The sequence below is a fragment of the Corynebacterium pilbarense genome (assembly GCF_026930265.1).
In the GTDB taxonomy this organism is placed as follows: domain Bacteria; phylum Actinomycetota; class Actinomycetes; order Mycobacteriales; family Mycobacteriaceae; genus Corynebacterium; species Corynebacterium pilbarense.
Map to the genome: position 1 here is coordinate 222,589 of NZ_JANRML010000002.1, position 54,526 is coordinate 277,114.

General features: G+C 66.1%; 60 protein-coding genes (2 of these 60 running past the window's edge). 21 read left to right on the forward strand and 39 right to left on the reverse strand.

The window, feature by feature from the left end:
- A protein-coding gene (locus NUW87_RS02975; protein WP_269027156.1) for a hypothetical protein crosses the window boundary here: on the forward strand, positions 1 to 38 show its 3' portion. Its footprint begins 364 nt before the window's first position; 38 of the gene's 402 nt are visible here — the last part of the coding sequence; its start codon lies beyond the left edge, outside the window; its stop codon occupies positions 36 to 38.
- A gap of 187 nt (positions 39 to 225) precedes the next feature.
- Positions 226 to 807: a hypothetical protein gene (locus tag NUW87_RS02980; protein WP_269027157.1), complete on the forward strand. Its 582-nt coding sequence runs from the start codon at positions 226 to 228 to the stop codon at positions 805 to 807.
- A gap of 100 nt (positions 808 to 907) precedes the next feature.
- Here NUW87_RS02980 and NUW87_RS02985 read toward each other — a convergent pair whose 3' ends face one another.
- The 3 genes from NUW87_RS02985 to NUW87_RS02995 form a co-directional block, all read right to left on the reverse strand.
- Positions 908 to 1,216 (reverse strand): hypothetical protein, encoded by a 309-nt coding sequence (locus tag NUW87_RS02985; RefSeq protein ID WP_269027158.1) that lies wholly within the window; start codon positions 1,214 to 1,216, stop codon positions 908 to 910.
- 286 nt (positions 1,217 to 1,502) lie between these two features.
- Complete coding sequence (locus NUW87_RS02990; protein WP_269027159.1) at positions 1,503 to 1,922, reverse strand: VOC family protein; 420 nt, start codon at positions 1,920 to 1,922, stop codon at positions 1,503 to 1,505.
- 68 nt (positions 1,923 to 1,990) lie between these two features.
- Positions 1,991 to 3,013: an ABC transporter permease gene (locus NUW87_RS02995; RefSeq protein ID WP_269027160.1), complete on the reverse strand. Its 1,023-nt coding sequence runs from the start codon at positions 3,011 to 3,013 to the stop codon at positions 1,991 to 1,993.
- 89 nt (positions 3,014 to 3,102) lie between these two features.
- Between NUW87_RS02995 and NUW87_RS03000 the strand changes: the two genes are divergently transcribed.
- Positions 3,103 to 3,678, forward strand: a complete 576-nt coding sequence (locus tag NUW87_RS03000) for a TetR/AcrR family transcriptional regulator (protein WP_269027161.1) — start codon at positions 3,103 to 3,105, stop codon at positions 3,676 to 3,678.
- Positions 3,679 to 3,729: 51 nt separating this feature from the next.
- Positions 3,730 to 3,885 carry a hypothetical protein gene (locus NUW87_RS03005; protein WP_181889732.1) on the forward strand — a complete coding sequence of 52 codons (156 nt, stop codon included), beginning with the start codon at positions 3,730 to 3,732 and terminating at the stop codon, positions 3,883 to 3,885.
- 7 nt (positions 3,886 to 3,892) lie between these two features.
- Here the strand turns inward: NUW87_RS03005 and NUW87_RS03010 are convergent, their stop codons facing one another.
- Together NUW87_RS03010 and arsB are read right to left on the reverse strand one after the other, a co-directional pair.
- Positions 3,893 to 4,300 carry an arsenate-mycothiol transferase ArsC gene (locus tag NUW87_RS03010; protein WP_269027162.1) on the reverse strand — a complete coding sequence of 136 codons (408 nt, stop codon included), beginning with the start codon at positions 4,298 to 4,300 and terminating at the stop codon, positions 3,893 to 3,895.
- Complete coding sequence (gene arsB / locus NUW87_RS03015; protein WP_269027163.1) at positions 4,297 to 5,385, reverse strand: ACR3 family arsenite efflux transporter; 1,089 nt, start codon at positions 5,383 to 5,385, stop codon at positions 4,297 to 4,299. Before arsB ends, NUW87_RS03010 begins: the two co-directional genes overlap by 4 nt.
- Before the next feature lie 82 nt (positions 5,386 to 5,467).
- On the opposite strand from arsB, the gene NUW87_RS03020 reads away from it, so the two are divergent.
- A complete protein-coding gene (locus tag NUW87_RS03020) occupies positions 5,468 to 5,815 on the forward strand; it encodes an ArsR/SmtB family transcription factor (protein ID WP_269027164.1) in 348 nt (115 codons plus the stop codon).
- A gap of 61 nt (positions 5,816 to 5,876) precedes the next feature.
- Here the strand turns inward: NUW87_RS03020 and NUW87_RS03025 are convergent, their stop codons facing one another.
- The 3 genes from NUW87_RS03025 to NUW87_RS03035 are packed head-to-tail and all read right to left on the reverse strand — an operon-like array spanning position 5,877 to position 8,782.
- Positions 5,877 to 6,563, reverse strand: coding sequence for a potassium channel family protein (locus tag NUW87_RS03025; RefSeq protein ID WP_269027165.1), 687 nt, complete (start codon positions 6,561 to 6,563; stop codon positions 5,877 to 5,879).
- Positions 6,556 to 7,932 carry a TrkH family potassium uptake protein gene (locus NUW87_RS03030; protein WP_269027166.1) on the reverse strand — a complete coding sequence of 459 codons (1,377 nt, stop codon included), beginning with the start codon at positions 7,930 to 7,932 and terminating at the stop codon, positions 6,556 to 6,558. Before NUW87_RS03030 ends, NUW87_RS03025 begins: the two co-directional genes overlap by 8 nt.
- Positions 7,933 to 7,942: 10 nt before the next feature.
- Positions 7,943 to 8,782, reverse strand: coding sequence for a glycosyltransferase (locus tag NUW87_RS03035; protein WP_269027167.1), 840 nt, complete (start codon positions 8,780 to 8,782; stop codon positions 7,943 to 7,945).
- Positions 8,783 to 8,821: 39 nt separating this feature from the next.
- Here NUW87_RS03035 and NUW87_RS03040 point away from each other — a divergent pair, with 39 nt between their 5' ends.
- From NUW87_RS03040 to NUW87_RS03060, 5 genes are all read left to right on the forward strand, one after another.
- Complete coding sequence (locus NUW87_RS03040; protein ID WP_269027232.1) at positions 8,822 to 9,793, forward strand: 1,4-dihydroxy-2-naphthoate polyprenyltransferase; 972 nt, start codon at positions 8,822 to 8,824, stop codon at positions 9,791 to 9,793.
- Positions 9,794 to 9,900: 107 nt separating this feature from the next.
- Positions 9,901 to 10,803, forward strand: coding sequence for an AEC family transporter (locus NUW87_RS03045; protein ID WP_239217565.1), 903 nt, complete (start codon positions 9,901 to 9,903; stop codon positions 10,801 to 10,803).
- Positions 10,804 to 10,848: 45 nt separating this feature from the next.
- Positions 10,849 to 11,847: a substrate-binding domain-containing protein gene (locus NUW87_RS03050; protein WP_239217564.1), complete on the forward strand. Its 999-nt coding sequence runs from the start codon at positions 10,849 to 10,851 to the stop codon at positions 11,845 to 11,847.
- Positions 11,844 to 12,860, forward strand: a complete 1,017-nt coding sequence (locus NUW87_RS03055) for an ABC transporter permease (protein ID WP_239217563.1) — start codon at positions 11,844 to 11,846, stop codon at positions 12,858 to 12,860. The genes NUW87_RS03050 and NUW87_RS03055 overlap by 4 nt, the downstream gene beginning before the upstream one ends.
- Positions 12,861 to 13,619 (forward strand): ATP-binding cassette domain-containing protein, encoded by a 759-nt coding sequence (locus NUW87_RS03060; protein ID WP_194560143.1) that lies wholly within the window; start codon positions 12,861 to 12,863, stop codon positions 13,617 to 13,619.
- A gap of 1 nt (position 13,620) precedes the next feature.
- On the opposite strand, the gene NUW87_RS03065 is transcribed toward NUW87_RS03060, so the two are convergent.
- A complete protein-coding gene (locus NUW87_RS03065; protein WP_269027168.1) occupies positions 13,621 to 13,932 on the reverse strand; it encodes a DUF4229 domain-containing protein in 312 nt (103 codons plus the stop codon).
- A 40-nt stretch (positions 13,933 to 13,972) separates the two neighbouring features.
- Between NUW87_RS03065 and NUW87_RS03070 the strand changes: the two genes are divergently transcribed.
- The gene (locus NUW87_RS03070; protein WP_034997834.1) at positions 13,973 to 14,239 is read left to right on the forward strand and encodes a hypothetical protein; all 267 of its coding nucleotides are present in this window, start codon (positions 13,973 to 13,975) and stop codon (positions 14,237 to 14,239) included.
- Between the two features lie 302 nt (positions 14,240 to 14,541).
- Here the strand turns inward: NUW87_RS03070 and NUW87_RS03075 are convergent, their stop codons facing one another.
- Genes NUW87_RS03075 through hemL form a run of 8 tightly spaced genes read right to left on the reverse strand, consistent with a single transcriptional unit; the run spans position 14,542 to position 21,771 of the window.
- Positions 14,542 to 14,799, reverse strand: a complete 258-nt coding sequence (locus NUW87_RS03075) for a helix-turn-helix domain-containing protein (protein WP_194560141.1) — start codon at positions 14,797 to 14,799, stop codon at positions 14,542 to 14,544.
- The gene (gene galE / locus NUW87_RS03080) at positions 14,796 to 15,815 is read right to left on the reverse strand and encodes a UDP-glucose 4-epimerase GalE (protein ID WP_269027169.1); all 1,020 of its coding nucleotides are present in this window, start codon (positions 15,813 to 15,815) and stop codon (positions 14,796 to 14,798) included. The genes NUW87_RS03075 and galE overlap by 4 nt, the downstream gene beginning before the upstream one ends.
- On the reverse strand, positions 15,815 to 16,792 hold the full coding sequence (gene ccsB, locus NUW87_RS03085) for a c-type cytochrome biogenesis protein CcsB (RefSeq protein WP_239217558.1): 978 nt from the start codon (positions 16,790 to 16,792) through the stop codon (positions 15,815 to 15,817). Before ccsB ends, galE begins: the two co-directional genes overlap by 1 nt.
- 30 nt (positions 16,793 to 16,822) lie before the next feature.
- Complete coding sequence (locus NUW87_RS03090; RefSeq protein WP_269027170.1) at positions 16,823 to 18,487, reverse strand: cytochrome c biogenesis protein ResB; 1,665 nt, start codon at positions 18,485 to 18,487, stop codon at positions 16,823 to 16,825.
- A complete protein-coding gene (locus tag NUW87_RS03095; protein ID WP_269027171.1) occupies positions 18,488 to 19,261 on the reverse strand; it encodes a cytochrome c biogenesis CcdA family protein in 774 nt (257 codons plus the stop codon).
- Positions 19,262 to 19,834 carry a TlpA family protein disulfide reductase gene (locus NUW87_RS03100; RefSeq protein ID WP_269027172.1) on the reverse strand — a complete coding sequence of 191 codons (573 nt, stop codon included), beginning with the start codon at positions 19,832 to 19,834 and terminating at the stop codon, positions 19,262 to 19,264.
- 8 nt (positions 19,835 to 19,842) lie between these two features.
- Positions 19,843 to 20,445, reverse strand: coding sequence for a histidine phosphatase family protein (locus tag NUW87_RS03105; protein ID WP_269027173.1), 603 nt, complete (start codon positions 20,443 to 20,445; stop codon positions 19,843 to 19,845).
- Complete coding sequence (gene hemL / locus NUW87_RS03110) at positions 20,446 to 21,771, reverse strand: glutamate-1-semialdehyde 2,1-aminomutase (RefSeq protein WP_269027174.1); 1,326 nt, start codon at positions 21,769 to 21,771, stop codon at positions 20,446 to 20,448.
- Positions 21,772 to 21,791: 20 nt separating this feature from the next.
- Here hemL and NUW87_RS03115 point away from each other — a divergent pair, with 20 nt between their 5' ends.
- Positions 21,792 to 22,628, forward strand: a complete 837-nt coding sequence (locus NUW87_RS03115; protein WP_269027175.1) for an NAD(P)-dependent oxidoreductase — start codon at positions 21,792 to 21,794, stop codon at positions 22,626 to 22,628.
- A gap of 146 nt (positions 22,629 to 22,774) precedes the next feature.
- On the opposite strand, the gene NUW87_RS03120 is transcribed toward NUW87_RS03115, so the two are convergent.
- The gene (locus NUW87_RS03120; RefSeq protein ID WP_269027176.1) at positions 22,775 to 23,536 is read right to left on the reverse strand and encodes a DedA family protein; all 762 of its coding nucleotides are present in this window, start codon (positions 23,534 to 23,536) and stop codon (positions 22,775 to 22,777) included.
- A 100-nt stretch (positions 23,537 to 23,636) separates the two neighbouring features.
- Between NUW87_RS03120 and NUW87_RS03125 the strand changes: the two genes are divergently transcribed.
- The gene (locus NUW87_RS03125; protein WP_269027177.1) at positions 23,637 to 24,056 is read left to right on the forward strand and encodes a FitA-like ribbon-helix-helix domain-containing protein; all 420 of its coding nucleotides are present in this window, start codon (positions 23,637 to 23,639) and stop codon (positions 24,054 to 24,056) included.
- Entirely contained in the window at positions 24,053 to 24,469 is a 417-nt protein-coding gene (locus NUW87_RS03130) for a type II toxin-antitoxin system VapC family toxin (protein WP_269027178.1), read from the forward strand. Before NUW87_RS03125 ends, NUW87_RS03130 begins: the two co-directional genes overlap by 4 nt.
- On the opposite strand, the gene NUW87_RS03135 is transcribed toward NUW87_RS03130, so the two are convergent.
- From NUW87_RS03135 to NUW87_RS03180, 10 genes are all read right to left on the reverse strand, one after another.
- Positions 24,466 to 25,902, reverse strand: a complete 1,437-nt coding sequence (locus NUW87_RS03135) for a protoporphyrinogen oxidase (RefSeq protein WP_269027179.1) — start codon at positions 25,900 to 25,902, stop codon at positions 24,466 to 24,468. The genes NUW87_RS03130 and NUW87_RS03135 overlap by 4 nt on opposite strands.
- Complete coding sequence (hemE, locus tag NUW87_RS03140) at positions 25,902 to 26,951, reverse strand: uroporphyrinogen decarboxylase (RefSeq protein WP_269027180.1); 1,050 nt, start codon at positions 26,949 to 26,951, stop codon at positions 25,902 to 25,904. Before hemE ends, NUW87_RS03135 begins: the two co-directional genes overlap by 1 nt.
- Before the next feature lie 11 nt (positions 26,952 to 26,962).
- Positions 26,963 to 29,569, reverse strand: coding sequence for a heavy metal translocating P-type ATPase (locus tag NUW87_RS03145; protein WP_269027181.1), 2,607 nt, complete (start codon positions 29,567 to 29,569; stop codon positions 26,963 to 26,965).
- A complete protein-coding gene (locus NUW87_RS03150) occupies positions 29,566 to 30,060 on the reverse strand; it encodes a hypothetical protein (RefSeq protein WP_063937692.1) in 495 nt (164 codons plus the stop codon). The genes NUW87_RS03145 and NUW87_RS03150 overlap by 4 nt, the downstream gene beginning before the upstream one ends.
- Positions 30,061 to 30,063: 3 nt before the next feature.
- On the reverse strand, positions 30,064 to 30,660 hold the full coding sequence (locus tag NUW87_RS03155; protein WP_269027182.1) for a hypothetical protein: 597 nt from the start codon (positions 30,658 to 30,660) through the stop codon (positions 30,064 to 30,066).
- Positions 30,661 to 30,670: 10 nt separating this feature from the next.
- A complete protein-coding gene (hemB, locus tag NUW87_RS03160) occupies positions 30,671 to 31,672 on the reverse strand; it encodes a porphobilinogen synthase (RefSeq protein ID WP_377733860.1) in 1,002 nt (333 codons plus the stop codon).
- A 48-nt stretch (positions 31,673 to 31,720) separates the two neighbouring features.
- The gene (locus tag NUW87_RS03165) at positions 31,721 to 33,457 is read right to left on the reverse strand and encodes a uroporphyrinogen-III synthase (RefSeq protein WP_269027183.1); all 1,737 of its coding nucleotides are present in this window, start codon (positions 33,455 to 33,457) and stop codon (positions 31,721 to 31,723) included.
- A 406-nt stretch (positions 33,458 to 33,863) separates the two neighbouring features.
- Positions 33,864 to 34,745 carry a hydroxymethylbilane synthase gene (gene hemC, locus NUW87_RS03170; protein ID WP_269027184.1) on the reverse strand — a complete coding sequence of 294 codons (882 nt, stop codon included), beginning with the start codon at positions 34,743 to 34,745 and terminating at the stop codon, positions 33,864 to 33,866.
- Positions 34,746 to 36,071: a glutamyl-tRNA reductase gene (locus NUW87_RS03175; protein WP_269027185.1), complete on the reverse strand. Its 1,326-nt coding sequence runs from the start codon at positions 36,069 to 36,071 to the stop codon at positions 34,746 to 34,748. It abuts the gene before it with no gap.
- Positions 36,072 to 36,117: 46 nt separating this feature from the next.
- Positions 36,118 to 36,354: a glutaredoxin family protein gene (locus tag NUW87_RS03180; RefSeq protein WP_239217871.1), complete on the reverse strand. Its 237-nt coding sequence runs from the start codon at positions 36,352 to 36,354 to the stop codon at positions 36,118 to 36,120.
- 84 nt (positions 36,355 to 36,438) lie between these two features.
- Between NUW87_RS03180 and NUW87_RS03185 the strand changes: the two genes are divergently transcribed.
- Positions 36,439 to 37,446, forward strand: coding sequence for an HAD family hydrolase (locus NUW87_RS03185; protein WP_269027186.1), 1,008 nt, complete (start codon positions 36,439 to 36,441; stop codon positions 37,444 to 37,446).
- A 263-nt stretch (positions 37,447 to 37,709) separates the two neighbouring features.
- On the opposite strand, the gene NUW87_RS03190 is transcribed toward NUW87_RS03185, so the two are convergent.
- From NUW87_RS03190 to NUW87_RS03210, 5 genes are all read right to left on the reverse strand, one after another.
- Entirely contained in the window at positions 37,710 to 37,811 is a 102-nt protein-coding gene (locus tag NUW87_RS03190) for a 30S ribosomal protein bS22 (RefSeq protein ID WP_003855542.1), read from the reverse strand.
- Positions 37,812 to 38,019: 208 nt separating this feature from the next.
- Entirely contained in the window at positions 38,020 to 38,211 is a 192-nt protein-coding gene (locus NUW87_RS03195) for a helix-turn-helix domain-containing protein (protein WP_034997092.1), read from the reverse strand.
- 178 nt (positions 38,212 to 38,389) lie between these two features.
- Complete coding sequence (gene proC, locus NUW87_RS03200) at positions 38,390 to 39,199, reverse strand: pyrroline-5-carboxylate reductase (protein ID WP_239217867.1); 810 nt, start codon at positions 39,197 to 39,199, stop codon at positions 38,390 to 38,392.
- Positions 39,200 to 39,231: 32 nt separating this feature from the next.
- Positions 39,232 to 40,116, reverse strand: coding sequence for a hypothetical protein (locus NUW87_RS03205; protein ID WP_269027187.1), 885 nt, complete (start codon positions 40,114 to 40,116; stop codon positions 39,232 to 39,234).
- Positions 40,116 to 41,081 (reverse strand): Ppx/GppA family phosphatase, encoded by a 966-nt coding sequence (locus NUW87_RS03210; protein ID WP_269027188.1) that lies wholly within the window; start codon positions 41,079 to 41,081, stop codon positions 40,116 to 40,118. The genes NUW87_RS03205 and NUW87_RS03210 overlap by 1 nt, the downstream gene beginning before the upstream one ends.
- Before the next feature lie 33 nt (positions 41,082 to 41,114).
- On the opposite strand from NUW87_RS03210, the gene NUW87_RS03215 reads away from it, so the two are divergent.
- Positions 41,115 to 42,029 carry a DUF3109 family protein gene (locus NUW87_RS03215; protein ID WP_239217861.1) on the forward strand — a complete coding sequence of 305 codons (915 nt, stop codon included), beginning with the start codon at positions 41,115 to 41,117 and terminating at the stop codon, positions 42,027 to 42,029.
- Between the two features lie 33 nt (positions 42,030 to 42,062).
- On the opposite strand, the gene NUW87_RS03220 is transcribed toward NUW87_RS03215, so the two are convergent.
- The 3 genes from NUW87_RS03220 to NUW87_RS03230 are packed head-to-tail and all read right to left on the reverse strand — an operon-like array spanning position 42,063 to position 44,688.
- Entirely contained in the window at positions 42,063 to 42,752 is a 690-nt protein-coding gene (locus NUW87_RS03220; protein WP_239217859.1) for a response regulator, read from the reverse strand.
- A gap of 1 nt (position 42,753) precedes the next feature.
- Positions 42,754 to 43,929 (reverse strand): sensor histidine kinase, encoded by a 1,176-nt coding sequence (locus tag NUW87_RS03225; protein WP_239217857.1) that lies wholly within the window; start codon positions 43,927 to 43,929, stop codon positions 42,754 to 42,756.
- Between the two features lie 12 nt (positions 43,930 to 43,941).
- On the reverse strand, positions 43,942 to 44,688 hold the full coding sequence (locus NUW87_RS03230; RefSeq protein WP_269027189.1) for a phosphoglyceromutase: 747 nt from the start codon (positions 44,686 to 44,688) through the stop codon (positions 43,942 to 43,944).
- A 132-nt stretch (positions 44,689 to 44,820) separates the two neighbouring features.
- On the opposite strand from NUW87_RS03230, the gene NUW87_RS03235 reads away from it, so the two are divergent.
- Positions 44,821 to 45,933 (forward strand): chymotrypsin family serine protease, encoded by a 1,113-nt coding sequence (locus tag NUW87_RS03235; protein WP_269027190.1) that lies wholly within the window; start codon positions 44,821 to 44,823, stop codon positions 45,931 to 45,933.
- 166 nt (positions 45,934 to 46,099) lie between these two features.
- Positions 46,100 to 47,197, forward strand: coding sequence for a chymotrypsin family serine protease (locus tag NUW87_RS03240; protein ID WP_269027191.1), 1,098 nt, complete (start codon positions 46,100 to 46,102; stop codon positions 47,195 to 47,197).
- 9 nt (positions 47,198 to 47,206) lie between these two features.
- Here NUW87_RS03240 and mshA read toward each other — a convergent pair whose 3' ends face one another.
- Positions 47,207 to 48,469, reverse strand: a complete 1,263-nt coding sequence (mshA, locus tag NUW87_RS03245; RefSeq protein WP_269027192.1) for a D-inositol-3-phosphate glycosyltransferase — start codon at positions 48,467 to 48,469, stop codon at positions 47,207 to 47,209.
- 78 nt (positions 48,470 to 48,547) lie between these two features.
- Positions 48,548 to 49,534 carry a MinD/ParA family ATP-binding protein gene (locus NUW87_RS03250; RefSeq protein ID WP_269027193.1) on the reverse strand — a complete coding sequence of 329 codons (987 nt, stop codon included), beginning with the start codon at positions 49,532 to 49,534 and terminating at the stop codon, positions 48,548 to 48,550.
- A gap of 143 nt (positions 49,535 to 49,677) precedes the next feature.
- Here NUW87_RS03250 and NUW87_RS03255 point away from each other — a divergent pair, with 143 nt between their 5' ends.
- Together NUW87_RS03255 and NUW87_RS03260 are read left to right on the forward strand one after the other, a co-directional pair.
- Positions 49,678 to 51,372, forward strand: coding sequence for a long-chain-fatty-acid--CoA ligase (locus NUW87_RS03255; RefSeq protein WP_269027194.1), 1,695 nt, complete (start codon positions 49,678 to 49,680; stop codon positions 51,370 to 51,372).
- Positions 51,373 to 51,405: 33 nt separating this feature from the next.
- Positions 51,406 to 53,142, forward strand: a complete 1,737-nt coding sequence (locus NUW87_RS03260; RefSeq protein WP_269027195.1) for a long-chain-fatty-acid--CoA ligase — start codon at positions 51,406 to 51,408, stop codon at positions 53,140 to 53,142.
- A gap of 253 nt (positions 53,143 to 53,395) precedes the next feature.
- On the opposite strand, the gene NUW87_RS03265 is transcribed toward NUW87_RS03260, so the two are convergent.
- Positions 53,396 to 54,460 carry a UDP-N-acetylmuramate dehydrogenase gene (locus NUW87_RS03265; RefSeq protein WP_269027234.1) on the reverse strand — a complete coding sequence of 355 codons (1,065 nt, stop codon included), beginning with the start codon at positions 54,458 to 54,460 and terminating at the stop codon, positions 53,396 to 53,398.
- Between NUW87_RS03265 and NUW87_RS03270 the strand changes: the two genes are divergently transcribed.
- A protein-coding gene (locus NUW87_RS03270; protein ID WP_034997073.1) for a DUF2505 domain-containing protein crosses the window boundary here: on the forward strand, positions 54,422 to 54,526 show its 5' portion. 387 nt of this gene lie beyond the right edge of the window; the window shows 105 of its 492 coding nt (coding positions 1-105); it begins with the start codon at positions 54,422 to 54,424; its stop codon lies off the right edge, out of view. The two genes, NUW87_RS03265 and NUW87_RS03270, sit on opposite strands and share 39 nt — an antisense overlap.

Here is a 54,526-nt window from a genome sequence, read left to right on the forward strand (position 1 = left end):
TGGTTTATTTGGTTGTGCGCAGGTTTACGGGGAAGTAGTCGGCCACCTGCACAGAATCCCCGGGTACCCAGAGAGCGACCCCCTTTCGACGCCCAGGTGTCACGCTTGCAGCAACACAACATTCGCCATTTTGTTCGATTTCCGAGTTGTCATGTCGGCCCGCTGCGTAATGTCTCGACACGTACCTTGCCATGACGGCCGATTACCGGCAGAGAGGACCTTGGAATGGTTGAGCGCGACTACGTTGAAAAGGTCATGAAAACGTGGAATCCCCACATCCCCGACAGTGAAGTCGAGTCCAGATACAAACACATGCAGGAGGAGTGGCAGGACCACGTAAATCGCTCGCTGCAGTCCAAAATGGAAGAGTACGAAGCTGCAGGAATTCCTCCAGGACCGGCGATCGAGCAACTCGAAGGCGCCTTCATCGAGAAAGCAGCCCTCAAGTCCGTCATCGACTACCACCTCGGCGAATACCTCGAAGAGATTGAAAAACGCCGTCGGGGACTCAACCGCGACTACTACGCCCACCTCTGGACCATTCAAGATCCAGACGGCTGGAGGAAAACGCCCTGGGAGACGGAGATCAACCCACAACTTGCCGTTGCGTTGATACAGAGTTTCCCCGAGGAGGGGCCCGAATTCTATGTCTTCACAGCTGCCCGGATCGAGCGTGAGCTCTACGAGACGGGTGAGATGCCCGAAATCAGCGATACCTTCCTAGAGGAAGTTCGCGAAGCAATCGCGGAGTGGGAGGCCGCAGGTGCCCCACGGGAGAGGCTCTCGTTCGCGGACGTGTGCGTCTAGCCACGTCGCGGGAGGAAACGCTCGAAGGCCTTGCGCTGCCCCTACTTGGTCACGTCCCAGCGGACGCCGAAGAAGTAGTCCCTGGTTGAGGCGGGACTCGTTACGCTCCGCGAGCTTCGTCGATGAGGCGGAGAAGCTTACTTACGGGGATTGAAGCTTCACTCTCAACCAGAGCACTTGCTCCAGCTTCGAGGAATCTGCGAAGCACATCGTTGGTAGAAGCACCTTCAGCAGCCGCAATCTCACGCGCGGCGTCGAGAACACGGTTGGGCATGCTCAAGGTGAATGCAACTGTGGCGTCGGGGTCGGCCACATCGCCGAGATCCACGTGCTCGGCATCTTCCATGAACGCAGATGTGTCGTTGTTGCCGTAGTAGGAACGTAAATCTTCCAGTTGTTGTTCGTTCATTGTTCCCCCCTTTTGTCGGAACCGTCGGATTTCCTGCACCGTCATGTCACGCGAAGTCATTACGTAGGTCCTTCCGTCTTCCGCTGCGGCCAGAACGACGAAGAGGTACCTGCCAGCCCATATGCCAGACAGCGTGCACGATCACCGTTGTGTTTCGCAGGCGCAGTGGTATACAGTCGACAACGATAGATCCTCGGTCGGGCATCTTCCCCTTTGCGGGCAATGCATAAATGACCGGGGCCTTTCTTTTTCTGTGGAGGCATGCCCGTTGGGAGAATCGGCAGCCCTACCCCTGCTTAGTCACGTTCCAGCGCACGCCGAACTTGTCTTCCACCACGCCAAAGTGGTCGCCCCACGGCGCGAGGGCGAAGGGCATGACGGCGCTGCCGTCGGCGCCCGCGAGTTCTGCGTAGAGCGCTTCGCCCTCCTCTACGGTCTCTACGTTCGCGGTGAAGCCGAAGTCACCGCGGTTGAGGCTGGTTTCATCGCGCTCGAGGTCGTCTCCGCCCGAAATGGAAAACGGGCCGGTGAGCGTGGCGTGGGCGATAGCCTCGCGCGGCGGGTCGAAGGGGAACTTCACCCCTTGGTCCAGCTGCTCGCCGTAGGTGAGCAGCTCGAGATCGCCGCCGAAGACGGATTGGTAAAACTCCAGCACCTCGCGTGCGTTGCCGGGGAAGGAGACGTAGAGCTGTGTCGTCGTTGCCATGTGCGCCGAATCTAGCAGCACATGAAAAACACCCGCCGGTTAGCGACGGGTGTTTGAGCAGAGACAACCTACGCGGTCTTCTCCTTCGAACGGTCGAAGGCCAGCAGAATCAGGCCAACGACGATCCAGCTGCACAGGACAATCCAGGAACCCTGCGCGTCCGCGCCGTCGAAGAAGCTCAGCGAGCGCACGAGGTAGCCTGTCGCACCAATCGGCATGAGCTGGCCCAGTGTGGACCAGCCGGCCGGCAGCATCCACGGGCCTGTTGCCAGGCCGGCCAGCGGGTTAGCCACAAAGATGGTCAGCACCGCACCGAGGCCAGCGCCCGGCACACCAAACAGTGCGCCCAACCCGGCGGTGACCGAAGAGGTCGCGGCGATACCGAGGGCGATAGCCAGCCACTCCATACCCACGCTGCCGCTGAGCGTGCCGTAGATGCCGTGCAGCATCCAGACCGCAACCCCCGCGCCGAGAGCCGCCACACCCGCGATGACCGCGGCTTTCGACCACTTGTGGCCGCGCAGCAGCACGGTTGCGAGCATGCCAGAGATCACGCCGCCGAACGCGAGTGGCAAGCCGAGCAATGCCAGGCCCTGGGCCTGCGGGTCGTCCTCGGTAGTGGGAGCGAGATCCTCGGTCTCCACCGGCATGCCGGAGGCCTGCATGTTCTGGGCGAGACCATTGAGCAACTGCACGTACGGCGCACCGTTACCGGAAGCGGTGTAGACCGTGGCGCCGCCCTGCCCGATTGCGATCGCGCCGACCGCGTCGCGGTTGCGCACCATGTCTTCGGCCTCGTCCTGCGAGCTCACCGCGATGAAGTCCGGGTGCTCTTCCTGCTGCTCTGCCTGAGCGCGCAGCTTTTCGACGACCGGCTCCGGCCCCGCCACCGCCACCGGCACCCCGTCCGGGCCGGAGCCGAAGGTGGGTGCCAGAAAGGCCCACAGCATGAGGCCGAGGACAATCGGCAGTCCCAAAATCAGGGCGATGGTCTTTTTCACGGTGCTGCTGGTGCCATTGGCACCGTTGGCGCTGTCGGTGCGCTCGCCGCCGGCGGGGGCGGCATCTTGATGCGCGACGGTTGTGCTCATCGTTTCCTCCAAGTGGAATAGATTGTTTCACTTTAGCAAAGTGGAGCATATTGTTCCACTTTCCAATTGTCAAGAGTAAGGTGCCGAGTATGCGAAAAGATGCTGCTGAAAACCGCAAAGCGCTCGTGGAAGCGGCCACGTCGTTGATTGCCCAGATGGGGCCGGAGGTCTCGCTGCGCACCATTGCGAAGGAAGCAGAGGTGGGCGTTGCCACCGCGAGCCGCCACTTCCCCACCAGGGACGACCTCTACCGCGCGGTGCTGGAAAACGTCATGGACAACATGCGCGCGGTCGTCGACAAGCACGTCCCCCGCTTCCCCGACACCCCCGAGGCGACCTGGCGCTGCGCCATCACCGAGATGGTGGACATCAGCTTCCCCGCCGTCGGCGAAAAATTCCTGCCCGTGTTCGCACCCCACTTGGACCAAGAGGAACGAAACGCACTAACAGAAAAGGTAAAAGCCCTCTACCGCCCCCTCCTTACAGAGGCGGAAAAGTACGGGCTGTGCCCCGGCGACCTCGACGTCTTAGACTTCCACTTCGGCATCATCGCGCTGTCGCGGCCGCTGCCGGCCATGGCAGAAGAGGTGTTCGCCCGTAGCAGGGGGTGGCTCGTGGACGTGTTTATTTGCGGGTTGCGGGCGCAGGCCGAAGGATCGTCGTAAAGCAATCGTCCACAAAGCACAACCATGTAATTCGTGCCACAATGCGGTGGTGTGAGGCACGAGAAGCTACGCTCCCGCAAACCGTCCACAAATCCGAAGTACGCAACCTCCCCCTCCACCACCCACTACCGCGGCACCTCGCCGGCGCGCATGCAGGCGTCGAGGTTCCGCAACAAGCAACGAATCCCGATGATCCCGGCGTATTAAAGAGGCGCTACAGGAGTTCGTCGATAAGCGAGCGCACGCGATCGTCGATGTCGTCGCGCACCAGGCGCATCCGCTCCATGCTCACGATGCCGCGGTGCGAGGGTTCGTCGGTGCGCCAGCGCTCCAGCGTGCCACGGGCGCCGTCAGGCATTTCCACCTGCGCGTCTTCTCCGAGCACCACGACGCGATCGACGCTGCGCAGCAGTTCCGGATCGATGGGTTTGGGCGTTCCGTGCGACATGTCGGCGCCAGCCTCTGCGATCGCCTCGACCGATTCCTGGTTCAGCTTCGTGCCGGGTTTGGTACCCGCGGAGTGGATGCCGAGCTGGCTACCCGCGTGCTTCTCGGCGAGCGCCGCCGCCATCTGGGACTTGCCGCCGTTGCCGACGCAGACAAACAGGACTGAGGGCTTCATGCAAGGCTCCTTTGGTGAGGCAATGTTGGGTCATCGGGGAACAGTTTCGGGCCGATACCCCGCATGAGGTAGACCAAGCCGACGAGCACCGGGATCTCAATGAGCGGGCCAATCGTGCCCGCCAGCGCCTGGGCGGAGGTGGCGCCGAAGGTGCCGATGGCCACCGCGATGGCGAGCTCGAAGTTGTTGCCGGCGGCCGTAAACGCCACCGAGGCCGACTGGGCGTAGTCCATGCCGGAGAGTTTGGCCACCACAAGAGCCACAGCGAACATGCCCACGAAGTAGCACAGCAGCGGCAGCGCAACCGTGGCCACGGTCAACGGCCTGGACAGGATCTGGTCGCCCTGCAGGGAAAACAGCAGCACGATCGTGTACAGCAGGCCGATCAGCGCCAGCGGGGAGATCCGGGGCAGGAAGGTGTTCTCGTACCAGTCGCGGCCCTTGGTGCGCTCACCGATGATGCGCGAGAGCAACCCGGCCAGCAGCGGGATGCCCAAAAAGACGAGCACGGAGGAGACGATCGCCCAGAAGGAGAACTCCACCGAAGTGGTCTCCAGGCCCAGCCAGGACGGCAGGATCTGCAGGTAGAACCAGCCGAGCACACCGAACATGAGCACCTGGAACACCGAGTTGATGGCCACCAGCACGGCGGTGGCTTCCCGGTCGGCGCAGGCGAGGTCGGACCACACCAGCACCATGGCGATGCAGCGCGCCAGGCCGACGATGATGAGGCCGGTGCGCAGCTCGGGCTCGTTAGGCAGGAAGATCCAGGCGAGCGCGAACATGAACGCGGGGCCGACAATCCAGTTCAAGATAATGGACACGGTCATGAGCCGTTTGTCGGTGGCGATCTCGCGGGTCTTGTCGTAGCGCACCTTGGCCAGCGGCGGGTACATCATCACCAGCAGGCCGAGCGCAATCGGCAGCGAGATCCCTCCGACCTCCAGGCGCTCGAGTGCGCCCGAAAGCCCCGGCACCGCCCGGCCGAGGGCAAGGCCCGCCGCCATGGCGAGCATGATCCACACCGGTAGGAAGCGGTCAAGAAATGACATGCGCTCTACTGGCTGAGAGGTTGTGTCTTCCATGTGGAATCCTTATCTATTGACGATTATCAATACGAACACTAAAAGGCACATTTATCGCTGTCAATATGAAAAGGTAGGAAGCATGAAAGATTCTGTCGCCACGGCAGCAGACACTGGCCTCGACTGCTGCTCGCTGGGCTCCGGCTTGCTCTCCGCAGACGACGCGACGCGTTACGCGGCCCTGTTCAAAGTTTTGGCGGACCCCGGCCGGCTGCAACTACTCTCCTGGCTCGCCGAAGAGGGCTGCGAGCCGATGAGCGTGAGCGAACTGACGCAACGCTCTGGGCTAAGCCAACCGACGGTTTCCCACCACCTCAAAAAACTTACCGAGGCCGGTCTCCTAGAAAAGAGCCGCCTGGGCAGGTCGGTCCTCCACCGGCTGCGCCCGGAGCTGTTCGCGGAACTTCGCACCGTGCTGCAGATGGACTGAGACTCACCAGCTGAAACAGAACCACTCCCAGCAGAACTGGCCCAAAGACTGCCACATGCCCCTACTGCTGGGAGAAACGCTCCAAGTCGTCCGGCGCACCCGCCATCACAATCAGGTCCGACGGGGAGAGCTCCTGGCCCGGCACAAACGGCTGCCACTCGCCGTTGCTGTTGCGCACGGACACCACCTGCACGCGGTGCTTGTCCCACAGCTTTTCCGCGTCGCAGGGACCGGACAGCAGCGCACGCGGCGGGGCCATCTTGATCACGCCGTAGTTCTCCGCCAGCTCTGCGAAATCCTGGAACCTCCCGCCGAGCAGATGCGCCACCCGGCGGCCGGTGTCGTGCTCCGGGCGCACCACGTGGTGCACGCCGAGGCGCTGCAGAATGCGGGCGTGGGACTCCGAATCTGCCTTCGCCCAAATGTCGGGCACCCCCAGATCTACCAGGTTGGAGGCGGTCAGGATGGACGCTTCCAGCGCGGAGCCAATGCCGATCACCACGCGTTTGACGTCGTGTACACCGAGCTGGCGTAAGGCTTCGGGGTCGGTGGTGTCGGCGACGGTGGCGTCGGTAAGCAAAGGCGCATGCTCGCGTACCAACCGCTCATCCGCATCGACGCCTAAGACCTCCACGCCGTAGCGGGTGAGCTCCTGGGCGATCGCACCGCCGAAACGGCCCAGGCCAATGACCACCACGGGCGGGATATTCAAACGCTGCGTGGACGTGAAACGGGGGAAGTTAACCAATGAAGGGCCTTTCTGTGGGGTAGTCGAACCTGCGGGAAACGGTGCGCAGCGCCAGCGCTGCGACGAGTGTGAACGGGCCGATGCGCCCGAGGTACATCAGCAGGCACAGCGCGAGCTGGGACGGGGCGGACAAATCCGCGGTGATGCCGGTGGAAAGCCCCGTGGTGGCAAACGCCGAGATGACCTCGAAGTTGACCTGGTCGGCGGTGAACTGGGGATCGCAAATACGCAGCGTGGCCACGCCTGCGGTCACCGCTACCAGCCCCGCCGCGGCCACCGTCATCGCCTGGCGCACCACACCTTTTGGCACGGTGCGGTGGCCGACGGTGGTGGCGTCGCGGCCTTTGAATTCCGCCAGCATGGCCGCTAGCAGCACGGTCGCGGTGGTGATCTTGATGCCGCCGGCCGTACCCGCAGACCCGCCGCCGATGAACATGTAAATGTCCGTGACCATCAGCGTGATCGGGTGCGCCTCGGCGTAGTCGACAGAGTTGAACCCCGCGGTGCGCGGTGTCACCCCGGAGAAGAACGCGTTGAGGCACTTGACGCTGGCTGGCATACCGGCGAGGAAGCCGCGCCACTCCAGTAGTGCGATGATAAGCGTGGCGCTGACCACCAAAAACGCGGTCGCTTTCAGCGTCATGCGGGTAGTGATGGACAACCGCCGCGAGCTCACCGGCGCGCCGTGGACCAGGCCGCGCGCCCGCTCGCGGCCGCGGCGCACCAGCTCGGAGAGCACCGGGTAGCCCAGCCCGCCAATCATCAGCGCACCCGCCAACGGGATGAGGATCCACCCGTCCGTGTTGTAGGAGACCAGGCTGTCCGGACGCAGGCCAAAGCCGGCGTTGTTGAACCCGGAGATGGCGTGGAACACGCCCTCGTATGCGGCGCGTCCCGGCGCCATGCCGTAGACGGTGGCGAAGCGAATGCCCAAGATCACCGCTACCACCCCCTCAAAGAAGAAGGTGAGCAGCAGCGTTGCCACGAGCGTCCGCCTCACCCCACCCTCCAAAATCGGCCGCCCCTCGGCTGCCGTGGCATACCGCGAACGCAGCTTTACCCGGCCGGTGAGCAGCATGCCGGTAAGCGAGGTAATGCTCATAATGCCCAGGCCGCCGGCCTGGATCAGCGCCAGCACAATGAGCTGTCCGGCCAGGCTCCAGTGGCTGCCAGTGTCCTCGGTGACCAGGCCGGTCAAAGTGGTCGCGGACGTGGCGGTGAACAGCGCGCTCATCAGCGCTGTCGGCGCGCCATCAGCGGAGGCGAACGGCATGGAAAGCAGCGCTGTGCCGGCGAGGATCAGGGCTAGAAAGCCCAGCGCAGTCAGTTGCGCGGGGCCGAACCACCTCGAGGAGGCTGTGTCATTCACCGGCCAAACGCTACTCCGCGGCGCGCAGCTTGGCTACGTCTTCTGCTGAATACGTCGCCGCGATTTGGACATCGTTGCCGCCCGAGAGGTTCACCCGCGACAGGCGCACACGCTGCGAGCCCGGGACCAGCGGAAAGTTCGCCGAGCGCTCCGAAACCTGCTTCACCGGAAACCCGGCGCGCAGGGCGCAATGGTTCAACCACACATCGTCGGCGCGTGGGGCGAGGTCCAAAAACTCCGTGCCGCGCTCGGCGACGTAGCGCACCATCTCCTTCGGGTAGCGCACGCCGTCCACGCCGGTGGCGAAGTGCAGAATCGACGGCTCGGCGCTGCGCACCGGCTTCCACTTCTTGTACGGGGCGATGCCGTCTTCATCCAGCACGACTCTGTGGGCGCGGTAGGCGGTGATGGTGGTGGCCGAAGGGGCGTCGATAAGCTTCTGCGCGAAGGTATGCGGGTAAAGCACATCGTCGTCGACGGTAATGACGTTGCAGTCCGGGTACTGCTGGAACGTGCCGTAGTACTTGGTGTGCGGGCCCAGGCCGCCGGTGGATTCGTGCACCTGCAGGCCGCGATCCGCCAACGCCCTCAGCGCGTCCGGCCACCGGGCGTGAAAATCCACGGGATCCAGCCACAGGTGCACCGGCAGGCGCACCGTGCCCACCAGAAGCGACGCGATCGCCGCGGACGCGGAGCGCAAACGGGTGCCGTGGGTGGTCAAAGAAATGACGGTTTCGCCGTCCTCCGGGAAACGCTTATCCGAGTTGTGCGCCGCGTTGAGCAGCAACGGGAGACGAACGAATGCGCCGGTGGCCACGAACCCCTGCCGCACGGCGTAGTCAATCCACATGGCGCATTACCCTAGCCGACCGGCGAGGGAGGGTGCATGATGGAGGGCATGACTGACACTGGGACTCACACCGCCACACCCCGCGACTGGTGGGAAGCCGCCCGCCCCCACACCTGGCCCAACGCTTTCGCCCCCGTCATCGCCGGCACCGGCGTGGCGGCCCTGACCTTGCAGGCCCACCCCGGCCGCGCAGTGCTCGCGCTTTTAGTGGCGTGGGCGCTGATCATCGGCGTGAACTACGCCAACGACTACTCCGACGGCATCCGCGGCACCGACGACGACCGCACCGGCCCGACGCGCCTGACCGGCTCCGGGCTGGCCGCGCCGGAGCAGGTGAAGCTCGCGGCGTTTATCGCGTTCGGCGCCGCCGCGGTGTTCGGCGTGATCCTGTCCGCGGTGGCGGGCGCAATGTGGCTCGTACTGGTGGGCGCGCTGTGCATCGCCGCGGCGTGGTTCTACACCGGCGGCGACAGCCCCTACGGCTACTCCGGCTTCGGCGAACTATCGGTGTTTGTGTTCTTCGGGCTGGTTGCCGTCATGGGCACCGAATACACCCAGTCCGGAATGGTGTCCTGGGAAGGCTTCCTGTGCGCGCTGGCCATCGGCGCGATCTCCGCGTCGGTGAACCTGGCCAACAACATCCGCGACATCCCCACCGATGCGGCCGCCGGCAAGCGCACACTTGCGGTGAGGCTTGGCGACGCCAACGCGCGCACCCTCTTCACCGTCCTGACGTTGTTCCCGTTCTTCATTTCAGTGGTGCTGTCGATGACCACCGTGTCTGCGCTGGCGGCGCTTGTGGCGCTGCCGCTGGCGGTGACGAGCGTGTTGAAGGTCCGCGGAGGGGCTTCGGGCAAAGAGCTCATCCCGGTGCTGGGGCTGAACGGCAAGACCATGCTGGCCTGGGCCGTGGTCACCGCGGTGGCGTTCGCGTGGTTCGGCTGGTCGTTCTGGGGTCAGTTCGGCGGTATGGGCGAGGCCGTGCCGTACGCGCCGTTGTCTTCGATGTAGTCGCAGGTGCCGATCGGGCGCGCAGGTGCCTCGTTTTCGCAATGTGGCAAATATTTGCCACATTCCCAAACGCGACCACCCCCAGCCCCGGCGATACACTCACGGGCATGCTTGACGTCCTCACCGGTTTCGCCATCATCTTCACCGTCATCGCGGCGGGGTGGTGGCTGGCCCACAAAGGCGTCATCGGGCCGGGCGAGCAGCGTCTGCAGCTCAACCGCATCGCGTTCCACGTAGCCACCCCGTCGCTGATTTTCTCCTCGGTGGCGGTCTCGGACACGGACGCGTTTTTCTCTCCGGTCATCCTGGTCATCGCCGTCGCCACGGTGGTGACCATGCTCATCTACTGGGCGATCAGCGCGGTTTTCTTCCGCCAGGACGCGGCCGAGACGATGGCGGGCGCGGCGTCGTCGAGCTACTACAACTCCGTCAACATCGGCCTGCCCATTGCAACCTATGTGCTTGGCGACGCCACCTTCGTCGTGCCCGCCCTCGTCCTGCAAATGGCGGTGCTCTCCCCCATCGTGATCGGCGGGCTGGACCGCAGCTCCTCCGGCGTTGCCAAGTCCGTGCTGTCCGGGCTGACCGCGCCCGTGGTGGTAGCGGCGTTCGCGGGCTTCGCCGTCTCCGCGGCCTCCTGGACCGTGCCGGAGCCGGTGTTGGCGCCGCTGGAGATCCTGGGCGGGGCGTCCATCCCGCTGATCCTGATGAGCTTCGGCGCGTCACTCACCGGCGAGAAGGTGCTGACAAGCCACCGCGGCCCCACCATCACCGCCACCGCGTTGAAGCTGGTGGGCATGCCGGCGGTGGCGTGGATCGTCGCAAAGCTTCTGCACCTAGGGCCGGAAGAGATGTACGCCGCGCTGATCCTGTGCGCGCTGCCCACCGCGCAGAACGTGTACAACTACGCGGCGACGTACCGCTCGGGTGAGGTGATCTGCCGCGACACGGTCTTCCTCACCACGTTCCTGGCGCTGCCCGCGATGCTGCTCATCGCCGGGGTGTTCTAGGTGCCTTCGCTTGACGGAGCGAGTGGAGTGGTTCACACTTTGGCAATGACCAAGGCGCGGAAAACAGTGGCCGCCGTGTTGCTCGCGGTGGTGGCGGTGTTGGGCGGATGCTCGTCGACAGGCGGCGCCCCCCGCAACGAAAACGGCGGCGGCACGGCGGGCGGTGTGGACACCCCGCGGTACGTGGTGGCGATGGTCACCCACGGCGCGCCCGGCGACACCTACTGGGACCTCGTGCGCAAGGGCGCCGAGGACGCCGCGAAGAAAGACAACATCGAGCTGCGCTACTCCTCCGACCCGCAGGCGCCCAACCAGGCGAACCTCGTGCGCTCCGCGGTGGACGCGGGCGTGGACGGCATCGCCGTGACCATGCCGAATGCGGAGGCGATCGGCCCGGCGGCGCGCGACGCCGTGGACCGCGGCATCCCCGTGGTCGGCCTCAACGCCGGCATGACCGCGTACCAGGACTACGGGATGACCGGCTTCTTCGGCCAGGACGAGACCGTCGCCGGCCGCGCCGCTGGCGAGCGTCTCAAGGAGGAAGGCAAGAAGAAGGTGCTGTGCGTGATCCACGAGCAGGGCAACTCCTCGCAGGAGGCGCGCTGCGCCGGTGTGCGCGATGGCCTCGGCGGCGACGCAAACGCGGTGGAGCTGCTGTACGTCAACGGCCAGGACCTCACCGCCGTGCAGTCCACCATCACCTCGAAGCTTTCCCAGGACCGCTCCTTCGACACCGTGTTTGCACTGCAGGCGCCGGTGGCAATGCGCGCCGTGGAGTCCGTGAACCAGTCCGGCGCGCAGGCGCAGGTGTCCACCTTCGACACCAACGCAGAGCTCGTTGGCGCCATCGCGGACGGCCGCGTGGCGTGGGCCGTGGACCAGCAGCCGTACCTGCAGGGCTACCTGGCGGTGGACTCGCTGTGGATTGCAAAACGCAACGGCGGCACCCTCGGCGGCGGGCGCCCCGTCTACACGGGCCCGAGCTTCGTGGACCAAAGCAACGTGGACAAGGTCGAAGAGGCCGCGAAGGCGGGCATGCGATGAGGGACGACCGCCTGAAAACCCGCACCGGGTTCGCGCGCCTGATCCGCCGCCCGGAGTTTGCCAGCCTCCTCGGCTTCATCGCCATCTTCGTCTTCTTCCTCTCCGTGGCGCCGGCGTTCCGCTCCTTTGAGGCGCTGGCCACCACGCTGTACGCCAGCTCCACCCTGGGCATTGTGGCGCTGGCGGTGGGCATGCTCATGATCGGCGGGGAGTTCGACCTCTCCTCCGGCGTCGCCGTGACCACCGCCGCGCTCGCCGCGACGATGCTGAACTACAACCTGCACCTGAACTCGTGGGTGGGCGCGTTCCTCGCGCTGGGGATCTCGCTGGCCATCGGCGCGCTCAACGGCTTTTTGGTCACGCGCACCGGCATCGATTCCTTCCTGATCACCCTGGCGGCCTTCCTCATGCTCCAAGGTCTCAACCTTGCGGTGACGAAGTTGGTCACCGGCCAGGTGGCCACCCCCACCATCGCGGACATGGAGGGCTTCCCGTCGGCCCACGCCGTGTTCGCCGGCAACTTCCACATCGGCAACGTGCGCATCTCCGTGACGGTCCTGTGGTGGATCTTTTTCGTCGCCGTGGCATCGTTCGTGCTGTTCCGCACCAAGCTCGGCGGCTGGATCACCGCGGTCGGCGGCAACCAGGATGCCGCCCGCGCCGTCGGCGTGCCGGTGCGCCGCGTGAAGATTTTGCTGTTCATGGGCATCGGCTTCGCCGCGTGGTTCGTGGGCATGCACACCCTGTTCGCCTTCGACTCCATCCAGGCCGGCCAGGGCGTGGGCAACGAGTTCCTCTACATCATCGCCGCGGTCATCGGCGGCTGCGCCATGACGGGCGGGCGCGGCACCGCCGTCGGCACCGCCATCGGAGCGCTGATCTTCGGCATGACCAACCAGGGCATCGTCTACGCCGGCTGGAACCCGGACTGGTTCAAGTTCTTCCTCGGCGCGACACTGCTGGTGGCGGTGCTCGCAAACACCTCCTTCGCCAAATACACCAAGGGGCGCTAAGTGGCTGTCATCGAACTGGAAAACATCACCAAGTCCTACGGCAGCTTCGAGGCGCTACGCGGCGTCAACCTCGCCGTGCGCGAAGGCGAAGTCACCTGCGTGCTCGGCGACAATGGCGCCGGCAAATCCACCCTGATCAAAATCCTGTCGGGCCTGCATCAACCCACCTCGGGCACCATGCTTATCGACGGCTCCGCATCCACCCTCACCTCCCCCCGCGACGCCATCAGCGCCGGCATCGCCACCGTCCACCAGACGCTGGCGATCGTCGACGAGCTCAGCGTGTGGCGCAACTTCTTCCTCGGCCAGGAACTCACCGGCGCGTTCGGCGTGCTGCGCCAGGCAGAGATGAAGCGGATCTGCTCCGAGCAGCTTCTAGAGATGGGCATTGACATCCCAGACGTGGACGTCGAGGCCGGCAACCTCTCCGGCGGCCAACGCCAGGTCATCGCCATCGCCCGTGCCGTCTACTTCGGCGCCCGCGTGCTGATCCTTGACGAGCCCACCGCAGCTCTCGGCGTGAAACAGTCCGGGGCGGTGCTGCGCATGGTCGCCGCCGCCCGCGAGCGCGGCATCGCCGTCGTGTTAGTCACCCACAACCCCCACCACGCCTTCTTGGTGGGCGACCACTTCACCATCTTGAAGCTCGGCCACCAAGAACTCGACGCGCCTCGGTCCGAGGTCACCCTCGAGGAGCTGACCCACCAGATGGCCGGCGGCGGCGAGCTGGAGGCGCTCAGCCACGAGTTGCGTCGATAAGCTAGCGCTCCGCAAGCTCCGTCTGGATCCAGTCCTTGCGCGCCGCCCGCTGGCGCTTCAGCTCCGCCACCGCCTCGTTCGCCTCCAGGCGGTGGCGTTTAAACAGCAGCATCGACAGCGGGAACGCCACAATCAGCGCCAGCAGCGCCGACATGATCACCGGCACCGGCGCGCCGATGAACACCGCCAGCAGCTGGATCACCACCGTCAGCGCAATGAACAACAGCAGGCGGTCCAAGCCGTAGATAGCCACGGCCTTGTTCGCCCGGGACTTCGCCTCCGGGTCTACCTGCGGGGAAACTTGATCAGTCACGGTTGTTCACCCTATCCGGTGGCCAAGTATGTTTAAAACCATGGGAAGGTTGTTACTCCTCGCATTGGTTGTCCTGGCCGTCGCGCTGCTCTGGCGCGCGTTCGGCCCCGGCTCCGCCGAGCGCTACGGGTCGCTGCGTGGCGGGCCGCAGCCCGGCCAGAAGCCGGAGATCAAAGGCCCTGACGACGACGAAGAGTTCCTCTGGAACATCGAGAAAAACCGGTTCAAGGAGCGCCGCGCCCGCGAAGAGGCCGAGCGCAAGCGCCGGGAGGAAGAGGAACGCCGCCGACGCCGCGGTGACAGCTAGATATTTGGGGCTAGGCGGCCCCTGTCCAGATTTGTTCACTAGCCGGGTGAACAAATTCGGGTTTTGGGCCCATTTCTCGGGGCTGCGAGCTCCATTCCCCCAGGTCGCTACCCGGTCGCCCGGAATTTGTTCACCAGGGACGAGCCTGATCGTGAACAAATTTCGGAAAGGCGCCGGGTTCCTGACAAATCACGGCAGCCGTTTGCGCCGACCTGGGCAGATAGGGCCGCTCTGACAGATTCCGCCGCGGAGTGTCAGCGGCGGGGGCGGAACGCGGCCGCGGCGAGCGGAAGAAGCCCGACCTACGCCTCGGTGAACCCGACGCGCAGGCCGAGCTCCGCCGCCACGGCGATGACCTTCTCCCAGCGCACGCCGGCGCCGCCGTGCTCGATGGTATGCAGGGTGGAGCGGGACACCCCGGCGGCGTCGGCGACGTCTTGTTGGAGGCGGCCGGTGGCGCGGCGCCTAGAGGCGATCTGCTCCCCCAACGCGATCAGCACCGGGTCGTCGCTGGCGGGTTTGCCCTGCTTGTTGCGGGGTTTGTGGTGGGCGTCGCTCATCGGCCCGCCTCCTTCCGTCCGGCTTCCTCGGTGAGCACTGCGGGCAGTTTCTCGGCCCAGGCGAGGGCGTCGCGGACGCCGTCGACAAGCGAGAGCTCCGCGGACCACCCCAAAACCGACTGGGCCTTGTCGGTGCGCGACGCGCTGCCGACCACGTCGCCGGGGCGGGCGGGGCCGGTGCGGACCTCAAGCGGGGTGCCGGTGGCTTCGCCGAACGCCTCGGCGAGCTCGAACACGGTGGTGCCCTGGCCGGTGCCGAGGTTGATCACGTCGTAGCCGGAATCCCCCACCACAGAGTCGAAGCGCTGAAGCACCGCGACGTGCGCGCGGGCAAGGTCCCAGACGTGGATGTAATCGCGCAGGCCAGAGCCGTCGCGGGTGGGCCAGTCCACGCCGGTGACGGTGAAGGGCTCGCCGGCGGCGTGGGCCTCGATCATCTTGCCCATGGCGTGGGTGGGGTGCGGGTTCTGCAGGCCGGTGCGCAGCGCCGGGTCGGCGCCGATCGGGTTGAAGTAGCGCAGCGCGACGACGCCGAGGCGGCCGGTGGCGGATTCGTCGCGAAGCACCCGCTCCAGCAGCCACTTCGACGCTGCGTACGGGCTCTGAGGATCAACCGCGCTGGTCTCGTCCACCATGTAGTCCGGCCCCGGCTCGTACATCGATGCCGTCGACGACAGCACGAACCGGCGCACGCCGTGCCGCTCGAGCACGGACAGCAGCGTGATGGCCTTGCCCACGTTGTTGTCGTAGTACACCAAGGGCTGCTCCACCGACTCGGGCACGACGATTTTGGCGGCGCAGTGGATCACCGCGTCGATGTCCGGGTGGTCGGCGAGCACCCGCTCCAGCAACGCCTCGTCGGCGACGTCGCCCTCGTAGCAGGCGAAGCGCTGGCCGAAGACGCGCAGGCCGGTGGAAAAATCGTCCACAATCACCGGGGTGATCCCGGCGTCAGCGCAGCAGGACGCAATAGTGGAGCCGATGTAGCCGGCCCCGCCGGTAATCAGAACCTTCACTAGTTCAGCCCCGCGTAGGAGTGCAGGCCGGCGATCACGGTGTTCACGTACGTCATGTTAAAGATCGTCATGGCCATGGCGAAGACGTTGATCCAGGCGGCCGCGGCGGACTTCCACCCGGCCGTCGCGCGCGCGTGGAGGTAGGCGGCGTAGAGGATCCAGGTGATCATGGAGACGGTTTCCTTGGCGTCCCAGCCCCAGAAACGGCCCCAGGCCACCTCGGCCCAAATCGCGCCGAAAACGATGCCGATGCCGAACAGCGGCAGGGTCACCACCGCGGTTTTGTACGCGATCTGGTCCAGCGTTTTCGCGTCCGGCAGCGGGCGGAGGATCGCACCCAGGAATCCGTGTTCTTCGCCGCGCGGCTGGCGCATGCGCAGCAGGTACAGCAGGGCGAACGCGCCGGAGACCAGGCCCACGGACGCGCCGATGGACACCGTAGACACGTGCACTGGCATCCAGTAGGACTGCAGCGCGGGCACCACGGGCGCGGCCTGCATGTGGAACACCGTGGAGTTCAAGAACATCGCGATGACCATGGGGAACAGCAGCCACGGCCACACGGTGTGCCAGTTTTTGCGCTGCACCACTACGGCGGCGACGACCATGATCACGGCGGTCATGAACAGGATGTACTCGTACAGGTTGCCCAGCGGGAACCGCCCGGCGGCGAGCCCGCGGGTGACAAACGCCACCAGGTGCAGCGCCACGCCGACCCAGACAAGCGCCTGGGTCATGCCAGCCCATTTGCGGGCGTTGGCGATCATGTCCTCGTCGGACTTTTGCTTCTCGACGACCTCCGGTCCCCCAGCGCCAACCAGCACCTTCTGCTCCGCCAGGGCCTCGCGGCGCGCCTCGATGACGCTGTTGACGCGGCCGTAGTAGATGAACGCCAGAATCAGCGCCACGATGTAGACGATGAACGCGGTGCGGAACGTCAGGTCAGACAGCTCCGCCATGGTTGTGTTGACGAGCATGCCCTTAACCTACTCCACTAACCAGTGTAATCAAAGGTCATAGGGGTTGAACTCCCCCTGCTCGCCCTCATCGTCATCGGGTTCGAGACCGAGGATGGCGGCGGCGATGTCATCGAATTCGCGGCCCCACCCGGCGCGGTCGGTGCGGGCGAGCCCGGCGATTTCGACTTGGGTGACGGGCCCCTCCCCTACGTCCGAGGTCCCCGGCCGCAACCTGACCCAGATACGCCGGCGCTTGATCGCCAGCGAGCCAGCCAGACCCGCGAGCATCACCGTGGACGCGAGCAGCGCCCACACCTGCGTCGGGTCGCGGGAGATTTGGTAGTTGGCGTATTCGGCGGCGCCATCGAAACGCACCTTCACCTCGCCGTCGCCGGTGTCCACGGTGGCGACGGAGCCGGGGGTGAGCTGGACGCGGGCGACTTTTTCCAGGCGTCCGTCGGCGACCAGGGACTGGTCCAGCACGAAGATGTTTTGCGGCCGGCCGGTGTCCAAGCCGGCGTCGCCGACGTAGACGTCCACGGACACCGCCGGGTCGTCCATGGAGGGGAACGCTGACTGCAGCTGGTCGCCGTTCGGCCCGGCCCAGCGGGCGGTGGGTGCGAAGTTGCCTTCGATGGCGATCTGGTGCTGGCGGCGCTCCGCCAGGTCCGGGTACATGCCGGCGGGCGGGTCGAAGCGCATCACGCCGGAGGACAGGAACGTGAACACGTCGGTGGGCCGGAACTGCATCATCTGCGTGCGGGTCTCCCCGTTCGGCCACGTAATGGTTACTTGCGGGGCGAAGCCGTGGCCCTGCAGGTAGACACGGTCGCCGCCCACGCGCAGCGGGTGGTTCACCGCCAGGCTCGTGGGCGTCCACTCCTCCTGCGGGACCGTCAGGTCGTCGGTGTAGGTGATGTCGGAGGAGAACTCGTTGGCCTGGCCGTTATTCAGGTAGGTGGCCGAGAAGTTCTGGGATTCGAAGCAAAACGGGGTCAGGCCGGTGCCGTCGAAAAGCGGGCCTGCCCGGAAGACGTCGAAGTTGGCGGGCGAAGTGTTGCAGAACACCCGCGACTGCTCCACCGGCACCGCGGATTCGGCCTCCGAGTTGGTGACCACGATGACCTGGCCTTCATAAAACACCATGCGGCCAGCCACGAAGGTGAGGATCATGGCGACGATGCCGATGTGGAAAATCAAGTTCATCAGCTCGCGCGTGTAGCCGCGCTCGGCGGAAATCGAGTACGCCCCGGCGCGGTCCTCGTCCGGGGTGTAGGACGCCACGTGCCAGCGTTTCAGCTGCTTACGCAACTGCTTCTCGACGTCCTCCGGCGCCCCCGCAACCTCCCCCTCCACGTGGTGCGGCATGCGTCCCAAGTACTTGGGCGCGCGCGTCGGCTTGGCCTTGTAGGCGCGCCAGTGGTCGATGGAGCGCGGGATGATGCAGCCGACCAGGGAAATGGTCAGCAGCAGGATGATGGCGAGGAACCAGGTGGACTGGAAGACATCGAAAAGCTGCAGCTTGTCATAGATCGGGCCGGTGGTGGGGTTGGCCTTGAGGTAGTCGTCCACCAGCGAGGACGACACGGTGCGCTGCGGCAACAATGCGCCCGGGATGGACGCCACGGCAAGCACGAACAGCAGCATCAGCGCGGTGCGCATGCTGGTGAGCCAGTGCCACGCCTTTTTCAGCCAGGTCTGTGCCGTCTTCATTTAGATGATCGTCCCTCCGAATCCGTCGACGAGTTGGCGCGACCAACCGATAAACACGTCCCAGGCGCCGGTGAGCAGCATGATGCCGACAACGATCATGGCGATGCCGCCGGCGATCTGGATGCCGCGGGAGTGGCGGCGCAGCACGTCGATACTGCGCACGGCCTTCGACGAGCCGAACGCGACAAGCAGAAACGGCAAACCCAGCCCGATGCAGTACGCGATGACGAGCACCACGCCGCGCGCCGCGGTGAAGCCCTGAGTGCCCACGGACACCGAAATGATGGCGGCCAGCGTGGGCCCCAGGCACGGTGTCCAGCCGAGTGCGAAGATCCCGCCGAGCAGCGGCGCGCCGATGATGGTGGTCCACTTTTTCGGCTGGAAGCGGGTGTCCTTCTGCAGCGCGGGCACGGCGCCCATGAACACCAGGCCCATGAGGATGGTGACCACCCCGCCTATGCGGGTGAGCGTCTGCGCGTTGAGCCTGATGGCGCTAACCGCGCCGAACACCGTGACGGTGGCAAGCAGGAACACCACGGTGAACCCGGCGATGAACAGCAGGGCGGCACCGGCAACCGCCCAGTGTTTACGGGACACGCGTGCGCCCTTTTCATCCAGCGTCATCTCCCCGCCGACCACGCCTGTCAGGTAGGAGATGTAGCCCGGCACCAGCGGGATCACGCACGGGGAGGCGAAGGAGACTAACCCGGCAACCGCGGCGGCGAGCAGGCCGAGCAGCAGCGGGCCGTCGGCGACAAGATCGGCGAAGCCCACCTAGGCCTCCCCGTCGAGGCGGTCGATGACCTCGAGCAGATCGTCCGCGGTGATCTCACGGAGGAACACCGCAGCCGGGCGGTGCTGCTTGTCAAGCACGATCGTCGTCGGGATCACCGAGGACGGCACGCCGCCGAGGTGCGCCGCGGTTTTAAACGGCGGGTCGTAGATCGACGGGTAGGTCACGCCGTTATCCGCCAGGAAATCCCGCGCGATCTGCGGATTCGGGTCGCGGACGTTGATGCCAAGCACGGTGCCGGAGTTCTGCTCCTGCAAATGCTCGTGCACCTGCTGCAGGTCGTCCACCTCCGCGCGGCACGGCGCGCACCACTGGCCCCACGCGTTGAGCACGACGATCTCGCCCTCGAAATCACTCAGGGCGATGGTCTGGCCTTCGTCGAGAAGCGATTCGCCCTCGAAGCCGGCCAGGGGCTTGCGGTCCGCCTCCTCGTAGAAGATTTCAGTCTGCCCGCCCGGCGAGTGGAACGCGAAGTTGCCGCCGTTGTCCGCGCCGGAGCAGGCGGTCAGCAAAAGCGCGGCCGCGCAAAGCGGCGCGGCGAAAAGCTTGCGCATAGTACCTCTCAAATGTGCTGGGCAGGAGTGCTGTAGGCCCAGTCAACAACACTGTCGCCGTCAAACACAAGTGAGGTCACGCTGGCCAGGTCGCAGTTGCGGCTCGCGTGCGCCAGGCGCTTGCCCTGCACGTGGCGCTGCACCATCACAATCGGCAGCTGGTGGCTGACCATCACAGCCTCGTGGCCCTGGGCCTTGCTGCGGGCGTCCTCGACCGCGGACCACATGCGCTCGAAGATCTCCTGGTAGGGCTCGCCCCAGCTCGGCTCGAGCGGGTTGGTCATGTGCCGCCAGCGGATCGGGTTGATCAGCTGCGAGCGCCACCCCTTCGTGCGCAGGCCCTCAAAGGTGTTGCCCGCCTCCAGGACGTCCTCGCGGGTATCCACCTCGCAGCCGGTGACCTCCGCGATCGGGCGCGCCGTTTCCTGCGCGCGCTCCAGCGGGCTCGCCGCCAGATAGACCACGTCGCGGCCGCGGAAGAACTTCGAGGTAGCCACGGCCATGGAGTTGCCGCGGGAAGACAGGTGGTAGCCCGGCATGCGCCCGTAGAGGATCTTCTTCGGGTTGTACACCTCGCCGTGTCGCACCAGGTGCACCGTTGTCTTCGTCATCTAGGCCTCCGCGGGTTGCGCCGCAGCGGCGGCCTTCGCGGCGCCGCGCAGTGCGTCCTCGATGCGGCCGAAATCCTCGTCCGTCAGGGCGGTGGAGACGAACCAGGTCTCAAACGCGCTCGGCGGCGCGTACACGCCAGCGTCCAGCAGGGCGTGGAAGAACGGGGCGTAGCGGAACGTGTCGGCGGCCTGCATGTCGGCGAAGTTGTGGCCCTCGCCCTCACCGAACCGGATGGACAGCATGGTCGCCGCGCGTTGGATGTGGTGGGTGACGCCTTCGGCCGTCAGGGCGTCGTGAAGCAAACGCTCCAGAAGGTCGGCGTTCTTGTTCAGCGTCGGGTAGATGTCCTCGCTCGCCAGCTCCAGCGAGGCCAGGCCGGATGCCATCGCCACCGGGTTACCGGACAGGGTGCCCGCCTGGTAGACGGGGCCGTTCGGCGCGAGGTGCTCCATGATGTCGCGGCGGCCGCCGAACGCCGCCGCCGGCAGGCCGCCGGAGACGACCTTGCCAAAGGTGGTCAGGTCGCCCGCGACGTTGTCCACGCCGTACCAGCCGGCATACGAGGTGCGGAAGCCCGTCATCACCTCGTCGAGGATGAGCAGTGCGCCGTTGAGATGCGCGAGCTCCTTGAGCTTGGCGTTGAAGTCGTTGCGCGGTGCGACGGTGCCCATGTTGCCCGCGGCCGCCTCCGCGATGACCGCGGCGATCTGGCCTTCGTTCTCGCGGAACGCGCGCTCCACGGCCTCGATGTCGTTGTACGGCACCACGATGGTGTCCTGCGCCTGCGCGCCAGTCACGCCCGGGGAATCCGGCAGCGAGAACGTGGCGATGCCGGAGCCCGCGGACGCCAGCAGCGCGTCCACGTGGCCGTGGTAGCAGCCCTCGAACTTGATGATCTTCGGCCGGCCCGTGAACCCGCGCGCCAGACGCACCGCGGACATGGTGGCCTCCGTGCCGGAGTTGACCATGCGCACCTCCTCCACCGACGTGCGCTTGACAATGTGCTCCGCGATCTGGATCTCCGCCTCCGTGGGCGCGCCGAAGCTCAGGCCGTTGTGCAGGGCTTTCTCCACCGCCTCGACGATCTTCGGGTGGGCGTTGCCGTGCACCATCGGGCCCCAGGAGCACACCAGGTCCACGTACGAGTTGCCGTCCACGTCCACGAGCTGGGAGCCGTGCGCGCTCTGGATGAAGCGGGTTTGCCCGCCCACCGAGCCGAAACCGCGCACCGGCGAGTTCACGCCGCCCGGGGTGGTTTTCTGCGCCCGCTCGAACAATTCGTGCGAGCGCTGGGTGTTAGCTGAAGTCGGCTTTTCCGCAGTCATGGTTGTCTATCCTAGGGCATATGAAAATCGCGTTTTTAGGCCTCGGTCGCATGGGCACGGAGCTCGCGCTCAAGCTCGTCGACGACCACGAACTGACCGTATGGAACCGCACCGCAGAGAAGACCGAGCCGCTGGTCTCGCGCGGCGCTACCGCCGCCTCTACGCCCGCGGAGGCGGTCGAGGGCGCCGAGCTGGTGATCACCTGTCTGTTCGGCCCCGACGTCGTCCGTGAGGTGGTGATCGAACCCGGGCTGATCCCCGACGGCGTGACCTGGGCCGACGCCACCACCATCTCCCCCGCCGACGCCGCCGCCTTCGCCGACGCCGTGCCCGGCTACGTGCACACCCCGGTGGTCGGCTCGCTGCCGCCCGCGCGCGCCGGCAAGCTCGGCGTGTACGTCGGGGGCGCCGATGCCTCTCGACGCTCTCAAGTCGCCGACGTCATCTCCCCCTGGGCCGCCGCCAACCCTTCACGGCTCAAGGAAGTGGACACCGCCGCCGGCGCCGCCGTGGGCAAACTGCTTGCCAACCTCGCCCTGGCCGTGACCATCGAAGGGTTCAAGGAGGCGCTCTACCTGGGCGAATCCCAGGGGTTGTCGCAGGAGCAGGTGGTGGACATGCTCGGCTCCACCGGCCTTGAGTTCATCGTGAACATGAAGTCACCGTTCCTTTTGGGCGAGCGCTCTACGTCGCCCGGCGACTTCACCGCCGACGCCATCGCCAAGGACGCCCGCCTGATGCTCGCCTCCTCGGACAAGGACCTGCCCGCGGTGCGCGCCGCCTTGGCGTCGCTGGAGGCGCAGCAGGACGCCGGCCGCGGCGACGAGGACTTCTCCACCGTCGTGGTCAACCGCTAGCGGCGGGCCCGACACTTCGCGGCGGAATCTGTCAGGCCCCCTTCGCCCACCGACGCGAAAGTCGAGTACGGGAGGTCGAGTCCGGGCCTAAAACAGGGTGTACTCGACCTCTGCCGCTCGACTTTTGGCGGCTCCGCCCGGCCGGCCTACCGCCCGGCCTCGAGCTCGTTGCCCACCACCTCGGGCTGCACCGTCGGCTTCTTCTTCCCCTGGTTGCGGAAGATGCCGTAGAACACCACCACCAGCAGCGCGATGGCGATCCAGTTGGCCACCTTGGCGTACTGCTCCAGCACCATCACCACTGGCTCGCCGATCCACCAGCCCAGGCCCAGGTAGAGGAAGGACCAGATGGTTTTGGAGATGAAGTCCAGGACCATGAACTTCCACAGCGGCATCCCGGTCATGCCCATGAGCACGAACACCACGAACGCGATCGGCAGCGGGATGGGCACGTAGGCGAGGAAGATGCCCAGCCAGCCCAGCTTCACGGCCCACTTCTCCACGCGCTCGATGTTTTTCGCGGCGCGCGGCGAGTTCGCGGCCTGTACGTCCAGGATCCCGCGCCCCCAGAGTTTGCCGGCCCACCAGTAAATCCAGTCGAACTTGATGTTCACGATCGACCCGATGAGCAGGAACAACAGCCAGTGCGGCGCCTCCCCCACCGCGGCGAGTGCACCGGTGGACGCGGCGCCGACGCGCGAGCCGGTCAGCGCCAGCATGATCGGCGGGTCCAGGCCCAAAAGCCACGCCCGCAGCGGGATCATGGCCAGGCCGAAGATGCCGACGAAGCCGAACCAGCCCAGGCACCAGTAGTCAGCCTTGGTGGGTTTGCTGTTCCAGGGCAGGCCTTCTTCTTCCCACCACTCCTTCTCGGCGGTGGTCTCGCGTGGATCCGCGTGTTCTTCCATAGGTGATCAACCTAGTGCACATCCGCCCGCACCCCCTACCCAAGCGGACGACAGCGTGCTAGCGTTTTGCTAGCAAACGTAACCGTCAAGGAGGCCGAAAATGACAGCACCTCAGAAAGAACGGAAAACGGCCACTCTGACCATCCGGGGGCTGGATGTCACAGTCAAGGATCAGATCCAGCGCCAGGCGAAGCAGAATGGCAGGTCGATGGAGGCACAGGCCAGGAGCATTCTTGAGGACGCCGCATTTCCAAGCAAGAACAACGCCCTCGTCGCATACCCAAAGGGCGATCCCATTTCGGCGCTGCATTTGTCCGATCAAACACAGCGTCGGCTGGAGGACCAAGCTCAGCAACGAGGGCATTCGGTGGCCGATGAAGTTCGCGCGATCCTTGACAGGGGAACACGCCCCGTTGACGCTGGCCGGATCATCTACGAGCTTTCAAGGGAATACGGCGGTTTCGATGACTTTGAGCCCCCAAAACGCACCGGCAGCCGTGACCTCCCGGATTTCTCATGATCATTCTGGATACGAATGTGTTGTCGGAGCTAATGAAGCCCCGGCCGGATAAGCGGTGCGTCGACTGGCTAGACACGGTCGTGGACGAGAAGTGGACCACCTCAATCGCAGCGGGCGAGCTCATGGCCGGCGTGGCTCTGCTCCCGCCGGGTCACAAAACTGAACGGCTCGCAGCGGTTGTTACTGCGACGCTCGACGAGCTGTTGCTGCGAGGCGCCGTTTTGGACTACGACTTCATCGCTGCCGCTGAGTTCGGCCCGGTCAAAGCCGCGCGCAAGGCGGTGGGCAGGCCAATTCAGGACGCAGACGCGATGATCGCCGCTATTTGTCGCACCCACAACGCTCCCCTGGCCACTCGCAACGTCAAGGATTTTGAGGGCACAGGGGTGGAACTCATCAACCCGTGGGTTTAGGGCTTTTGCTTATCGACGGCAGCTGCCGCCGCAGCCCTCGCATCGGCGATAACTGCCGGCACGCCGACCCCACCGGCCCACGCGCCGGTGAGGGAGATGTGGGAGGCCTTTGGTTCGTCGTTAAGCAGGCTGCGCACCTTGGCCACGGTGGCGAGGTGGTTCTCGTCGAAGCGGGGCAGGCCGCCGAGCCAGCGTTGGACGTAGATTTCCTCGAGGCCGGCGGCACGGCCGTCGAAGCCGGTGATGGTTTTGAGGTCGTCGAGGGCCCAGTCCACGAGGTCGTCCTCGGTGGCGGTGATGGCGACGTTGTCGCCGTAGCGGCCGAAGCTGGCGCGCACCAGTGCCCCGCCGCGCTCGGCGAGGTGCGGCCACTTGCGCGAGGAGAACGTGAACGCCTTCGCGTGGACGTCCTCGGCGCCGGTGGACACGAGGACGCCGGAGTTCTGCGGCAGGCCCTCGTCGGTGGCAAAGCGCATGCCCACCACGGCGGAGTTGGCGAGCTTCACGGTTTTCAGCGCCTCGGAGGCCGCAGGCGCGACCTCTTTGAGCAGCAGCGCCGCGGTGGGGGCGGGCACGGCGAGGATGACGTGGTCGTATGCCTTGTCCTCGCCGCCCTTGAGGCGGTACTTCGGTGCCTCAGCTGAGCCCTCGAGGCTGATCGCAGAGATGAACGCGTCGATGTAGATGTCCGCGCCGGATTTCTCGGCGAGCGTCTCGTAGACCTCCTGGTAGCCGTCGCGGAACGTCTTGAACACCGCGCCCTGGCCGGTGGGCATCTCGCGGCGGGAGCGCTCCAGGTTGGCCACGGCGGTGGACAGGTGGACTGGCCCGTCGACGGCGAGGCGGTCGAGCTCCTCCGCCAGCTGCGGGATGGTCGCGCGCACGCCGAGGTCGTCGGCGGTGCAGGAGTACACCCCGCCGAGCAGGGAGGAGACGATGTTGTCCACCACTTCGTCGCCGTAGCGCTCGCGCACAAGCTTGCCGACGTTGACGTCGCCGCCGACCTCCCAGTCGAAGCCTTCGCGCTCGGCCTCGGTGTCGATGCGCTGCGCGGTGTCCTCGCTGACCAGGTGCTTGACGGTCTCGGACGTGGACGGGATGCCCATCACGCCGCCGGTGGGCAGCCCGCGCGCCTCGCCGTCGACCCACACCAAAGAGCGCAGGCCGGACGGTTCCACCAGCGAGTCGGCCAGGCCGAGCTCGGTGAAGAAGTCCACGGCGTCCTGGCGGCGCGCCATGAACGCCTCGGCGCCCATGTCGGTGGGGCCGGCCTCGAAGGCGACGGTGTGGAGCTTGCCGCCGAGGCGGTCGGTGGCCTCGTAGACGTCGACCTTCAGGTCGTCTTCTTCCCCTGCGCGGGCGGAGCCCGTGCTGCGAAGTTCGTACGCGGCGGTCAGGCCCGCAAGTCCTGCGCCGATGATGGCGATGTTCATTAGCTCTCCTCGTGGATGATGCGCACGGCCTCGGTGACCGCGTCCGCGTCGGTGGTGGGCAACACGCCGTGGCCGAGGTTGAAGATGTGCCCGGTGGCGTCGCCAGCCTTGATTGCCCGCGCGGCCTCGGCCTTGATGCGCGCGACCTCGCCGCGCACCACGTCAGTGCCGGCGAACAGCATGGCCGGGTCCAAGTTGCCCTGCAGCACGCGCGGGGAGGCGAAACGGGTCGCGGCCGTATCCAGCGGCACGCGCCAGTCCACGCCCATCACCTCGCTGCCGGCTTCGGACATCGCGCCGAGCAGTTCGCCGGTGGCCACACCGAAGTGGATGCGCGGGATCTCGCCCGCGACGGATTCGAGGATTTCCACGGAGTACGGCAGCACGAATTCGCGGTAGTCGGCTTCGGTGAGGAACCCCGCCCAGGAGTCGAACAGCTGCATCGCGTCGATGCCGGCCTCGACCTGCGTGCGCAGAAACGCGATGATCGTGGGCACCAGGCGGCGCATCAGCGCGTGCCAGGTCTCCGGTTCGGCGTGCATCATCGCCTTGGTCTTCTCGTGGTTTTTGCTCGGCCCGCCCTCGATGAGGTAGCTGGCCAGGGTAAACGGCGCGCCGACGAACCCGATCAGGGCTTGGGTGTCGCTTAGTTCGTCGAGGATGATGCGGATGCCATCGGCCACGGCGGCGACTTCGTCGTCAAGCAAAGGCAGCTTCTCGACGTCACTCCGCGACCTCACCGCCTCCCCCATGACCGGACCACGGCCGGGCACGATTTCCACGTCCACACCCGCGGCCTTGAGCGGGACCACGATGTCGGAGAACAGGATCGCGGCGTCGACGTCGTGGCGGCGCACCGGCTGCAGCGTGATCTCCGCGAGAAGTTCCGGCATGAAGCACGAGTCCAGCATGGGGATGCCTTCGCGCACTTTGCGGTATTCGGGCAGGGAGCGGCCGGCCTGGCGCATGAACCACACCGGGGTGCGCGAGGGGGTGCGGCCGTGAGCCGCCTCGAGCAGGGGGGCGTTGGTAAGATCGCGTCTGGTCATGGCACCCAAGCCTACCGGCGCAGACCCTGAACCCGGAACCGGCTGGCGCGGCGGGAGGAGTACTCCACGAGCAGGGAACTTCCCAGCATGAGCAGGGTCGCACCCACCGGGGGCAGCACGCCTGCGGCGGCGAGGACGATGGCGGCCGCGTTGTAGATGCCGGCGAACCACAGGTTCCTGTCGGCGATGCGGTTGACGCGGCGGGCGTGCTCGATGGCTTGGGGCACGGCCATGACGTCGTTGCGCACGAGCACCACGTCGCTGACGTTGTTCCAACTCGGCGCCTTGGTGCCGTAGAGGTCCTCGCCGGCGTACAGGATGCCGGAGTCCGCCACGCGCAGCACCGGCAGCACGCTGGAATCGCCCACCATGGCCACAATGCCGCCCTGGGTGTGCAGGGCGCGCACCGCGGCGGGTTTCTGGTCGGAGCGGATGCCCGCGAGCACCTGGGAGATGCCCAAAAAGTCGGCGAAGCGGCGCGCGACCGGATAGGTGTCGCGCGAGAGCATCACCGTTTCCACGCCCATGGATTCCAGGGTGTCCACCGCCTGGATAGCGTCTTCCTTGGCGGGGTCGAAAAGTGTGATCACGCCGCGGTCTTTGCCGTCCCAGCGCACCACCACCGGGGTGCCGCCTGTGGTGGCAGCCACCAACAGCTTGCCATTGAGCTGGGACAGGTTGGTGGGCCGCCACAGGGAGGCGTCGAAAGTATGGGTGCGGGCGTTCTCCCCGGAGCCCCAGGTGGCAGTGAGGCGGCCGCCGAACTCGCCGTCGGGGGTGACTGTGTCGTCACCGACCTCAATCCAATTCGGCAGGCGCGGGTCTCCGGAGCGGGCGTCGCGCACCTCGCGGGCTGCCTTCACAATGGCGCGCGAGGCCGGGTGGTCCGAATCCGCGGACAGCACGCCGGCGATGCGCACCACTAGTTCGCTGCTCTCTCCGTCTGCGGCGGTGACCGTTTCCACGTGCATCTGCGGCAGCACCAGGGTGCCCACGCGGTTGAACACGGCGGTGTCCACCTTGGACAGGATGCGCAGCGCGTTGCCATCGCGCATGAGCACGCCGTTGCACACGGCGGCCTCGATACCCTGGCGGATCGCCAGCGCCGGCGAGATGGCAAGGCTAAACGGAGCAACCACCACCAAAATCGCCAAGGCTGTCGACGCCGCAGTGTTGACGTTTCCGGTAAACAGCAGCCACAGGCCGAAGTCCAGCACCGCAATCGCATACGCGGCCGGGATGAGCATGCTGGCGGAGCGGGTGGAGACCATTGTGGCGGCGTTCTGGTGGCGCGAGGCCTCCTCCAGCCATCGCTGAACTGCCGTCAAAAGCGTGGTGTGGCCGACGCGGATCGTGCGGACCTTGATGTCGCCCTCGCGCAGGACGGAGCCCGCCACGACGCGCTTGCCCACCTTCAACTGTGGGCTGTCATGGGTGTTCACCAGCTCCCAGCCGATCGTGCCGGATCCGCCGACCACTTCCCCGTCGACGGGAATGACCTGGCCTGCGCGCACGCGGACGTCGTCGCCACGCATGATCTCCGTCGCTGGGAGCTGCTCGCAGCCGCCGCCCTTCTTGCGGTGAGTGACCTCGTAGTTCGACTCTGCGCCGGGGCGGCGCGCCTCCAACTCGTCCAGCAAGTTGGTGCGCACCCGCATAGAGAAGAAGCGGCCGAGCAGCAGCAACGTCGTCACTGTGCAGGAGACTTCCAGGTAGAGCTCCGGGCCGCGGCCGATCTCCAACGGCACCCAGGTGCCGCTGGATTGGTAGCCGATGTGCCCGGCCTGGGTAAACAACAGCATGGCAAAGGACCACAGGTAGGACGCCAAAATGGCGATGGAACTCGCACCGTCCAACGCCGAGAGCCCGCGGCGCACGCCACCGGCCATCGCGCGGTGGAACGGGGAGGCGCACCACAGTGCCACCGGGGTGGTCAGCGCGAACGCCACCCACTGCCAGCCCGGGAACCCGAGGGCAGGCACGTAGGTCAGCAGCAGCACCGGGATGGTCAGCACCACCGCCAGCCACAGCCTGCCCGGGGTGACTAGGTCGCGGGCGGTAAACAGCACGTCGCCGCTGCGGCGCTCCGCGCGGGTTTTGTTCTGCACGAACCCCTGGGCGCGGGCCAAAAGGTGCGCCGCTTCTTCTTTCCGGTGGTGTTTGGCGCGCCGCGGCATGGGGTGTTCCGTCCAGTAGCGGCCGTGGGCGCGGCGCTGCAGGGTGGAGTCTGTGACCACGGGGGTCACGCCGAACTCTTCGATGGTCTTGATCAGCTGCGGCAGCGGCATGGTCGCCGGTGCCGTCACCCACGCCATGCGGGTGGGGTACACCAGGCGGGCGGAAACGCCGTCGAGGGATTCGAGGGCGTCTTCGATCTCTGTCAGCTGCGGGCCGTCCTCCAGCCCGTGCAGCTCGAAGGCGTAGGAGGCATTGGGGCGCACGAGCTCGCCGTCCAGGTCGCGACGGGCAGTGGCCGGGTCGACTCCGGCTTCCCTGGCTGCGTCGCGGGCGGCCTCGATGTAGTCGTCGAGCTCCTCGCCGCTCAGCTGGGCCAACTTGGCGCCTTCGCGCCCAGTGGTGCTGAGCTTTTCCAGGTCCTCCCCCTCGTACTTGCTCATTCCACCCCTTCCCAAACGTCGCCGCTGCGCTTATCCACAAACGCGTTGGCGGCCGGGCGGAACACGAAGAACAGGGCGAAGACCAGAACGCCCACTACCACGAATGCGGCCCAGCCGGCCACGCCGACGAAGAAGCTGGACAGCTGCAAAAACACCGCCAGGCCGATGAACCCGGCCAGCCAACGGCGCGCGACTTTCGAGCCTTTTGGCAAGTAGGCGCAGCACGATGTGATGAGGGAGCCGAGGATGATGCTGCCCCAGGTGTAGATCCGCAGGTTGCGCGCGAAGATGCCCTCGACGTCCGCGTCCAGGTCCTTGGGCGAATCCGAAACCATCGTCAGAAACGCGATGACGAACATCAGCAGCGCCGCAAGAAGGCACAGGTAGTAGCCGATCTTCAGCGGCTTCGGCCACGCCTGGCCGACCTCGCCGGTAAAGCGCCGGTTCCTGTCGTTCGGGTCCGACACCATCGTCGGGAACATCCCTGCCACGGTTTAGTGCTCCTTCTTCTCCGCCGTCTCCGCAGTGGTGCTGTCTTTGTCCTTGGGCGGCTTGGTCCACGCCACGGAGTCCTTATCCACTGAATAGATCACGCCCATCACGCCCGCAACACCAAGGACGATCTGGATGACGCCGTCGATACCGAAAATTGCCGTTGGCACCGTGGTGGAAGCCGGGACCATCATGAACAGCGTGAGCATGCGCAGCCCGAAAAACACGGAGAAGATCTGCAGCAGCCGGCGGGCATTTTCCGCCCACTTCGCCTGTTTTTGCACCGCCCGCAGCGCGAAGACGAACAGAAGGATCACGCCGAGCTGCAGCAGCGCCATGATGAAGATGGAGCCGTACACGCTGGCGTTCATCAGCGCCTCGGAGACCTCGCCGTCGCTGTTTTTGGCGCGCTCCTTGGCCACCTCACGCAGCGCGGACGGGTCGATCACGCTCGCCGCCACAGCAAGAATCTGGTGCAGCAGTTCCCCGCCGATCATCACGGTCCAGGCCGCGAGCATGTAGCGCACAGCTTCTGGCATGGAGCCTTTTTGCTTCTCGACGGCCTCCGGTTCCACCCTGCTCGGCGACCCCGGATTCATTGGCGGCAAGCTAACCATTGAGCCTCTTTGCTGCCTCGATGGCGTAGTAGGTGAAAATCTGGTCTGCGCCGGCACGCTTGATGGATACCAACGCTTCCATCATCGTCTCCTCGTAGTCGATCCAGCCGTTCTGGCCAGCGGCGTTGAGCATGGCGTACTCGCCGGAGACTTGGTAAGCGGCCACCGGCACCGGGGACATTTCCGCGATCTTGGCCAGCACGTCCAGGTACGGGAGCGCGGGCTTGACCATGACAAAGTCGGCGCCCTCGGCGATGTCCAGCTCCGTTTCCAAAAGCGACTCGCGCACGTTGCCCGGATCCTGCTGGTAGGTGCGGCGGTCGCCTTTCAGCGAAGAGCCGACCGCGTCGCGGAACGGGCCGAAGAACTTGGAGGCGTACTTCGCGGAGTAGGCCATGATGGCGACGTCGGCGAAGCCTGCGCGATCAAGCGCTCCGCGAATCTTTTCAATCTGGCCGTCCATCATGCCGGACGGGCTGACAATGTGCGCGCCCGCGCGCGCCTGGGCCACCGCCATCTCACAGTAGATCTCCACGGTGGGGTCGTTGTCCACCACCTCCCTGCCGTGCGCGTCGGTGGTGAGCACGCCGCAGTGGCCGTGGTCGGTGAACTCGTCCAGGCAAGTGTCCGCCATGATGATCAGTTCGTCGCCGAACTCCTTGCGCAGCAGCGCAATCGCGCGGTTGAGCACGCCGTCTTCGGCAACCGCAACGGAACCGGTGGCGTCCTTGTCCTCATCGCGCGGCACGCCGAACAGGTCCACGCACTTCACGCCGGCGTCGAGGGCCTCGCGGCAGATCTCAACCAGCGATTCCGGGGTGTGCTGGTACACGCCCGGCATGGACGGAATCTCCCGCGGGGCGTCGATGCCGTCGGCGATGAACAGCGGGAGGATGAAGTCTGCCGGGTGCAGTCGCGTCTCCGTGACAAACTCACGGATAGCGGGGGTTTGCCGCAAGCGGCGGGGGCGTCGAGTCAAGTCGTAATCAGCCATGCGCCACATCTTAGAACGCACACCCGACACGACCCAGCTGGCGCATTGTTAGCCAGCTGCGGCCGCGGTTTCCCCGCCGGTGCTCTTGTCAGCCTTCGCTGCCTTCCGACGCTTCTTGCGCGGCGGCGGCAACTGCCCCGACGCACGCAGACCCGCCACGTGCTCCGCCAGAGTGTCGACGAGGTTGGGGATGTCGGCGACCTCCGGGACGACGTCGACACGCAAGCCTTGCTCCCGCGCCTCTGCCTCAGTGACCGGGCCGATGCAGGCGATGACCGTGCGCGAGTGCGGCTTGCCCGCAATACCCACGAGGTTCTTCACCGTCGACGGGGATGTGAAGCACACGGCGTCGAAGCCGCCGGTCTTGATCATGTCGCGCGTCTCCGGCGGCGGCGGGGCGGCGCGCACGGTGCGGTAGGCGACTACGTCGTCGACCTCCCAGCCCTTTTCCCGCAGGCCGTCCACCAGCACGTCGGATCCGAGGTCCGCGCGCGGCAGCAGCACGCGCGAGACCGGGTCGATGTCCTCGACGTACTCCGGGAACGCCTCCGCCAGGCCAGCCGCGTTCTGCTTCGTGCGGTGCGGCACAAGCTCCGGCTGCATGCCGCGGGCGATCAGCGCATCGGCGGTCTTCTGCCCCACCGCGCCCAAGTGCACGCCGGCGAACGAGCGGGCGTCCAAGCCCAGCTCCTCAAACTTCGACCACACCGCGTCGACGGCGTTGACCGAAGTGAACAGGATCCACTGGTAGCGGCCCTCCACGATGCCCTTGATCGCGCGGTCCATCTGCGCGGGGTTGCGCGGCGGCTCCAGGGAGATCGTGGGCACGGACTGCGGAATCGCGCCGTGCCGCGACAGACGGGCGTTCATCGGCCCCGCCTGGGACTTCGCACGCGGCACGAGCACGCGCCAGCCGTACAGCGGTCGGTTTTCCCACCACGAGTACTTCGAGCGGTCGTCCGCCGCGGTGCCGAGGGTGACCACCAGCGGCCCCTCCAGCTCGGCGTCGAGCTTGCCAACGGTGCCCAGGGTCGCGTCGAACGTGCGCTGCAGGCGGGTGGTGCCGCGCGTGGTCACCGTCACCGGCGTGGACGCCTGGAAGCCCCGCTGCGTGAGCTGCTCCACCATATCCGCCAGGTGCTCCTGGTTCGCCTGCAGCACCAGCGGCTGCGGGGCGGCGGCGAGCTGGTCCCAGTCCACGTCGCCGTTATTCAGGTCGGCTTCCGTGTAGGTCGAGCCCAGCGCGATACCAGCGAACGACGGCACCGTCGACGGCAGCGACATCCCCGGCACGACCTGGAACTCCATGCCCTCGGCCGCGACCGCGGAGATCTCCTCCATCACGGCATCGCGTGTCAGCGGGTTGCCGGACACCAGGCGGATCACGTCGCCGTCGCCAGCCTCGCCGCGCTCCACGATGTCCGCGGCTTCTGTCAGCGCGAGCTTCAGCTTCTCGACGATCACGCCGCCGTCCAGCCCAACCTCCTGCAGCTCTGCAGCAGTCGGGTCCTCTGGCCGGGGCGGTTTACGCCTCGCACCGGCTGCCTTCGCCTCGGCGCACATCTGCTCGTATCGCTCGTTCGCCGCGTCCATCTTAGCTTTCGGCACCGGCAGCGCCGACCCGACGACGCTTCGGACCCCCGCTGACACCTCAGGGTCCACGAGGGCGATAGAATTGGATTCCATTACCTCGCGGGCGCGAACCGTGAGCAACTCTGGGTTGCCCGGTCCGGCACCAACGAAGATCACCTTCCCCGGCTGGGGGGTGTGAGTGGGCTCTGTCATGGAGAAATCTCTTCTAGGCACAAATAAACCGCCCCCGCGCGGCTGGGTTCGCGGTGTTGATCGGCCTGAAAGCGGCCCACCGACCCGATTGCGCGGAGGGTATCGAACGTATGGTATCTCCACCATAAAATGCTTCAGCTCGAGAACAAAACCAGCGCTGTATTCCAGCGTCTCTCGGCGCTTCCCCGCCGCCCCGGCCACCGATACACACCCACTCCACCGGATCTGCTAGTTCCCCCGGGCATCCATCAAGCACGAACTAGCAGATCACGCCACTGCTGAAAATAATTGCCAACATCACCTGGCCAAACACAAAGTTGGACACTTGATCTGCTAGTTGCGTTTTTGAGCGAACTAGCAGATCCGCAGGTAGAGACAAGCGAAACGATGAAAGCGCGGCCCAGCGCTACTCCATCAGGTCGGCGGCGCCGCGCTCCAGCAGCGCCTCGGCGACCTTGCGGCCCAGCTCAGCCGGGTCAGTCCCCTGCGCTTCCTCCACCAGCTGGCGGGAGCCGTCCAGGGCGAACACGCCCGCGCGCAAGGTCACGCCCGCGCCGTCGAATACGGCCGAGGCTGCGACCGGCGCGGTGCAGCCCGCTTCCAAACGGGCCAGCACAGCGCGTTCGGCGGTGGATTCGGCGGTGGCGGCGACGTCGACAAGCTTGTCGATTGCCTCGCGCGCCACAGCATCGTCGGAGCGGCACTCCACCGCCAGCGCCCCCTGGGCGGGAGCCGGCATGAACACCTCGGGCGCGAAGACCTCGGTGGCGCGGTCGCCGTAGCCGCCACGCACGAGGCCTGCGTAAGCCAGGATGATCGCGTCGAGCTCACCGTCTTCCACATACGACATGCGGCGCTCGATGTTGCCGCGCAGCGGGCGGATGTCCAGGTCAGGACGCGTCCCCTTGAGCTGGGAGATGCGGCGCGGCGCGGAGGTGCCCACGCGCGCGCCTTCGGGCAGCTCAGCCAGGGTCAGTCCGTCGCGGGCGATGAGCGCTTCGCGGCTATCCTCGCGGGTGGGGATAATCATGTGGGCCCGCGGCTCGTCGGCAGTGGGCAGGTCCTTAAACGAGTGGACAGCGATGTCCACCTCGCCGTGAAACAGTGCGTCGCGCAGCGCGGAGGTGAACACGCCGACGCCGATGCGCTCCACGGGCGCTTGGGACAAGTCGCCCGGGGTGGTCACGATCTGCAGTTCAGCCGCGTGGCCGTGCTCGCCCAGCGCGTCGCGGACGTGCCCGGTCTGTGTGGTAGCCAGGTGGGATCCGCGTGTACCAATTTTGAACATCTACTTCTCCTTGCCGTGCAGTTCCTCGGGCAGCGGCAGCTTCTGCGCGTCCACCGCCACGGAGGGGCTTTCCAGCCCGAACAATTCGGTGACCGCCTCTTCCACGCTCACCGTCTCCGCCGTCGCCGCCAGCTCTTTGATCTTCACTGTCGGCGCGTGCAAAAGCTTATCGACGACACGCTTGACCATGCGGCTGACCTGATCAAAGTCGTCCTCGGACATCTCCGGCAGACGGGTTCTAAGCCGCTGCAGCTCTTGGCCGGAAATCTCCGCGGCGTTGCGACGCAGGCGCGTCACCGCCGGGGCCACCTCGCGCACGCGCTGTTCCGAGCCGAACGTGTCCACCTCGTCGGCCACGATCGCTTCGGCGCGGCGCAGCGCGCGGGAGTCCGCGGTGTCGCTCCCGCGCATCTTCTCGTGCAGTAACTCGATGTTGACCAGGTGCACGCCTTCGATGTCTGCGACGGCGTCGTCGATGTCGCGCGGCAGCGACAGGTCCGCGAGCACCAGCGGGCCCGGGATGTCGGCCGGGGTGATGGTGAACTCGTCGGAGGCGGTGGCGGAGACCACCAGATCCACGTGGTCCAGCACCGAGGCGCGGTCGGCGAAGTCCACCACGTCGGCGGGCACGCCGGCCTCGCGGGAGTGTTCGGCGAGGCGCTCAGCGCGGTCGCGGGTGCGGTTGGCCAGCACCAGCTTGTCAATGCCCTTTTTGCCCAGGTGCGTGGCGGCGAGCGAGCTCATCGCGCCGGCGCCGAGGACGAGTGCGGTTTTGCCCCGGAGGTCGTCGATACGCATGAGCTCCATCGCCTCCTCGAGCGCGACAGTGACCATGGACGCGCCCGAGTCGTCGATGCCCGTTTCGGTGTGGACCCGCTTGCCGGTGTGCAGCGCCGCCTGGGCCAGCGAGTGCAGGTTCGGGCCCACGGTGCCCCGCTCCACAGCATCGACGTAGGCGGAACGCACCTGGCCGATGATCTGTTGTTCGCCAACCACCATCGAATCCAGGCCGGATGCCACGGTGAAGATGTGCTCCGCGGCCGCGTCCGAGTAGCGCACGTACAGGTAGCGGCGCAGCTCGGCGGCGTCTACGCCGGAGACGTCTGCAAGCACCCGCAGCACGTCCTCCACTCCGGCGTGAAACGCGTTGGTGACGGTGTAAACCTCCAAGCGGTTGCACGTGGAGATGATCATCGCCTCAGACAGAGACGGCTGCTTCACCAGCGCGCCCGCTGCTCCGTCCTGGACCGCCGTGTCCATGCTGAGCCGCTCCAGCAGGGCCACAGGCGCGGACCTGTGCGACATCCCCACAAGCAGAACACTCACGCAAAACCCTCCAGTCCGGTTGAAAATCACACTAAAGGATAGACCTTTAGTTGGACAGCGCCGCGTCGAGGTCGTCGTTGTCCACTTCCCAGCAGGCGAACTCATCGCCGTCAATGACCACAACCGGCACCCGGTCGCCGTATTCCGCAGCCAGCTCCGGGTCCTTGTCCACGTCCACCAGCGCGAGCTGCACGCCGTGCTTTGCCACCACAGGGGCGATCTGACCGGCCACCCGTTCGCACGAACCGCACGTGGACCGCACCATCAGCTCCACCTTTTTCATCCCCGCTCCTCCTGTGAGTGCTGTTGCCAGGGCGTTGTACGATTGCACACGCTAACACCCCCACCCGAAAGAGCCCGAAGTTTCATGTCTGATCAGCGCGAATTCCTCGCGCAGTGGTCCCAGTCCCAGGGCAACCTGCGCCGCTTCCTCGAAGAGCGCGTCATGCCGCCTCTCGACGACGACGCGCAGCGCACCGCCGGTCGCGCCGCCGCAGCCGCTGCGGTGGAAGAGACCTTCGGCATCAACATCGACGACTTCGCGCTCGGCGTGGACTCCGTCGGCGGCGCCTTCGAAACCGCCGGCCGTCAAAAGATCACCCCGCCCGACCCGGAAGTCCCCCAGGACACTGAAGCGGCCGCGTTTTTCGACGTGGACAACACGCTCATCCAAGGCTCCTCGCTGATTCTGCTGGCCCAGGGGCTGTTTAAGAAACGCTTCATCACCCTGTCCGAGCTGGCGCCTGCCCTACGCAAGCAGATCCGCTACCGCGTCTCCGGCTCCGAAAACGCCGACGACATCGCCGAGGGCCGCGAGCAAGCCCTGGCTATTGTGAAGGGCAAAAGCGTCGAGGAGCTCAAGCAGGCCTGCCGGGAGATTGTGGACAACCGGATGCTGCAAAAGTCATACGCCGACACCATCGAGCTGGCCTCCATGCACCTCGCCGCCGGCCAGCAGGTGTGGCTGGTCTCCGCCACCCCGGTGCAGATCGGCCAGGCACTGGCCGAAACGCTCGGCTTCACCGGGGCGCTGGGCACCGTGGCGGAAGAGGAAGACGGCAAGTTCACCGGCCGTCTGGTCGGCGACATCCTGCACGGCCCCGGCAAGAAGCACGCCGTGGCGGCTCTGGCCGCGCTGCAGCAGCTGGACCTGTCCAAGTGCACCGCCTACTCCGACAGCGTCAACGACCTGCCCATGCTGGAAATGGTCGGCTCCCCCGTGGCGGTCAACCCGGACCGGGCGCTGCGCAAGCACGCCAAGGCCCAGGGCTGGGCGGTGCGCGACTACCGCTCCGTGCGCCGGGTGGTGCGCGCCGGCGTGGTCCCGGCCGTGCTGGCTGCCGCGGGTCTGTGGTGGTGGTGCCGACGCCGGTAGCGCGGCCGCGGTAGATGGCGACGGGGTCGGGGCGCTGGGCCAGGGCACCGGGTTCTAGATGCTTACCCCAGGATGCTTACCGGTGCTAGATGCTTACCCGAGGATGCTTACTTCTCGAGTGACGCGGCGGTGGCGGCCGGAGGTTCGTCGAGAAGTAAGCATCTAGAAGTAAGCATCCTCGGACGGTAAGCATCTAGAAGTAAGCATCCTGCCCCGCAGAAATCAAAAAACCCGCCCTCGATGGGGCGGGTAAAGCTCGCGACTTACTTGCCGAGCTTACGACGCTGCACGCGAGTGCGGCGGAGCATCTTGCGGTGCTTCTTCTTGGACATGCGCTTGCGGCGCTTCTTAATCACTGAACCCATTGGGCTACCTCTTTTCTGTTCAAAGTGCGTACGTACGCGGCCGGCGCAACCGCTTCCGCGGCTCGCGGGAGGTGCACACTCCCACAGGGGTGGCCGACCTGATCGTTCAAAGCATACCGGCAGGCCTTTTCAGTGCCAAAACACCCGCCGCACCGTGAAAACCGGTGCGGCGGGTGTTTTCTCGAGGCCCAGTAAACGAGACCTTGGACTATCCCACGTCGTAGACGGAGGACTCCAGGTACTCGCTCACTGCCGTCTCGTTCACGCGGAAGGAGCGGCCCACACGGACGGCGGGCAGCTCGCCGGAGTGGACGAGGCGGTAAACGGTCATCTTGGATACGCGCATGATCTCCGCGACCTCGGCGACCGTCAGGAACTTTCCTTTATCTTCGTTAACCACTTAATTCATACCTCTCGGCACGCAAACGCGCTGCAGGCTTCCCCTCCCGCAGGACGAACACGCACGTGCTTGAACCACCCTAACGTGAAACCAGCGTCGAGTGCGACTTAAGTGGAAGAAAATTTTCAAAGTGCAGGCAGTGAACCCACAGAAACGGGTGTGAATGATGGGATTTGGGCTACTTGCCTAGCTCGGCCGAACGCTCCGCGCAGATCTCGGTGGCGCGGTAGAACGCGCCACGCAGGCCGGATTCCTCCAGCTCGCGGATCGCGCGCACGGTGGTACCGGCCGGTGAGGAGACGTTCGCCCGCAGCTGCACGGGGCTGTCCTCGCCCTCGAGCATTGCGCCGGCGCCGGCGGCGGTGGCGCAGGCCAGCTGCTCGGCCAGGTCGCGCGGCAGGCCGAGGGACACGCCCGCGTCCACCAGCGCCTCGGCCACCAGGAAGAAGTACGCCGGGCCTGATCCCGAGATGGCGGTCACGGCGTCTATTTGAGATTCGGCGACCTGGACAACCTGGCCCGCGGCGGACAACAGCTCCACCACAGCATTTCGCTGTTCCTCGCCGACAAACCGCCCGCAGGCGGCAGCAAGGACGCCTTTGCCAACCAGCATCGGCGTGTTCGGCATCACGCGCACGATCGGGGTACCGGCGGCGGACACGGCGTCTTCCATCGCGGCGATAGTCACGCCCGCTGCCATAGACACCAGCACAGTAGACGAGCCCGAGCTTGTCAGCTCCTCGCCCACCTCCGCGATGACGTCCAAGATCTGCGCGGGCTTGACGCACAGCAGCGCCACGTCTGCGTCGCGTACGGCCTCGCGGTTGTTGGAGGTGGTGCGCACGCCGTAGCGCTCGGCCAGCTCGGCACTGCGCGACGAGGACCTGTTTGTCGCTGTGATCGAGCTCGGCTTCACCCCATTGGCAACGAGACCCGAGATGAAGGCCTCGCCGATATTGCCTGCACCAATTACGGCGATGCGTTCCATGTCGCTCCTCAAAAAAGGTCGTCTGGAGGTTTTTACAGCAGTGCCGGGCCGAACGCCACGACCGCGGCGGCCAGGCCGGCGATGATCATGGTGACCTTGTCGCGGCCGCTAGCCATGGCGCCGACGGCGGCGACCACCGCGGCAACCACACCGACGCCGACGAGCACCGCCACAATCGCCATCGCGTTGGCCCACAGCCACTTGAATGCCAGGAAGCCCAGCACGCCCAGCAACACGCCGAAGAACACCAGCAGGACCAGCAGGATCGGGTTGACCGCCGCCTCTTCGACCTCGTAGTCGGTGTCGTATTCGGCAGCGTCGAGGGGTTCTACCTCCTCGCGCAACTGCGGCTCCGGCGTATCTACCGTGCGGATCTCGCCGGTGTCGTCCGGCTGCGAGAACTTTTGCTTGGCGACGGGCTCCGCCGTGCCCTCGACCTTGCCCTCGACCTTGCGCAGCACGGTCGTGTCGTCGGTGGCCGGCTGGACCTTCGTGACCGAGGATCCCGCGGGCGCCGGCTTCGGCGCCTGCGCAACCGGTTTCGCAGCCGGTTTCTCGGCTGGCTTCGCGGCAGGGCGCAGTTTCACGGACCCGGCCTGGGCGGGCCTGTCCGCCGGCTTTGGTGCGGGCTTCGGCTCGGCCGGTGCGGGGGCCGGCTTCGGCGCTGGCGTCGGCTCCGGCGTCGGCGCCTGGGTGGGGGTCTTTTTGGGGGTATCCGAAGGTGCGTCGATAGGCACGCTGGAGTGCTTCACCTCAGCCGGCTTGACGTCGACCTTCTTGAACGAGTCGGTCAGTTCGGCAACGGAGACGCCGCCGTCCTCGAGGCTGCGACGGCGACGCGGGCGGCGCGGGCCGGACGGGTTTTCCTTTTCGGCGCGCGCGAGGAGCTCGGCAACAGTGAGCTGTTTGTCGGCCATTAGTTGTCGTCTCCTTCATTAGCTTCCTGCTCAGCGTCCAAAGACCCCTTGTCGATGCGCTTGAGAATCACACCCTCGCGCAACGCCCACGGGCAGATCTCTAACTTATCAACATTCAACGCACGCATCGCAGCTTCCGCCACCAGCGCACCAGCGACGATCTGGTGGGAGCGGTCCGAATTGATGCCCTCAAGCTCCGCGCGGTCCGCCGCCGTCATGCGGGAAATGAACGCGATGAGTTGTCGCAGACCCGGCGCGGTGAGCGTGCGCTGCACGAACGGGCCGGCGGACGACGGCGCGGCGCCGGTGAGGCGGGCCAGGGAGCGGAACGTCTTGGACGTGCCCACGGCCAGGCCGACCTCCCCCATCGCCTTGAACTGCTCGGCAGGACCAGCGAGCTCGGCGTCGATGTAGTCGCGCAGCATGTTGATCTTTTTGCGCTCCGGCGGGTCGGTGTCGAACCACTCGTGGGTCAAACGCCCCGCGCCCAGGTCCAGAGACACGGCCAGATCCGGCATCTCTTCGGTGCCCGTGGAGATCTCCAGCGAGCCGCCGCCGATGTCGAAGTTGGTGATGCGGCCGGCGGACCAGCCGTGCCAGCGGCGCGCCGCCAGAAACGTCAGGCGCGCCTCCTCCTCTCCGGAGAGGATGTTCAGCTTCACGCCGGTCTTCTTCTCCACGCGCTTGAGCACGTCCTGGGAGTTGGTGGCCGAACGCACCGCCGAGGTGGCGAATGCCACGAGTTCCTCGCACTTGAGGTTGTCCGCGAGGTCGGATGCCTCCTGGACAGCGTCGACAAGCTTGGCTACGCCTTTGTCCTCGATATTGCCCTTTTTATCCAGCAGCTCAACGAGACGCAGCGGCTGCTTCCAATCGCTCATCGGCGTCGGGCGGCTACCGCTGTACGCGTCGACCGCCACGAGATGGATCGTGTTGCTGCCGACATCTAATACACCTAATCGCACCACCCCAGGGTAACGGGTCTACCGTGTCCAGGTGTGAATCAACCAGCCCCGAAACCCGTTTTTCTCGGCTTCCCCGCGGACTCGCCGGCCGGCCGCTCCATCTTGGCGGGGCGCGAAACCCGCCCCGATTTCCCCCGCGAGTGGTTCGAATTCGTCCACCCGGATGATCCGAACCACATCTTCTCCATCGACCTGACCTGGGCGGAAGCGACTTGGTCCTGCCGCTTCGGCACGCCCGAGTGCCACGGCATCGACGAATCCAACTCGGCTGTCGGCTGCTGCATCCACGGCGCCTACATCGCCGACGAGGAAGACCGCGACACCGTTTACAACGCCGTCAAGGAAATGCCGGCGAAGTACTGGCAGCTGCGCCCAGCTGAGACGGACGCCTACTTCGCCGCCAACGACCCGACCTGGCTCGAGCCGTGGCTGGAGTGGGATGAAGACGAAGACGCGCTCGATGCCGAGCCCGACCCCGACGACGAGGAGGCCGGCCCCCACATCAAGACCAAGGTCGTCGACGGTGCCTGCATCTTCGCCAACCGCCCCGGCCACCCCACCGGCGCAGGCTGCGCGTTCCACCAGTTCGCCATAGCGGAAGGACGCAACATCGTGGGCACGAAGCCGGAGGTGTGCTGGCAGGTGCCGTTTTCCCGCGAGGACGCGTGGGAGGAGCGCTCAGACGGCCAGGAAATTCTGCGCACCACCATCGGCGAGTACCACCGCCGTCAGTGGGGCGGCGGCGGAGAGGACTTCGACTGGTGGTGCACCTCCGCGCCCGCCTGCCACACCGGCGGCACGCCCATCTGGCAGTCCATGAAAGACGAGCTCATCGCGCTGATCGGGGAAAAGCCGTACGGTGTCGTCGCGAAGCATTGCGAAAAGCGCGCCCAGCTTAGCGACGACCTCCGGGCCACCCACCCCGCAACCCAAGCCGCGCACTCATAATCCCACGAATGTCCCGTGAGCGCGCTTGCGCGCTCACGCCTCGAACTTGTAGCCGAGGCCGCGGACGGTGACGAGTTGGGTGGGGCGCGACGGCTCCGCCTCGATCTTGGTGCGCAGGCGCTTGACGTGCACGTCCAGGGTTTTGGTGTCGCCGACATAATCCGCGCCCCAGATACGGTCGATCAGCTGGCCACGAGTGAGCACACGGCCTGCGTTGCGCAGCAGGTACTCCAGAAGATCGAACTCTTTGAGCGGCATGGGCACTGGCTGGCCGTCCACAAGCACCGTGTGGCGCTCCACGTCCATGGTCACGCGGCCGCCCTGCAGCAACTGCTCGTCGATCTCCTCCACCACCTCGGTCTCCGGTCCGCGGCGCAGCACCGCACGAATGCGGGCGACAAGCTCGCGCGTGGAGTACGGCTTAGTCACGTAATCGTCCGCGCCCAGCTCCAAGCCGACAACCTTGTCAATCTCACTGTCGCGGGCGGTGACCATAATGATCGGCACAGACGACTCCGCACGCAGCTTCTTGCACACGTCAGTGCCGCTCATGCCCGGCAACATCAGATCCAGCAGCACCAAATCAATGTCATGGGAGGCGAACAGGTCTAGCCCCTCCTGCCCGTCGGCGGCCACGACGGCCTCGAAGCCTTCCTTGCGCAGCAGGTAGGCCAAAGGATCCGACAGCGATTCCTCGTCTTCAACGATAAGAATGGTCGTCACTTCACTCTTCCTTTTCTGTTCCTGTTCCGCCAGCGGCCTCGGGGTCGTACAGGGGCAGCTCGATAGTGAACGTTGAGCCCGTCCCAGGCCTCGACCACAATGTAATGGTACCGCCATGGTTGGCCACCACATGCTTCACGATGGCTAACCCGAGCCCCGTGCCGCCCGTGGAGCGCGAGCGCGCCTTGTCCACCCTGTAGAACCGCTCAAACACGCGCTTCTGATCCTCCGGCGCAATACCGATACCCCGGTCCGTGACCCTGATCAACACCACGTTGTCGCGCACCAGCTTCTGCGTCACGCTCACCGGTCGCCCGCTCGGCGAATAGTTGATCGCGTTGGTGATCAGGTTCGACAGCGCGACAGTAAGCATGGCCCGCTCCCCCATCACCCGCAGACCAAGACGCTGGCCGCGGGTGAGCTCAATACCGTGGTTCTCGGCGGCGACCAGGTTGCGCGCCACCGCGTCGTCCACGATGTCGTCCACCCGCACCGGGGCCATGTCCGGCAACGCCTCCGCGCCCTGCAGCTTGGACAGGGAAATCAGATCCGTGATCATCTCCCCCATGCGGTGAGCTTCCTTCTGCAGCTTGTTGCCGAAGTACTCCACCATCTCCGGGTCCGTGGGGTCCTGCAGCAGCGCTTCCGCGAGAAGCGCCATACCTCCCACCGGGGTCTTCAGCTCGTGGGAGACGTTGGCCACGAAGTCGCGGCGCGCGTTTTCCATGCGCACGTTTTCAGACTCGTCCGAGCCGTACACAATGGCGTACGAGTTGTCCGTCAACGTCAGCGGAGCGACCAGCGCGCGCACGTTCCGGATCCGGCTGCCGGTGGTGCGCTGCGGCAAATCCAGGTCGAGGACATGTTCTTCCTGCTGCTCAAGCACGTCCTTCGCCGCCTCCAGCACGCGGGGGTTGACGCTGCCGTCGTGCACGATGGACATGTCGTGGGCCCGCGCGTTGGACAGCATCACGCTGCCGCTGCGGTTGATCACCGCGATACCGGTGGGCGACCCCTGGGTGACTAGGTGCAGCACCTGGCTGACCGCGGCGACGGTATCGTCCTGCGCGCCATCATCAGCCCGGTTCCGGGCGCGCCAGCGATGCGCCCACTGGCCGAGCAGCACAGCGGGCACGGTCAGCGCAGCGCCGATGAGAAAAGCGAGAATCGGCGTCACGGGGACAGTGTGCTACTTCTGCCCCTGGTTCGCCACAGCAGCGGCGCCGGCCTTCGCGGCCTCCGGGTCCAGGTAGGTGCCGCCGGGGTTGAGCACCTTGCCGTTTTCGTCAATCTCGTAGACCAGCGGCATGCCGGTCGGGATGTTCAGCCCTGCGATGTCCTCGTCCGAGATGTTGTCCAGGTACTTCACCAGCGCGCGCAGCGAGTTGCCGTGCGCTGCGACCATGACGTTCTTACCGGCCATGGCGTGCGGCGCGATGACGTCGATGTAGTACGGCAGGAAGCGCTCCACCACGTCCTTCAGGCACTCGGTGCGCGGCACCTCCGGCAGGAATGCGTAGCGCGGATCATTGGTCTGCGCGTACTCGTTGTCCGTGTCGATTTCCGGCGGCGGGGTGTCGTAGGAGCGGCGCCACTCCATGAACTGCTCCTCGCCGAACTCGTCGCGGATCTCCGCCTTGTTCAGGCCCTGCAGCTTGCCGTAGTGGCGCTCGTTGAGACGCCAATTGCGCTCCACCGGGATCCAGTGGCGGTCCGCCGCGTTCAGCGTGATGTTCGCGGTGCGGATCGCGCGGCGCAGCAGCGAGGTGAACAGGATGTCCGGGAGGACGCCTTTTTCAACCATGAGCTTGCCGGCGTTCACAGCCTCGGCCTCGCCCTGCTCGGTGAGGTCCACGTCCACCCAGCCGGTGAACTGGTTCGATTTGTTCCACTCGCTCTGCCCGTGGCGAACGAGAATCAACTTTCCGTTACCCATACCTTCAAGCATGCCACGGATGGGGACAACTGTCGGCGGTTTGCCGGCCGATTAGCTGGATCCTTGTAGCTGGATCCGCAACCGGAAGGGTGTGCCGGGGAGAGGACGGGCAGGGGTTTAGGGTTTGAATACATGTTGAAATCACGCCTCACAGCCACCGTCACAGCAGCCTTCGCAGCTGCCTGCGTCACCCTCGGCGCCCCAAACGCCGCCGCAGCAGCCCCCGCACTCGCCGCCCCCGGCGCACCGATCGCCATGCTTAACGACGACTCCGACTCCTTCGCCCACAGCGCACGATGCAGCCAGGGCCCGGCTGGCGCCGTCCGCACCCCGGACGGGCAAACGAAGCAGGTCATGGTCACCGCGGCGCACTGTTTCGAGGTCAAGGGCAAAACTGTCCGCCCTGTCGTGTTCGCGCCGGTGCGCGAACACGGGAAGGTGGGGTACCCGCGGGTGGGTGACGTGGATAAGCAACGCACCCCGTTTGAACTCGGCAACGGAGAGTTGATGGACTTCTACCGCATCATCGACGAGCCCGACTGGGCGACGGTGCGCCTCGCGCCCGGTGTGGAGCCGTCGGGCGTGTCATCGTCGGTGGATCAGAAGGGTCGCGGCCCGTCCGCGCCGGTGGCGATCACAGGGGTGAAGGACTACCGCAACCTGCGCGGTGACGAGCTGATCAGCTTCGACAATGCCGGCCAACCCCTTTGCAAGGACGGCATGCGCACCGGCCGCTCCTGCGGCGTGCAGATGTTTCGCACCCAGAACTTTGTGTGGCACTTCGGCGTGGGCTACGAATCGGGCGATTCGGGCGGCATCAACTATGACCCGCGCACCGGCGAGGCTGTGGGGCTGAGCATCATCGGCTTCGGGCCGCTGGGGAATTCGCAGCAGGTTGATAGGGCTCTTGAGGACGCCTACGGCATCCCCGACGGCCAGGTCAACGAGGCGTTCACCCCGGCAGGCGACGCGCAGCGCGCCGACTTCGCGCCGTTGTACGAGGATATGGCGCAGTCCTCCCCTCAGGCGCCCCAGCTTGTCGACGGCCCCCAGCCACGCGAGTTGCTCGACCGCGCCGTTATGGGCGCGCAGGCGGACGCGGCGCAGTTCAGCGCGGAGGCCGCGCAACTCCCACAGGCCGCCGATCCGGTTGCAGCGGCGCAGGACCTCGCCGGTCGCGCGAGCGCGGCGGCACAGCAGCACGCGGGCGATGTGCGCGGCGCCGTCGACGCGTTCCTGCGTTAAATCACACTGCTCACCGGCAGGTCCAGCGGCTCGTCGATAAGCATGGCAACGACATCGCCCTTTTGGGGCGGGTTCGCACTGGACGCAAAGATCAAGTCCGCGCGTTAAGGTATTTCTCATGCGATTGAGTCTTCGAACACCAGCAACAGCACTTGCAGCAGCCAGCATGCTCGCACTTCAGGCCCTCCCCACGCCGGCGGAAGCCGCGCCCGCCCTCGTGGCACCCGGCGCGCCGATGCGTGTGTTCCCGCAAGACCCGCCGAAGACGATCGACCTGCCTACCGGCCAGAAGCTGACCATGCCGCGCGACGGCTGGGTCGCCACCTGCTCCCAGGGCCCCAACGGCACCCTGCACCTGCCTGGCAAGGAACCACAGCGCGTGATGCTCACGGCCTCCCACTGCGTGAACACCATGCCCGGCTTCCCAGAGGTGAAAAACGAGTTCTACGCCCCCGTGGGCACCGAGTACAAGCGCTTCGGCGAGCGCGTGGCGTCCAACCACGTCACCCCGGAAGCAATGAACCTGGGCGACCCGATGCAGTCCATCCGCACTGCCGACTGGGGCGTGGTGCGCATCGACGACGGCGTGACCGAAACCGGCCTGTCCCACTCCCGCGACTTCAACGGTGGCGTGCGGGGCGAACCGGTGAAGATCACCCGTGTGCGCGATTTCCGCACGCTCGCCCCGGGCGAGGTCTCGGTCGACAACTTCGGCCAGCCCATCTGCAAGGACGGCGCCACCACGGGCCGCACCTGCGCCAAGCAGATCGGCCGCACCAGAAACGGCATCTACAGCTGGGGACTGAACTACGTGCAGGGCGACTCCGGCGGCGTCAACTACGACCCGCGCGACGGCGCCGCCATCGGCGTGTCCTCCATGACGCTCGGACCCCTCGGCAAGGCGCAGCCGGTGGACCGCATTATCGAGGACGCCTACGGCATCCCCGACGGCAAGGTCAACGAAGCGTTCACCCCCACCGACTCCACCGCGCCGCGCGAAAACTTCACCACCTCCGGTGAAGAGGAGGAACGCGTCACCGCCGAAATCGAGCGCCTCAACTCCAACCTCAAGCCGCCAGTGCCTCGCGAGGAGCTGCGCAAAGCCGTCGACAACGCCAAGCAAGAGGCCGCCGGCCTGGCGCAGAAGGCCTCGCAGGGCCAGTTCGACCCGGCAGAGGTCAACCGCGCCATCGGCCACCACTCCGACCGCATCGGCTACTGGGGCGGGGCATCCATCGGCGAGGAGATCGGCAAGCGCCTCTAGGCGCGGCCCCTACATTCCGCCAGCGTCCCGGGCGGCCACGCCCGGGACGTAGCTGTTCAAGGTGTCGGTGTAGACCTCTATCAGTTTGCTTGCCGAAGCGGACCAGCTGAACGCTTTCGCGTGGGCGACGGCTTGTTCGCCCATGTGGATGCGCGTGGGATCGTCGATAAGCAATTGCTCTAGGGCCTGCGCCCAGTCCTCGCGGCCGTGGCCATTGACGAGCAAACCCGTCTCACCGTCCGCGACCGCGAGCGGCAGGCCGCCGACGCGCGCCGCGACGACCGGGGTGCCCGTCGCCTGCGCCTCCACCGCCACGAGCCCGAAACTCTCGTTGTAGCTGGGCACCGCCACAATGTCCGCGGCCTGGTAAATGCTCACCAGCTCCTCCGGCGGCCGCGGCCCGAGGAAACGGGTGCAGCCGCCAATGCCTTCCGACGCCGCGAGCTCGCGGTAGCGCTCCACCGACGAACCCGCGCCACTCGCGCCGCCGCAGATGATCACGCGCAACGGGCCATCCACGCGGCCGCGGCGCACCACCTCCCCCATCGCCCGAATCAGCACCTGCGGGCCCTTGAAATCCTGCAGCCGGCCCACAAACGCCACCACCTTCGCATGCAGCGGAATACCCAGGTGGCGCCGCGCCAGCTCCGTGTTGCGGTTCGTGCCGGGGGTGTACAGCTCCGTGTCCGCGCCCGGGCTGACCACGGAAATCTTCCCCGGATCCACGTCGTAGAAGCGTGCCAGCTCATTGGTCTCGTCCTCGGTGTTGACCACCAGGACCTCAGCGTTGTCCACCAACTGCTGCTCGCAGATGCGGCGCGCCTCCGACTCTGAAGTGTCTGCGGCGTAGGCGTTTTTCACCGCCGCCCACGTATGCCCGGTGTGCACCAGCGGGATGCCGGCCAGGTCCGCCAAAAGCCACCCCACCTGGCCGGACAGCCAGTAGTGGGAATGGATGAGGTCGTAGTCCAGGTTGTTCGCGCGGACGAACTGCACCACCCCGCCAGAAAACGCGGCGAGCTGGGTGGACAGGTCGTCCTTCTCCAGCCCCTCGTAGGGCCCGGCCACCACGTTGACCACCCGGTAGCCGGGCTCCACATCCACCACCTCGCCCTGGCTGGGACGGGTCGCGCGGGTGAACACGTCCACCGCCACCCCCTTGCGGGCCAGCTGGGTGGCGGTGTTGTGGACGTAGACGTTCATGCCGCCCGCGTCGCCGGTCCCCGGCTGCTCGAGCGGGGAGGTGTGCATTGAAATCATGGCGACGCGCATGCGGGCAAGACTAGCGCGGCTGTGTGGTTCCTGACAGATTCCGCCAGGAAGTGTCGGGGCAGAAAATTGACCACCACGTCAGTGGGCGGCGTGGCGGTGCCAGGAGCCGAAGTCCGCGGCAACCGTGGCCGCCAGGTGCTGGTAGGCCTTCAGCGTCGCCGGCGCGATGCGCTCCAGGTCCACGACGGCCCCTTCAGCGAGGTGGCGGTCGTACGGAATGGTGTGCACCGCGCGGGTGCGGGAGGCGAAGTGGTCGGCGACCTTCACCATATCGATGGTCGGCTTGCCCGGCGCGGACGCGGAGATGACCACCACGGCGTTGGCGGCAAGCTGGTCATAGCCGTGCAGGTTCAGCCAGTCCAGGGTGGCCGACGCCGACTGCGCCCCATCCAACGCCGGCGAGGTCACCAGCACCAGCGCGTTGGCCAGGTCAAGCACGCCAGCCATCGCGGAGTGCATCAGTCCCGTGCCACAGTCGGTGAGGATGACGTTGTAGTGGTGCTGCAGGATGTCGATGGCGCAGCGGTAGTCGTCCTCAGAAAACGCCTCGCTGACGGCCGGGTCACGCTCGGAGCCGATGACCTCCAGGCGCGAAGACGCCTGGTTCGTGTAGGAGCGCACCTGCGGGTAGCGTTCCGTGCCCGGTGCCTGCAGCAGGTCGCGGATGGTCGCCGGCGGCGCGGTGGCGGCACGCTGGGCCAGCGTGCCTAAGTCCGGGTTGGCATCGATGGCGATGACGCGGTCGCCGCGGGTCTGCGCGAACACGCCGCCGAGCGCCACCGTGGTGGTGGTCTTGCCCACGCCGCCTTTCAAGCTCATCACCGCGATACGGTAGTCGCCGCGCAGGGGTGCCCGGATGGCGTCGAAAAGCTGCTGCTGCTCCAGTTCCTGCCGGGAGCCGCCCGGGTTGATGCGGCCGCGCGTGACGGAGTGGACGAGTTTGCGCCAACCCTGCTTGGGCGGCGCCTTCACCGGGTCCACGAGGTTGGACTGGTCCAGGCCCGCCGGCGGGGTGAGCTCAAAGGCCGCGTCGACGTCGATGGACGGCTCGAAATAGGTAGTCATGGTTTCCCCCAATTCCCCCTTGAATGATTTCGCGGCACAGCCTAGAGCAAACCCGCAGACGGCGCAGCGCAACAGACTTACTGCAACGTAGGTTACACTTGTCGTCTACTTGTTTTGCACAACTAATAACAAGGAGGACCTACGTGGGAGCCTTTGACACCAAAGCCTGGATCGACCACTACGCCGAGTGGACCGACCCCAACCCCACTATCGGGACGGACACGCTGGTCAGCTGGTTCAACCAGGCGGTGGCCATGCAGCCGAAGAGCACCGCCACCTGGTTCATGGGCAAAACACTCACCTACGCCGCCCTGAACGAACAGGTCGTCCGCGCCGCCGCTGGCCTGACGCAGCTGGGCGTGCGCCGCGGCGACCGCGTGGCCGTCGCACTACCAAACTGCCCGCAGCACGTCATCGCCGTCACCGCCATCCTGCGCCTGGGCGCGACCGTGGTGGAGCACAACCCGCTCTACACCGCGGCAGAACTTCAGCCGCAATTCGAAGACCACGGGGCGCGGGTAGCAATTGTCTTTGACCAGGTGGCGGACACGTTTGCGTCGTTAAGCAAAAGCACCCAGCTTGAAACCGTGGTAGCCGTGAACATGCTCGAGGAAACCCCGCTGCACCTGCGCGCCGCACTGTCGCTGCCCATCCCGCCGGTGACCAAACTGCGCGCCGAGCTGACCAAACCCGCCCCCGGCGCGATGCCATGGCGCGAATTTATACGGCAACGCTCCCGCTCCGTGCACTTCCCGCAGATCACCCAGGACGACACCGCGTTCATCCTCTACACCTCCGGCACATCCGGCAAGCCCAAAGGCGCACCGCTGACGCACGGCAACATCGTGTCCGTACTGAAAGCCGGCATGGAGTGGCTGGAAGATTGGGGCGCAGTGCGCGAAAAGGTCCTCGGCGTGCTGCCCATGTTCCACATCTACGGCCTGGCACTGAACTACGCGCTGCCGCTGAGCATCGGCGCGGAGATGGTGCTCGTGCCAGCACCGAAGCCGAAGCTCTACCAGGCTGCGATCACCAAAACGCGCCCCACGGTGCTGCCGGGCGTGCCCACCCTCTACGACAAAATCATCGAGTGGGCGGTGGAAGCCAACGCAGACCTGTCGTCGATCCACACCTCCATCTCCGGCGCGTCCACCCTGCCCGTGGAAACCATCGAGCGCTGGGAAAACGCCACCGGCGGGCGCCTAATCGAAGGCTACGGGCTGACCGAGACTGCCCCGATCCTGGCTGGCAACCCCCTCGACGGCACGCGGCGCCCCGGCTACATCGGCCTGCCGTTTCCCAACACCGAAATCCGCATCGCCGACCCGCAAGACCCGTCGCGCACCATGCCCGACGGCGAGCCCGGCGAGCTGCTCGCGCGCGGCCCGCAGGTCTTTTCCGGCTACCTCAACAGCCCCGAGGCCAACGAGCGCGCGTTCCACGACGGCTGGTTCCGCACCGGCGACATGGCCGTGATGGAAAACGACGGCTGGATCAAACTGGTTGCGCGCATCAAGGAAATGATCATCACCGGCGGCTTCAACGTCTACCCCGACGAGGTCGAAGGCGTCATGCGCAACCACCCGGACATCGAGGACATCGCGGTCGTAGGTCGCCCGCGCGGGGACGGCTCCGAGGACGTCGTCGCATGCATCACGCTTATCGACGGCTCCGCCCTCGACCCCGACGGCCTCAAGGCCTACGCCCGGCAGCGCTTGACCCGTTACAAGGTCCCGCGGGACTTTTACCACTTTGACCAGCTCAACCGAGACCAGACCGGCAAGATCAGGCGGAGGGAGGTGCGCGACACGCTGCTCCAATTGCTTACGCAACCGTAGGTTCACAGATCAGTAAAGCGTAGGGTGGTGCGCATGGCTCTCACCCCATCCAACGTCAACGACGTCAAACCCTGGCTGCAGTACTACCCCGAGTGGACCGCACACTCGCTGGAGTACGGCGAGAAAACCCTCGGCGAGTTGTACCGGGAAAACCTCTCCAAGAACGTCTCGCGCATCGCCACCCGGTTTTTCGGCCGCACCCAAACCTTCGGCGAGCTCGACCGCGAAGTGCGCCGCGCCGCCGCCGGCCTGAAAGCCTTCGGCGTGCGCCCCGGCGACCGCGTGGCCATCATGCTGCCCAACTGCCCCCAGCACGTCGCCGCGTTTTTCGCCGTGCAGATGATCGGCGGCGTGGTGGTTGAGCACAACCCCCTCTACACCGCCCACGAGCTGCGCCCCCAGTTCATCGACCACGGCGCACGCATCGCCATCGCCTGGGACAAAGCCGCCGACACGCTGGAGAAACTGCGCGCGGACACCCCACTGGAAACCGTGGTCAGCGTCAATATGACCAAGGCCATGCCGCGCGCCCAGCAGCTCGCCCTGCGCATCCCGCTGCCGAAGATCCTGGAGGCCCGCGCGGCGCTCACGGCCACCAGCAAGAACACCTCCCTGCACACCGTGCCGTGGGAGTCGCTGACCAGCTCCGCCATCGGCGGGCTAGGCGCTGACCTGCACGTCCCCGAGGACGTCACCGCGGACTCCACCGCCGTGATCCTCTACACCTCCGGCACCACCGGCACCCCCAAGGGCGCGGCACTTTCGCACCGCAACCTCATCGCTAACCCGTTGCAGGGCCAGGCCTGGGTCAAGGAGCTGCAAGAAGGCAACCAGCGCATGCTGGCCACCCTGCCGTTCTTCCACGCCTACGGCCTGACGTTTTCGCTCACGCTGACCATGCTGGTCGGTTCCGAACTCGTGCTGCTACCGGCGCCGAAAATGGACCTGATCATGAAGGCCATCCGCATCACCCCGCCCACCTTCATCCCGGGCGTGCCCACCGTCTTCGAGCGCATCGTGAAAACGGCGAAGAAGAAAAACGTGGACCTCTCCGACGTCAAAATCGGCTTCTCCGGTGCTTCGTCCCTTCCTGCCGAGGTCATCGAGGAATGGGAGCGCGCCACCGGCGGCCGCCTCGTCGAGGGCTACGGGCTCACCGAAACCTCCCCCATCATCGTGGGCAACCCTGAATCCTCAGACCGCCGCCCCGGCTACATCGGTATCCCCTTCCCCGACACCCAGATCCGCATTGTCAACCCCGACAACCCGGACGAGGACATGCCGTTCGGCGAAGCCGGCGAGATCCTGGCCAAAGGCCCCCAGGTCTTCTCCGGCTACTTCAACAACCCCGAAGCCACCGAAAAGGTCTTCCACAACGGCTGGTTCCGCACCGGCGACATGGGAATCATGGAGGAAGACGGCTTTATCAAGCTGGTCTCCCGCATCAAGGAGCTCATCATCACCGGCGGCTTCAACGTCTACCCGGCCGAGGTCGAGGAGGTCATCCGCACCCACAAGGACGTCGCCGATGTCGCGGTCGTGGGCCGCCCGCGCGAAGACGGCTCCGAGGATGTCGTCGCGTGCATCGTGCTTAACGACGGCTCCGCCCTCGACCCCGACGGCCTCAAAGACTTCGCCCGCGAGCGCCTGACCCGCTACAAGGTCCCGCGCACCTTCTACCACTTCGACGAGCTGTCGAAGGACCAGATGGGCAAGATCCGCCGCCGCGAAGTGCGCGACGACCTGCTGTCCAAGCTCGCCGAGCGCTAGCGCTGGCGCTTCGGCGGCGGTGTGCTCGAGCGCGGGCCGGGGCGCAGGCCGGCGGTCGGTCGACGCTCAGCGCGTAGCCGCGGCCACCCCGAGGCCCCGCTCCAAGGTTCCCCCACCCCTAAACCACAAATGGTGAAACGCTGATGGTGAATCCGACTAAATTTTCGCGTTCTCACCACTTGGTTTTCACCATCTGCGCTAGTGCGCGGCGGCGGAGGCGGGGCTGGAGCACGGAGCGGGCTGGGGCCAGCGCCTAGAGCCCGACCCAGACGGGCTCGGGGTGCAGCTCCACCCCGAACGCGTCGCGCACCTGGGCCTGCACGCGGCGGGCGAGGTCGACAATATCGGCCGCGCGGGCGTTGCCGCGGTTCGTCAGCGCGAGGGTGTGCTTGGTGGAAAGCCGCGCCGGGGCGTCATCGCCGGGGAAGCCGCGGTGGCAGCCGGCGCGCTCGATGAGCCAGGCCGCCGACAGCTTCTCCTTGCCGTCGCCGGCGGCAAACCGCGGCATGGTGTCCTCGCCCACATGCGCGGCGATCTCGTCCGCAAGCGCCGACGGCACCACGGGGTTGGTGAAAAACGAGCCGGCGGACCAAGTGTCGTGGTCGTCCGCGTCCAGCACCATGCCCTTCGCCCGGCGCGTCTCCAGGACGGACTCGCGGGCCTGCGCCAGCGGCACGCGCGCCCCGCCCAGGTGGCGCAGTGGAATGGACTCGTCGGTCTTTTCCAACTGCAACTCAATTTCCAGCACCACCGCGCGCGAGGTGAACTTCAGGTTGGAGTACCGGTACGCCAGGCCCAACGAGGACGCCGGCACCCACTCGTCCGCGCCGGTCTCGCGGTTGTACAGGCGCACGCGGGTGAGCACGTCGGCGATCTCCGCGCCGTAGGCCCCGACGTTTTGCACCGGGGTCGCGCCGGCGGAGCCGGGGATGCCGGACAGGGCCTCAATACCGCCCAGCCCATGCTCCACCGCGTAGGCGACTACTGCGTCCCATTCCGTGCCGGCTTGGATGCGCAACCGGTGGTCGTCGATAAGCGAGATGCCCTCGTTGCGCACGAGAACCGCCGCGAGATCGAGATCACCATCCGCGACGACCAGGTTGGAGCCGCCGCCGACAACCAGCAGCGGGGACTGGTCGCGGTCGAGCTTAGCCACGGTTTCGGCGAGCTCCTCGGCGGTCGTGCACTCGTGGGCCGCGGCCGGGGTACCGCCGACGCGCAGCGTGGTCAGGGAGGCGAATGATGGGGCAGTCACGATGACAACGGTAGTCTGTGACCCATGACTGCACGTAGTGAGATCACTGTGACCATCAACCAGCCGATCGAGAAGGTCGCGCAGGCCTACAGCACCCGCGAATACTGGGAGTTCATCGCCGAGAAGCTC

Excerpts from the sequence above, each read along its gene's own strand:
- NUW87_RS02980 (WP_269027157.1), top strand. The coding sequence starts at position 226 with ATGGTTGAGCGCGACTACGTTGAAAAGGTCATGAAAACGTGGAATCCC.
- NUW87_RS02985 (WP_269027158.1), bottom strand. The coding sequence starts at position 1,216 with ATGAACGAACAACAACTGGAAGATTTACGTTCCTACTACGGCAACAAC.
- NUW87_RS02990 (WP_269027159.1), bottom strand. The coding sequence starts at position 1,922 with ATGGCAACGACGACACAGCTCTACGTCTCCTTCCCCGGCAACGCACGC.
- NUW87_RS02995 (WP_269027160.1), bottom strand. The coding sequence starts at position 3,013 with ATGAGCACAACCGTCGCGCATCAAGATGCCGCCCCCGCCGGCGGCGAG.
- NUW87_RS03000 (WP_269027161.1), top strand. The coding sequence starts at position 3,103 with ATGCGAAAAGATGCTGCTGAAAACCGCAAAGCGCTCGTGGAAGCGGCC.
- NUW87_RS03010 (WP_269027162.1), bottom strand. The coding sequence starts at position 4,300 with ATGAAGCCCTCAGTCCTGTTTGTCTGCGTCGGCAACGGCGGCAAGTCC.
- arsB (WP_269027163.1), bottom strand. The coding sequence starts at position 5,385 with ATGGAAGACACAACCTCTCAGCCAGTAGAGCGCATGTCATTTCTTGAC.
- NUW87_RS03020 (WP_269027164.1), top strand. The coding sequence starts at position 5,468 with ATGAAAGATTCTGTCGCCACGGCAGCAGACACTGGCCTCGACTGCTGC.
- NUW87_RS03035 (WP_269027167.1), bottom strand. The coding sequence starts at position 8,782 with ATGTGGATTGACTACGCCGTGCGGCAGGGGTTCGTGGCCACCGGCGCA.
- NUW87_RS03040 (WP_269027232.1), top strand. The coding sequence starts at position 8,822 with ATGGAGGGCATGACTGACACTGGGACTCACACCGCCACACCCCGCGAC.
- NUW87_RS03045 (WP_239217565.1), top strand. The coding sequence starts at position 9,901 with ATGCTTGACGTCCTCACCGGTTTCGCCATCATCTTCACCGTCATCGCG.
- NUW87_RS03050 (WP_239217564.1), top strand. The coding sequence starts at position 10,849 with ATGACCAAGGCGCGGAAAACAGTGGCCGCCGTGTTGCTCGCGGTGGTG.
- NUW87_RS03055 (WP_239217563.1), top strand. The coding sequence starts at position 11,844 with ATGAGGGACGACCGCCTGAAAACCCGCACCGGGTTCGCGCGCCTGATC.
- NUW87_RS03070 (WP_034997834.1), top strand. The coding sequence starts at position 13,973 with ATGGGAAGGTTGTTACTCCTCGCATTGGTTGTCCTGGCCGTCGCGCTG.
- NUW87_RS03075 (WP_194560141.1), bottom strand. The coding sequence starts at position 14,799 with ATGAGCGACGCCCACCACAAACCCCGCAACAAGCAGGGCAAACCCGCC.
- ccsB (WP_239217558.1), bottom strand. The coding sequence starts at position 16,792 with ATGCTCGTCAACACAACCATGGCGGAGCTGTCTGACCTGACGTTCCGC.
- NUW87_RS03090 (WP_269027170.1), bottom strand. The coding sequence starts at position 18,487 with ATGAAGACGGCACAGACCTGGCTGAAAAAGGCGTGGCACTGGCTCACC.
- NUW87_RS03100 (WP_269027172.1), bottom strand. The coding sequence starts at position 19,834 with ATGCGCAAGCTTTTCGCCGCGCCGCTTTGCGCGGCCGCGCTTTTGCTG.
- NUW87_RS03105 (WP_269027173.1), bottom strand. The coding sequence starts at position 20,445 with ATGACGAAGACAACGGTGCACCTGGTGCGACACGGCGAGGTGTACAAC.
- hemL (WP_269027174.1), bottom strand. The coding sequence starts at position 21,771 with ATGACTGCGGAAAAGCCGACTTCAGCTAACACCCAGCGCTCGCACGAA.
- NUW87_RS03115 (WP_269027175.1), top strand. The coding sequence starts at position 21,792 with ATGAAAATCGCGTTTTTAGGCCTCGGTCGCATGGGCACGGAGCTCGCG.
- NUW87_RS03120 (WP_269027176.1), bottom strand. The coding sequence starts at position 23,536 with ATGGAAGAACACGCGGATCCACGCGAGACCACCGCCGAGAAGGAGTGG.
- NUW87_RS03125 (WP_269027177.1), top strand. The coding sequence starts at position 23,637 with ATGACAGCACCTCAGAAAGAACGGAAAACGGCCACTCTGACCATCCGG.
- NUW87_RS03130 (WP_269027178.1), top strand. The coding sequence starts at position 24,053 with ATGATCATTCTGGATACGAATGTGTTGTCGGAGCTAATGAAGCCCCGG.
- NUW87_RS03135 (WP_269027179.1), bottom strand. The coding sequence starts at position 25,902 with ATGAACATCGCCATCATCGGCGCAGGACTTGCGGGCCTGACCGCCGCG.
- hemE (WP_269027180.1), bottom strand. The coding sequence starts at position 26,951 with ATGACCAGACGCGATCTTACCAACGCCCCCCTGCTCGAGGCGGCTCAC.
- NUW87_RS03145 (WP_269027181.1), bottom strand. The coding sequence starts at position 29,569 with ATGAGCAAGTACGAGGGGGAGGACCTGGAAAAGCTCAGCACCACTGGG.
- NUW87_RS03155 (WP_269027182.1), bottom strand. The coding sequence starts at position 30,660 with ATGAATCCGGGGTCGCCGAGCAGGGTGGAACCGGAGGCCGTCGAGAAG.
- hemB (WP_377733860.1), bottom strand. The coding sequence starts at position 31,672 with ATGGCTGATTACGACTTGACTCGACGCCCCCGCCGCTTGCGGCAAACC.
- NUW87_RS03165 (WP_269027183.1), bottom strand. The coding sequence starts at position 33,457 with ATGACAGAGCCCACTCACACCCCCCAGCCGGGGAAGGTGATCTTCGTT.
- hemC (WP_269027184.1), bottom strand. The coding sequence starts at position 34,745 with ATGTTCAAAATTGGTACACGCGGATCCCACCTGGCTACCACACAGACC.
- NUW87_RS03180 (WP_239217871.1), bottom strand. The coding sequence starts at position 36,354 with ATGAAAAAGGTGGAGCTGATGGTGCGGTCCACGTGCGGTTCGTGCGAA.
- NUW87_RS03185 (WP_269027186.1), top strand. The coding sequence starts at position 36,439 with ATGTCTGATCAGCGCGAATTCCTCGCGCAGTGGTCCCAGTCCCAGGGC.
- NUW87_RS03190 (WP_003855542.1), bottom strand. The coding sequence starts at position 37,811 with ATGGGTTCAGTGATTAAGAAGCGCCGCAAGCGCATGTCCAAGAAGAAG.
- proC (WP_239217867.1), bottom strand. The coding sequence starts at position 39,199 with ATGGAACGCATCGCCGTAATTGGTGCAGGCAATATCGGCGAGGCCTTC.
- NUW87_RS03205 (WP_269027187.1), bottom strand. The coding sequence starts at position 40,116 with ATGGCCGACAAACAGCTCACTGTTGCCGAGCTCCTCGCGCGCGCCGAA.
- NUW87_RS03230 (WP_269027189.1), bottom strand. The coding sequence starts at position 44,688 with ATGGGTAACGGAAAGTTGATTCTCGTTCGCCACGGGCAGAGCGAGTGG.
- NUW87_RS03235 (WP_269027190.1), top strand. The coding sequence starts at position 44,821 with ATGTTGAAATCACGCCTCACAGCCACCGTCACAGCAGCCTTCGCAGCT.
- NUW87_RS03240 (WP_269027191.1), top strand. The coding sequence starts at position 46,100 with ATGCTCGCACTTCAGGCCCTCCCCACGCCGGCGGAAGCCGCGCCCGCC.
- mshA (WP_269027192.1), bottom strand. The coding sequence starts at position 48,469 with ATGCGCGTCGCCATGATTTCAATGCACACCTCCCCGCTCGAGCAGCCG.
- NUW87_RS03250 (WP_269027193.1), bottom strand. The coding sequence starts at position 49,534 with ATGACTACCTATTTCGAGCCGTCCATCGACGTCGACGCGGCCTTTGAG.
- NUW87_RS03260 (WP_269027195.1), top strand. The coding sequence starts at position 51,406 with ATGGCTCTCACCCCATCCAACGTCAACGACGTCAAACCCTGGCTGCAG.